The 55,622-nt window shown below is 69.4% G+C and carries 54 protein-coding genes, 2 pseudogenes and 1 riboswitch (2 of these 57 running past the window's edge); of the genes and pseudogenes, 24 read left to right on the plus strand and 32 right to left on the minus strand.

Annotation, left to right across the window (positions count from 1 at the left end; translation table 11 throughout):
* The 3 genes from test1122_RS10205 to test1122_RS10215 form a co-directional block, all read right to left on the minus strand.
* Window positions 1-269: the 5' portion of a cation-translocating P-type ATPase gene (locus test1122_RS10205; RefSeq protein WP_232268848.1), read on the minus strand. It extends 2,179 nt beyond the left edge of the window; the window shows 269 of its 2,448 coding nt (coding positions 1-269); the start codon lies at window positions 267-269; its stop codon lies off the left edge, out of view.
* Between the two features lie 67 nt (window positions 270-336).
* A complete protein-coding gene (locus test1122_RS10210; RefSeq protein ID WP_232268849.1) occupies window positions 337-609 on the minus strand; it encodes a DUF2530 domain-containing protein in 273 nt (90 codons plus the stop codon).
* A 64-nt stretch (window positions 610-673) separates the two neighbouring features.
* Window positions 674-856 carry a toxin-antitoxin system HicB family antitoxin gene (locus test1122_RS10215; protein ID WP_232268850.1) on the minus strand — a complete coding sequence of 61 codons (183 nt, stop codon included), beginning with the start codon at window positions 854-856 and terminating at the stop codon, window positions 674-676.
* 127 nt (window positions 857-983) lie between these two features.
* Here test1122_RS10215 and test1122_RS10220 point away from each other — a divergent pair, with 127 nt between their 5' ends.
* The 3 genes from test1122_RS10220 to thpR are packed head-to-tail and all read left to right on the plus strand — an operon-like array spanning window position 984 to window position 3,447.
* On the plus strand, window positions 984-1,421 hold the full coding sequence (locus tag test1122_RS10220; RefSeq protein WP_232268851.1) for a MarR family winged helix-turn-helix transcriptional regulator: 438 nt from the start codon (window positions 984-986) through the stop codon (window positions 1,419-1,421).
* A 31-nt stretch (window positions 1,422-1,452) separates the two neighbouring features.
* Window positions 1,453-2,820: an MFS transporter gene (locus test1122_RS10225; protein ID WP_422396959.1), complete on the plus strand. Its 1,368-nt coding sequence runs from the start codon at window positions 1,453-1,455 to the stop codon at window positions 2,818-2,820.
* A gap of 30 nt (window positions 2,821-2,850) precedes the next feature.
* On the plus strand, window positions 2,851-3,447 hold the full coding sequence (thpR, locus tag test1122_RS10230; protein ID WP_232268853.1) for an RNA 2',3'-cyclic phosphodiesterase: 597 nt from the start codon (window positions 2,851-2,853) through the stop codon (window positions 3,445-3,447).
* A 169-nt stretch (window positions 3,448-3,616) separates the two neighbouring features.
* Here thpR and test1122_RS10235 read toward each other — a convergent pair whose 3' ends face one another.
* The 6 genes from test1122_RS10235 to test1122_RS10260 form a co-directional block, all read right to left on the minus strand.
* Window positions 3,617-4,612, minus strand: a complete 996-nt coding sequence (locus test1122_RS10235; protein ID WP_232268854.1) for an aldo/keto reductase — start codon at window positions 4,610-4,612, stop codon at window positions 3,617-3,619.
* A gap of 161 nt (window positions 4,613-4,773) precedes the next feature.
* Window positions 4,774-5,247 (minus strand): pyridoxamine 5'-phosphate oxidase family protein, encoded by a 474-nt coding sequence (locus test1122_RS10240; RefSeq protein WP_232268855.1) that lies wholly within the window; start codon window positions 5,245-5,247, stop codon window positions 4,774-4,776.
* A gap of 79 nt (window positions 5,248-5,326) precedes the next feature.
* On the minus strand, window positions 5,327-5,719 hold the full coding sequence (locus test1122_RS10245) for a PPOX class F420-dependent oxidoreductase (protein WP_232268856.1): 393 nt from the start codon (window positions 5,717-5,719) through the stop codon (window positions 5,327-5,329).
* 64 nt (window positions 5,720-5,783) lie between these two features.
* On the minus strand, window positions 5,784-6,902 hold the full coding sequence (serC, locus tag test1122_RS10250; protein ID WP_232268857.1) for a phosphoserine transaminase: 1,119 nt from the start codon (window positions 6,900-6,902) through the stop codon (window positions 5,784-5,786).
* Window positions 6,903-7,085: 183 nt separating this feature from the next.
* A complete protein-coding gene (locus test1122_RS10255) occupies window positions 7,086-10,169 on the minus strand; it encodes a sacsin N-terminal ATP-binding-like domain-containing protein (protein ID WP_232268858.1) in 3,084 nt (1,027 codons plus the stop codon).
* Window positions 10,170-10,274: 105 nt separating this feature from the next.
* Window positions 10,275-11,123 (minus strand): DUF3027 domain-containing protein, encoded by an 849-nt coding sequence (locus test1122_RS10260; RefSeq protein ID WP_232268859.1) that lies wholly within the window; start codon window positions 11,121-11,123, stop codon window positions 10,275-10,277.
* 258 nt (window positions 11,124-11,381) lie between these two features.
* Here test1122_RS10260 and test1122_RS10265 point away from each other — a divergent pair, with 258 nt between their 5' ends.
* Genes test1122_RS10265 through test1122_RS10280 form a run of 4 tightly spaced genes read left to right on the plus strand, consistent with a single transcriptional unit; the run spans window position 11,382 to window position 14,891 of the window.
* Window positions 11,382-12,785 (plus strand): MFS transporter, encoded by a 1,404-nt coding sequence (locus tag test1122_RS10265; protein WP_422396960.1) that lies wholly within the window; start codon window positions 11,382-11,384, stop codon window positions 12,783-12,785.
* Window positions 12,786-12,811: 26 nt separating this feature from the next.
* Window positions 12,812-13,333, plus strand: coding sequence for a DUF2771 domain-containing protein (locus test1122_RS10270; protein WP_232268860.1), 522 nt, complete (start codon window positions 12,812-12,814; stop codon window positions 13,331-13,333).
* A gap of 29 nt (window positions 13,334-13,362) precedes the next feature.
* Entirely contained in the window at window positions 13,363-14,043 is a 681-nt protein-coding gene (locus test1122_RS10275; RefSeq protein WP_232268861.1) for a futalosine hydrolase, read from the plus strand.
* Complete coding sequence (locus tag test1122_RS10280; protein ID WP_232268862.1) at window positions 14,031-14,891, plus strand: 1,4-dihydroxy-6-naphtoate synthase; 861 nt, start codon at window positions 14,031-14,033, stop codon at window positions 14,889-14,891. The genes test1122_RS10275 and test1122_RS10280 overlap by 13 nt, the downstream gene beginning before the upstream one ends.
* Window positions 14,892-15,093: 202 nt before the next feature.
* On the opposite strand, the gene test1122_RS26570 is transcribed toward test1122_RS10280, so the two are convergent.
* Entirely contained in the window at window positions 15,094-15,477 is a 384-nt protein-coding gene (locus tag test1122_RS26570; RefSeq protein WP_277879822.1) for a cold-shock protein, read from the minus strand.
* 180 nt (window positions 15,478-15,657) lie between these two features.
* Here test1122_RS26570 and test1122_RS10290 point away from each other — a divergent pair, with 180 nt between their 5' ends.
* The gene (locus test1122_RS10290; RefSeq protein WP_232268863.1) at window positions 15,658-15,894 is read left to right on the plus strand and encodes a hypothetical protein; all 237 of its coding nucleotides are present in this window, start codon (window positions 15,658-15,660) and stop codon (window positions 15,892-15,894) included.
* Here test1122_RS10290 and test1122_RS10295 read toward each other — a convergent pair.
* The gene (locus test1122_RS10295; RefSeq protein WP_232268864.1) at window positions 15,873-16,505 is read right to left on the minus strand and encodes an HAD family hydrolase; all 633 of its coding nucleotides are present in this window, start codon (window positions 16,503-16,505) and stop codon (window positions 15,873-15,875) included. The two genes, test1122_RS10290 and test1122_RS10295, sit on opposite strands and share 22 nt — an antisense overlap.
* Before the next feature lie 259 nt (window positions 16,506-16,764).
* A complete protein-coding gene (locus test1122_RS10300) occupies window positions 16,765-17,709 on the minus strand; it encodes a hypothetical protein (protein WP_232268865.1) in 945 nt (314 codons plus the stop codon).
* Window positions 17,710-17,750: 41 nt separating this feature from the next.
* On the opposite strand from test1122_RS10300, the gene test1122_RS10305 reads away from it, so the two are divergent.
* The 3 genes and pseudogenes from test1122_RS10305 to test1122_RS10315 all read left to right on the plus strand — a co-directional run.
* Window positions 17,751-20,144 (plus strand): helicase-associated domain-containing protein, encoded by a 2,394-nt coding sequence (locus test1122_RS10305; protein WP_232268866.1) that lies wholly within the window; start codon window positions 17,751-17,753, stop codon window positions 20,142-20,144.
* 11 nt (window positions 20,145-20,155) lie between these two features.
* Complete coding sequence (locus test1122_RS10310) at window positions 20,156-21,793, plus strand: DNA repair helicase XPB (RefSeq protein WP_232268867.1); 1,638 nt, start codon at window positions 20,156-20,158, stop codon at window positions 21,791-21,793.
* Between the two features lie 177 nt (window positions 21,794-21,970).
* Window positions 21,971-22,779: pseudogene (locus test1122_RS10315) on the plus strand (IS5 family transposase); the annotation flags it as partial.
* A 703-nt stretch (window positions 22,780-23,482) separates the two neighbouring features.
* Here the strand turns inward: test1122_RS10315 and test1122_RS10320 are convergent.
* From test1122_RS10320 to test1122_RS10335, 4 genes are all read right to left on the minus strand, one after another.
* On the minus strand, window positions 23,483-24,004 hold the full coding sequence (locus test1122_RS10320) for a hypothetical protein (protein WP_232268868.1): 522 nt from the start codon (window positions 24,002-24,004) through the stop codon (window positions 23,483-23,485).
* Window positions 24,001-27,474 (minus strand): CHAT domain-containing protein, encoded by a 3,474-nt coding sequence (locus test1122_RS10325; protein WP_232268869.1) that lies wholly within the window; start codon window positions 27,472-27,474, stop codon window positions 24,001-24,003. The genes test1122_RS10320 and test1122_RS10325 overlap by 4 nt, the downstream gene beginning before the upstream one ends.
* 12 nt (window positions 27,475-27,486) lie before the next feature.
* Window positions 27,487-28,209: a hypothetical protein gene (locus tag test1122_RS10330; protein WP_232268870.1), complete on the minus strand. Its 723-nt coding sequence runs from the start codon at window positions 28,207-28,209 to the stop codon at window positions 27,487-27,489.
* 187 nt (window positions 28,210-28,396) lie between these two features.
* Window positions 28,397-28,627 (minus strand): hypothetical protein, encoded by a 231-nt coding sequence (locus tag test1122_RS10335; RefSeq protein ID WP_232268871.1) that lies wholly within the window; start codon window positions 28,625-28,627, stop codon window positions 28,397-28,399.
* Between the two features lie 400 nt (window positions 28,628-29,027).
* Here test1122_RS10335 and test1122_RS10340 point away from each other — a divergent pair.
* A pseudogene (locus test1122_RS10340) lies at window positions 29,028-29,835 on the plus strand (IS5 family transposase).
* 69 nt (window positions 29,836-29,904) lie between these two features.
* Here test1122_RS10340 and test1122_RS10345 read toward each other — a convergent pair.
* The gene (locus test1122_RS10345; RefSeq protein WP_232268872.1) at window positions 29,905-30,513 is read right to left on the minus strand and encodes a DUF2867 domain-containing protein; all 609 of its coding nucleotides are present in this window, start codon (window positions 30,511-30,513) and stop codon (window positions 29,905-29,907) included.
* A gap of 94 nt (window positions 30,514-30,607) precedes the next feature.
* Between test1122_RS10345 and test1122_RS10350 the strand changes: the two genes are divergently transcribed.
* On the plus strand, window positions 30,608-31,165 hold the full coding sequence (locus test1122_RS10350; RefSeq protein WP_232268873.1) for a TetR/AcrR family transcriptional regulator: 558 nt from the start codon (window positions 30,608-30,610) through the stop codon (window positions 31,163-31,165).
* Window positions 31,166-32,062: 897 nt separating this feature from the next.
* On the opposite strand, the gene test1122_RS10355 is transcribed toward test1122_RS10350, so the two are convergent.
* The gene (locus test1122_RS10355; RefSeq protein WP_232268874.1) at window positions 32,063-32,458 is read right to left on the minus strand and encodes a hypothetical protein; all 396 of its coding nucleotides are present in this window, start codon (window positions 32,456-32,458) and stop codon (window positions 32,063-32,065) included.
* 249 nt (window positions 32,459-32,707) lie between these two features.
* On the opposite strand from test1122_RS10355, the gene test1122_RS10360 reads away from it, so the two are divergent.
* The 3 genes from test1122_RS10360 to test1122_RS10370 all read left to right on the plus strand — a co-directional run bounded on the left by test1122_RS10360 (window position 32,708) and on the right by test1122_RS10370 (window position 34,134).
* The gene (locus test1122_RS10360; protein ID WP_232268875.1) at window positions 32,708-33,532 is read left to right on the plus strand and encodes a helix-turn-helix domain-containing protein; all 825 of its coding nucleotides are present in this window, start codon (window positions 32,708-32,710) and stop codon (window positions 33,530-33,532) included.
* Window positions 33,529-33,726 carry a DUF397 domain-containing protein gene (locus test1122_RS10365; protein ID WP_232268876.1) on the plus strand — a complete coding sequence of 66 codons (198 nt, stop codon included), beginning with the start codon at window positions 33,529-33,531 and terminating at the stop codon, window positions 33,724-33,726. Before test1122_RS10360 ends, test1122_RS10365 begins: the two co-directional genes overlap by 4 nt.
* Window positions 33,727-33,936: 210 nt before the next feature.
* Entirely contained in the window at window positions 33,937-34,134 is a 198-nt protein-coding gene (locus test1122_RS10370; RefSeq protein WP_232268877.1) for a DUF397 domain-containing protein, read from the plus strand.
* A gap of 263 nt (window positions 34,135-34,397) precedes the next feature.
* Here test1122_RS10370 and test1122_RS10375 read toward each other — a convergent pair whose 3' ends face one another.
* Window positions 34,398-36,443 carry a HelD family protein gene (locus test1122_RS10375; protein ID WP_232268878.1) on the minus strand — a complete coding sequence of 682 codons (2,046 nt, stop codon included), beginning with the start codon at window positions 36,441-36,443 and terminating at the stop codon, window positions 34,398-34,400.
* A 182-nt stretch (window positions 36,444-36,625) separates the two neighbouring features.
* Between test1122_RS10375 and test1122_RS10380 the strand changes: the two genes are divergently transcribed.
* Window positions 36,626-36,838: a hypothetical protein gene (locus test1122_RS10380; RefSeq protein WP_232268879.1), complete on the plus strand. Its 213-nt coding sequence runs from the start codon at window positions 36,626-36,628 to the stop codon at window positions 36,836-36,838.
* Here test1122_RS10380 and test1122_RS10385 read toward each other — a convergent pair.
* On the minus strand, window positions 36,835-37,536 hold the full coding sequence (locus test1122_RS10385) for a copper homeostasis protein CutC (RefSeq protein WP_232268880.1): 702 nt from the start codon (window positions 37,534-37,536) through the stop codon (window positions 36,835-36,837). The two genes, test1122_RS10380 and test1122_RS10385, sit on opposite strands and share 4 nt — an antisense overlap.
* Window positions 37,537-37,594: 58 nt before the next feature.
* On the opposite strand from test1122_RS10385, the gene test1122_RS10390 reads away from it, so the two are divergent.
* The 3 genes from test1122_RS10390 to test1122_RS10400 are packed head-to-tail and all read left to right on the plus strand — an operon-like array spanning window position 37,595 to window position 39,626.
* The gene (locus test1122_RS10390; RefSeq protein WP_232268881.1) at window positions 37,595-38,242 is read left to right on the plus strand and encodes an HD domain-containing protein; all 648 of its coding nucleotides are present in this window, start codon (window positions 37,595-37,597) and stop codon (window positions 38,240-38,242) included.
* Window positions 38,243-38,247: 5 nt separating this feature from the next.
* Window positions 38,248-38,811 carry a TIGR03086 family metal-binding protein gene (locus test1122_RS10395; protein ID WP_232268882.1) on the plus strand — a complete coding sequence of 188 codons (564 nt, stop codon included), beginning with the start codon at window positions 38,248-38,250 and terminating at the stop codon, window positions 38,809-38,811.
* Window positions 38,812-38,855: 44 nt separating this feature from the next.
* On the plus strand, window positions 38,856-39,626 hold the full coding sequence (locus test1122_RS10400; RefSeq protein WP_232268883.1) for a 2OG-Fe dioxygenase family protein: 771 nt from the start codon (window positions 38,856-38,858) through the stop codon (window positions 39,624-39,626).
* On the opposite strand, the gene test1122_RS10405 is transcribed toward test1122_RS10400, so the two are convergent.
* Window positions 39,577-39,849, minus strand: a complete 273-nt coding sequence (locus tag test1122_RS10405; RefSeq protein WP_232268884.1) for a DUF4031 domain-containing protein — start codon at window positions 39,847-39,849, stop codon at window positions 39,577-39,579. The genes test1122_RS10400 and test1122_RS10405 overlap by 50 nt on opposite strands.
* Complete coding sequence (locus test1122_RS10410) at window positions 39,846-40,208, minus strand: hypothetical protein (RefSeq protein WP_232268885.1); 363 nt, start codon at window positions 40,206-40,208, stop codon at window positions 39,846-39,848. The genes test1122_RS10405 and test1122_RS10410 overlap by 4 nt, the downstream gene beginning before the upstream one ends.
* Window positions 40,209-40,256: 48 nt before the next feature.
* Between test1122_RS10410 and test1122_RS10415 the strand changes: the two genes are divergently transcribed.
* Both test1122_RS10415 and murQ read left to right on the plus strand, forming a co-directional pair.
* Window positions 40,257-41,225, plus strand: coding sequence for a MurR/RpiR family transcriptional regulator (locus tag test1122_RS10415; protein WP_232268886.1), 969 nt, complete (start codon window positions 40,257-40,259; stop codon window positions 41,223-41,225).
* Window positions 41,226-41,247: 22 nt separating this feature from the next.
* Window positions 41,248-42,180, plus strand: a complete 933-nt coding sequence (gene murQ / locus test1122_RS10420) for an N-acetylmuramic acid 6-phosphate etherase (protein WP_232268887.1) — start codon at window positions 41,248-41,250, stop codon at window positions 42,178-42,180.
* Window positions 42,181-42,201: 21 nt separating this feature from the next.
* On the opposite strand, the gene test1122_RS10425 is transcribed toward murQ, so the two are convergent.
* From test1122_RS10425 to thrC, 7 genes are all read right to left on the minus strand, one after another.
* The gene (locus test1122_RS10425; RefSeq protein ID WP_232268888.1) at window positions 42,202-43,215 is read right to left on the minus strand and encodes a M23 family metallopeptidase; all 1,014 of its coding nucleotides are present in this window, start codon (window positions 43,213-43,215) and stop codon (window positions 42,202-42,204) included.
* A gap of 46 nt (window positions 43,216-43,261) precedes the next feature.
* Entirely contained in the window at window positions 43,262-43,771 is a 510-nt protein-coding gene (locus test1122_RS10430) for an ArsR/SmtB family transcription factor (RefSeq protein ID WP_232268889.1), read from the minus strand.
* A gap of 142 nt (window positions 43,772-43,913) precedes the next feature.
* The gene (locus test1122_RS10435; RefSeq protein WP_232268890.1) at window positions 43,914-45,353 is read right to left on the minus strand and encodes an alanine/glycine:cation symporter family protein; all 1,440 of its coding nucleotides are present in this window, start codon (window positions 45,351-45,353) and stop codon (window positions 43,914-43,916) included.
* A gap of 379 nt (window positions 45,354-45,732) precedes the next feature.
* Entirely contained in the window at window positions 45,733-47,361 is a 1,629-nt protein-coding gene (groL, locus tag test1122_RS10440; protein ID WP_232268891.1) for a chaperonin GroEL, read from the minus strand.
* Window positions 47,362-47,642: 281 nt separating this feature from the next.
* Window positions 47,643-47,846: a cold-shock protein gene (locus test1122_RS10445; protein WP_004986573.1), complete on the minus strand. Its 204-nt coding sequence runs from the start codon at window positions 47,844-47,846 to the stop codon at window positions 47,643-47,645.
* A 412-nt stretch (window positions 47,847-48,258) separates the two neighbouring features.
* Window positions 48,259-48,537 (minus strand): MoaD/ThiS family protein, encoded by a 279-nt coding sequence (locus test1122_RS10450; protein WP_232268892.1) that lies wholly within the window; start codon window positions 48,535-48,537, stop codon window positions 48,259-48,261.
* 103 nt (window positions 48,538-48,640) lie between these two features.
* Window positions 48,641-49,921 carry a threonine synthase gene (thrC, locus tag test1122_RS10455; RefSeq protein WP_232268893.1) on the minus strand — a complete coding sequence of 427 codons (1,281 nt, stop codon included), beginning with the start codon at window positions 49,919-49,921 and terminating at the stop codon, window positions 48,641-48,643.
* Between the two features lie 17 nt (window positions 49,922-49,938).
* A riboswitch (SAM riboswitch) is annotated at window positions 49,939-50,090 on the minus strand.
* 132 nt (window positions 50,091-50,222) lie between these two features.
* On the opposite strand from thrC, the gene test1122_RS10460 reads away from it, so the two are divergent.
* Together test1122_RS10460 and test1122_RS10465 are read left to right on the plus strand one after the other, a co-directional pair.
* A complete protein-coding gene (locus test1122_RS10460; protein ID WP_232268894.1) occupies window positions 50,223-51,176 on the plus strand; it encodes a glucosyl-3-phosphoglycerate synthase in 954 nt (317 codons plus the stop codon).
* 697 nt (window positions 51,177-51,873) lie between these two features.
* A complete protein-coding gene (locus test1122_RS10465) occupies window positions 51,874-53,322 on the plus strand; it encodes an alpha,alpha-trehalose-phosphate synthase (UDP-forming) (protein ID WP_232268895.1) in 1,449 nt (482 codons plus the stop codon).
* Here the strand turns inward: test1122_RS10465 and otsB are convergent.
* The 3 genes in view from otsB to test1122_RS10480 are tightly spaced (at most 19 nt apart) and all read right to left on the minus strand, a layout consistent with a single transcriptional unit that may run on beyond the window.
* Entirely contained in the window at window positions 53,312-54,133 is an 822-nt protein-coding gene (gene otsB / locus test1122_RS10470; protein WP_232268896.1) for a trehalose-phosphatase, read from the minus strand. The genes test1122_RS10465 and otsB overlap by 11 nt on opposite strands.
* A gap of 10 nt (window positions 54,134-54,143) precedes the next feature.
* Complete coding sequence (locus tag test1122_RS10475; RefSeq protein WP_232268897.1) at window positions 54,144-54,398, minus strand: DUF3263 domain-containing protein; 255 nt, start codon at window positions 54,396-54,398, stop codon at window positions 54,144-54,146.
* Between the two features lie 19 nt (window positions 54,399-54,417).
* Window positions 54,418-55,622 carry the 3' portion of an extracellular solute-binding protein gene (locus test1122_RS10480; RefSeq protein ID WP_232268898.1) on the minus strand. It continues 52 nt past the right edge of the window, so 1,205 of the gene's 1,257 nt are visible here — the last part of the coding sequence; its start codon lies beyond the right edge, outside the window; its stop codon occupies window positions 54,418-54,420.

The following is a 55,622-nucleotide window of genomic DNA, read 5'->3' on the forward strand; positions in this document are numbered from 1 at the left end:
ACGACCAGAATGATCGCGAACAGCACTCCGAGGATCGCGTTGAACCGGGTGAAGACATTGGCCCGGATGATGTCGGTGGCCGAACGCGATGACCGTACGGGTACGTCGTTGACCTGTCCTCTGGCTACCCGCTCGGCCACCTCGGCTGAGGTCAGCCCGCTGGCAGCCGGGACCTTCGGATGGGTTTGGCCGCTGTCCTGCCCGCACTCCCCGGCCCCGGCCTCGGGGGCGGCGTCGGCGTCGGCGTCAGCTTCGGCCCGTTGCGTCATGTCTTCGACGGTAAGCGGCTTTCCGCTGCTTTGCGCGCAGCCGGGCGCTACCGATCGCTACCGGTCGCTACTGGTCAGGGGTGCCCTGGTCCTTCGTACGGCGGATCGCCTTCTCCCGGGCGCGGACGTACCAGATGCCGATCAGGCCCAGGCCCGCACCGGCCAGACAGGTCCAGATCCACCAGTCGTAGTCACGGTCCGCGTACCAGCGGTAGAAGGGGAGCTGGACGAGGAAGAGCACAAACCAGATGATGGTGCCGCCGGTGACGGTGGCGACGACATTGCCCTCCAGCGGCTCCGGTGCCTGGCGGTCACCGCTCGTCCACTTCTTCAAGCGCATGGTCTGGGCCAGCCTCTCCGGTTCTGGTGTGGCACCAGCGTAACCAGTGCCCGCGGCCCCGGACTCAGCCGAGCCGGTAGAAGCGTTCCGTCTCCTCGACGGAGGCCTTGAAGCGTTCGTCGAAGTCATCCCGTATGAGCGTCCGGACGACATAGTCCTGGACGCTCATCTGTCGTTTGGCGGCGTGCGCGCTGAGCCGGTTGAACAGCTCACCGTCTATCCGCAGGCTGAGCACCTTCGATGTCATACGGACCACGGTCCGGGAGGGCCGGGCGTGCGGTGTCAGTTTCCCGCACACCCTCACTCTTTCGTGTGAAAGGGAACACGGAAAATCCACTGGTAGTTAGGCGAGCTAATGAGTTACTCTAACGACCATGCCGGAACTGACCCAGGGGCAGGACGCTGCCGCCGTGAACGCCCTTCGCTCCTCGATCATGCGAATCTCCCGCCGCCTGAGGCACCAGCGGGTCGATGAATCGCTCAGCCCGACCGAGATGTCGGTGCTCGGCACCCTGGCCCGCTGCGGCTCCGCCAGTCCCGGGGAGCTTGCCCGCAGGGAGCATGTGCAGCCGCCGTCCATGACCCGGATCGTGGCGATGCTGGAGGCCAAGGGGCTCGTACGGCTGGAGCCGCACCCCGAGGACCGTCGGCAGAAAGTGGTCACCCAGACCGAGCTGGCCGAGTCCATGCTCGCCGCCAGCCGTACCAAGCGGAACGCCTGGCTGGCGGAGCTGGCCGGTCAGCTCGACGAGGACGAGTGGGCGAAGCTGCGCGAGGCGGCGCCCGTTTTGGAGAGGCTCGCGCATCTGTAAGGAGAGACCTTTTAAAGGAGGCGAACACCCATTGAGTACGGGACCCGGACCACACTCCGCCCCCGCACCCCAGAAGACCTCGATGTTCAGCTCACTGAAGATCCGTAACTACCGGCTCTTCGCGATGGGCCAGATGGTGTCCAACACCGGTACCTGGATGCAGCGCATCGCCCAGGACTGGCTGGTCCACAGCCTCACCGGCTCGGCCACCGCCGTCGGACTGACCGTGGCCCTGCAGTTCCTTCCCATGCTGCTCTTCGGCCTGTACGGCGGTGTCATCGCCGATCGCTACCCCAAGCGCCGACTGCTCCTCATCACCCAGTCGATGATGGGACTGACCGGTCTCGCGCTGGCCGCGCTGACGCTCAGCGGGCAGGTGAACGTCTGGCACGTATACGCACTCGCCTTCGCCCTCGGTCTCGCCACGGTCGTCGACAACCCGGCCCGGCAGACCTTTGTCTCCGAGATGGTCGGCCCCCTCCAGCTGCGTAACGCGGTCTCACTCAACTCCGCCAACTTCCAGTCCGCCCGGCTCGTCGGCCCGGCCGTCGCGGGTGTCATGATCACCGCCGTGGGCAGCGGCTGGGCCTTCCTGCTGAACGGGCTCTCCTTTATCGCGCCCCTCACCGGTCTGCTGCTGATGCGGACCGCCGAGCTGCACAAGACCAAGCGTGCGCCCCGGGCCAAGGGGCAGCTCCGGGAAGGGCTGCACTACGTCCGCAGCCGGCCAGAGCTGATGTGGCCCATCATCCTCGTCGGCTTCATCGGCACCTTCGGCTTCAACTTCCCGATCTGGCTCACCGCCTTCACCGACCGTGTCTTCCACCAGGATGCCGGGGCATACAGCCTGCTCAACGTCCTGATGGCGGTTGGCTCGTTGACCGGCGCACTGCTTGCCGCCCGGCGCAACTCCTCCCGGATGCGGCTGATGGTCGGTGCCGCCGCGCTCTTCGGTGCGCTGGTGATGGCAGCGGCCCTCGCCCCGTCGTTCTGGCTCTTCGCCGCGCTGATGCTGCCCATCGGCATGATGGGGCTGACCTTCAATGTCACCGCGAATTCCAGTGTCCAGCTGGCCACGGACCCGGCCATGCGGGGGCGGGTCATGAGCCTGTTCATGATGGTTTTCTTCGGCGGTACGCCGATCGGCGGCCCGCTCATGGGCTGGATCACGGACACCTACGGTCCCCGTATCGGCCTGCTCGCAGGCGGTGCGATCGCGGTACTGGCCGCCGCGCTGGTGGGGCTGGTACTCGCCCGGATCACCGGGCTGCGGCTGCGGGTCAGGGTGCGCCGGGGATCGCGCGGGGTCGCCTTTGTGCCCCGGGCGCGTACGGCGCCGCCCGCAGGGCCCCTGAAACGTGAGCCCGACCGGGTGCTCAGCCCGGTATCGCAGGGCTGAGACGGAAGAGACGAGTGAGACGCTGGGGCGATGAGACTCTTCGCCGCCGTGATCCCGCCGGAGTCCGTAGCCCATCAGCTGGGTGCCGCGGTCGCCCCGCTGCACACCCTGCCGGGGGCTGACCGGCTGCGGTGGACCGAGCCAGCCGGATGGCACTTCACCATCGCCTTCTACGGTGAGGTGGCCGAGGAGAAGCTGCCCGAGCTGTCCGTCCGGCTGGAGCGTGCGGCGAAGCGGCACCACCCCTTTGAGGTGTGCTTCAGCGGGGGCGGCCGCTTCGGTGACCGGGCGCTGTGGATCGGGGTCGCCGGAGCGGAGGCCCGCGAGGCGATGGCGCGCCTGGCGGCCACCGCACAGGCCGCCGGGCGGCGCGCGGGCGTAACCCATGAGGACCCCCACGCCTATACGGCGCATCTGACGATCGCCCGCAGCCGGGAACGGGGCCGGCCCCGGGCCCCGGGCGGCCGGGTGGCGCTGCTGCCCTACACCGAGGCGCTGGCCGACTTCGCGTCGGTGACCTGGGAGGTTGGCGAGCTGGTCCTGCTGCACAGCCGACCGCCGGTCTCCGGAGTGCCGGGTGAGCGGCCCCGCTATGAGCGAGTGGCGGGCTGGCCGCTGGGCGGGTGACTCAGGCGGTTACCGTGGAGGGTGTGAACTCCAAGACCCGTATCCGTATCGTGACCGGCACGCTGGTGCTGCTGTTCGCTGTCGTCTCGGTGGCGGCCGCGCTCGGTAAGTAAGCGCGGGAAGCAAGCGCGGCCGCCGCGCTCACCGGCTTCGGCTCACCGGCTCCGGCTCACCAGGCGAACGCTTCGGGCGACGGACCCGGGCCCGGGAAGATCTCCTCCAGCGCCGCCAGGAGCTCGTCACCGAGCTCCAGCCGGACCGCGCCCAGCGCCGAAGTGAGCTGATCGGTGGTACGGGGGCCGACGATCGGCCCGGTCACTCCTGGCCGGGTCAGCAGCCAGGCCAGCGCGACCTGGCCCGGCTCCAGACCGTGCTTCTCCAGCAGATTCTCGTACGCCTGAATCTGCTCACGGATCCTGGTGTTCCGCAGCGCGTCCGCGGAGCGGCCGGAGGCCGAACGTGCGGCGCTGCCCTCGCGCTCCTTACGGATCGCACCGCCGAGCAGCCCGCCGTGCAGCGGGGACCACGGGATCACCCCGAGGCCGTAGGCCTGTGCGGCCGGGATGACCTCCATCTCGGCACGGCGCTCGGCGAGGTTGTACAGGCACTGCTCGCTGACGAGGCCCAGGCTGCCCCGGCGGGCGGCGATTTCATTGGCCCGGGCGATATGCCATCCGGCGTGGTTCGACGAACCGGCGTAGAGGATCTTGCCCTGCTGCACAAGGACATCGATGGCCTGCCAGATCTCTTCCCACGGGGTGCGGCGGTCGACGTGGTGGAACTGGTACAGGTCGATGTAGTCGGTCTGGAGCCGCTTGAGGCTCGCGTCGACGGCGCGCCGGATATTGAGAGCGGAGAGCCGGTCGTGGTTGGGCCAGCTGTCGCCGTCCAGGCCCATGTTCCCGTAGACCTTGGTGGCCAGGACGACCTTGTCGCGACGGTCGCCGCCCTTGGCGAACCAGGTTCCGATGATCTCCTCGGTGCGGCCCTTGTTCTCCCCCCAGCCATAGACATTGGCGGTGTCGAAGAGGTTGACGCCCGCGTCAAGCGCGGCGTCCATGATGACGTGGCTTTCGGCCTCATCGGTCTGCGGGCCGAAGTTCATCGTCCCGAGGACGAGTCGGCTGACCTTGAGTCCCGTACGTCCGAGCTGCGTGTACTTCATGGGTTCAGCCAAGCGGTTCGAGCTGGCTCAAAGCAAGGGCGGCAGGCGGGTGAGCAGGCTGCTGCCCGGCCGTACGTTGCTGGCTTTCCCGCCGTGGGGGTCTTCCCTCCCACCCGCCCGTTGAGCCGCTACGCCCCGGGGACAGCCCGCCCCGGCCCGGCTCAGTAGGCACGGGCGCGAACGAGCGTAACTCGGATTACGGCGGAGTACTCGGAGAAGGCCTCTTCGGGGGTGATTCCCTCAGCGCGCATCATCTCCGCATACTTCTCGATGTAGGCCGAGGCCTCGTCATCGCTCAGGGGCGCCGCGTCGACAGTGGCCACTCCCTCAAGAGTGAGAACCCCACCGTCTTCAGCTTCTCGCTCCGTATCGAGATGCAACGCGACCTTGGCGTTGCTGTGGAGGTTCCGAATCTTCGGCGCACTCGGCTGGCTGATAATCAGGAACCCCGCACCAGCCCAGACGAACCCGACCGGCGATGTCTGGGGTTGCCCATCGGGTCGCACGGTCGTCAGCCAGATGGTCTTCTCGTCGTTGAGGCGCTGCTCCGCTTTGGCACGCCTCTCACCTTCCAAGCTGGGGAGGCTCATGATGCTTGCCCACTTCGTCGCCGTGATCCGGAGCCCTCTGGCCACCCACCCATCGGTCTACCCCGAAGGTACCGCCCGTCGGGTCCATCGCAAGGCGGACGCCTTCCCGGCTGGTGAGACGGGCTTATTCCCCCACCAGCCGCAGCTCGTAGTGGACGGGGCGGTCCAGGCGGAGTACGTAGCCGAGGGGGACCAGCACCCCGTGCATCAGGGGGTGCTTGCGGGCCAGGCGGCGGGCGGCGTGCCGCGCCTCGTGGCCCTCGAGCCGCCTGAGGCGGGCCTTCATCGGGGCCCCGGCGGGTGTACCGCCCAGCGTCGCGTGGGTCAGCTCCGCCTCCGGGTAGCGGCGCAGCCGGGCGGTCTTCTCCGCCCGGCTGCGCACACGGACGTACGCGTGGTCGCCCTCCACGGCGATATGGGCCACCGAGCCCACCGGCGAACCGTCCCGGTTGTACGTGGTCAGCCGGATGCGCCGCTCCCGGGCGAACTGCTGCAGGGCCGTGGTCGGAGTGGACATGGGTCGCCACGTACCCGGCATACGGCGCGTAAAACGGCCCAGTGGTGTGGAGCCGCGGATGCGGCTACAGCTGCTCGATGACGTAGTCGACGCAGGCGGTCAGCGCCTCGACATCGGCCGGGTCGATGGCCGGGAACATGGCCACCCGCAGCTGGTTACGGCCCAGCTTGCGGTAGGGCTCGGTGTCCACGATGCCGTTCGCCCGCAGCACCTTGGCGATCTGGGCGGCATCGATGTCGTCGTTGAAGTCGATGGTGCCGACGACCTGCGAACGCTGCGCCGGATCGGTGACGAACGGGGTGGCGTACTTGGCCTCCTCCGCCCAGCCGTACAGACGGCGCGCGGAGTCGGCGGTGCGGCGGACCGCCCAGTCGAGTCCGCCCTGGCCATTGATCCACTCCAGCTGGTCGGCCAGCAGGAACAGCGTGGCCAGCGCCGGGGTGTTGTAGGTCTGGTTCTTCCGCGAGTTGTCGATCGCGGTGGGCAGGTCGAAGAACGCCGGGATATGGCGGTCGCTGGCCGCGATCCGCTCGGCGCGCTCCAGCGCGGCCGGGGAGAAGACCCCGATCCACAGGCCACCGTCGGCCGCGAAGGACTTCTGCGGTGCGAAGTAGTAGACGTCCGTCTCGGCGATGTCGACCGGAAGGCCGCCCGCGCCGGAGGTGGCGTCGACCAGGACGAGGGAGCCTTCGTCAGCGCCCGCGACCCGCTTGATGGGGGTGGCGACACCGGTGGAGGTCTCGTTGTGGGTGAAGGCGTAGACATCCACGCCCTGCTCCGCCTGGGGCAGCGGATGCGTACCGGGCTCGGCGGTGATGATGGTCGGCTCGGCCAGCCAGGGCGCCTGCTTGGCGGCCTTGGCGAACTTCGACGAGAACTCGCCGAACGACAGATGCTGCGACTTGGCCTCGATCAGTCCATGGGTGGCGATGTCCCAGAACGCGGTGGCGCCGCCGTTGCCCAGGACGACCTCGTACCCCTCGGGGAGGGCGAAGAGATCCGCCACGCCCTGGCGGACCTTCCCGACCAGGTTCCGCACCGGGGGCTGCCGGTGTGAGGTGCCCAGCAGAGATGTACCGGTGGCGGCGAGGGCGCTGAGCGCCTCCGTACGCACCTTGGAGGGACCCGAGCCGAATCGACCGTCGGCGGGCTTGATGTCAGCGGGAATCTGGATCTCAGCCACGGTAGCGAGGGTAACCGCTGTACGAGGGGCGAGCGGGGACGTCCACCCCATGAGACGGCAACAACCACCACCGCAACCCTCAACCCCAACCATCAATTGAGCAACCCCAACGGCGAGCAACCAGGTCGGCGAGAGCCGCGCCGGTTTAGGCGCAAAGGCAGCGCAAAGGCAGCGCAAAGGCAGCTAGTCGAACCAGCGGGCCACCGTGAGTTCTGAGGTGCGGGAGGGGTCCTCCAGCAGGGCCGCGACCTCAAAGCGGCGGGGCCAGGCGGCCGCCGCCCAGGCGAGACCGGCGGCCACGCCCTCCAGCGTGCTGGCGTGCAGCACACCGTCGGGGGCCAGCCGCCAGTCCAGCTCAACACCCTCGATCAGCAGCTCGTCGTGCTCGATATAGGTGGTGGGGGCGTCGGGACCCAGCAGGACGCGCACGCTGTCCGGGACCTCGCGGAGCTCACCGTCGGCGGGCGGCCGCGCGTCCAGCATCTCGCTCAGGCGCCGTACCTCCAGCAGCGTGGCGAGCCGGGCCGCCTGGCCGGGACGTACCGGCAGCAGCGCCCGGTCCCCGGCCAGCGGGAGCAGATCCGGGGTGTCCGCTACCACCGTGTCGGCCGCGTCCACGACCCGTACTTCGCCGTTGACCACCGCGCGGAGCTCTTCCGGGAGGGTGACCCCCGCCGGGTCCAGATCGGCCAGCAGCGTGTACAGACCGTGCAGCTGTGCCGGGCCGACCGGGAGCGCGGGGTCGGCCAGCCGGGACAGCAGCTCCGCCGCGCCGCCCGGTTCATCCAGCAGGGCGGCGGCCGAGGTGCGTACCCCCAGGGCGCGCAGCACCTGGGGATCCGCGAAGCCCGAGGCGTCCGCCTCCTCGTAGAGCCCGTCCAGCAGCGGGTCACCGCCGGCGGCCCGCAGACCGGCCGGGCGGCGGCCGTCCAGCACCGGGTGGCCGCGCAGCCACCACGCCGTATAGGGCCGTACGACCTCAGCCGTACCGTCCGGCAGCAGCACCCGCACCGGCGCGGTCAGCGCGTCCCGCAGCGGCGGCTGGGCCAGCATGGCGAGCGCCTGCGGCCAGCGGTCATCGTCGACCAAGTCAAGGTCCCGGACGGCGATGACCTCCGTCGCCACCGGCGGCACCGGGGTCTCGGGCAGCCCGTCCAGCACGTCCTCACACCACACGTCGACCGCGTCGAGCAGCCCGATATCGTCGGGCTCGGCGAAGTCGCTGTCGCGTGGTTCGAGTTCATCCGGGTCAAGGACGACATCCTGGGCCCGTACGAGCGCGAAGTCGGCCAGCACGCCGACGGCCGTGAGCGGCCGCTCCCCCCACCGCTCGGCCAGTTCCGCGTCGCACACCCCCAATTCACCCTCCCGGATGACCTGCTCAAAGGCGCTGCCGGGGAAGACCAGCTCGCCGGCCGGTGCCAGCTCGCCCTCCTCGTCGGGGAGCGCCAGCGCACCCAGCCAGGGCTCATCGCCCGGGCTGAGCCCCGCGTCATGCACCAGCCCCAGCACCGTGTCGGCCAGTTCCTCGGGGTCAAGGCCGGTTTCCTCCCCGAAGCCGCCCTCCCACGCCTCCTCCGCGTCGAGGGACGCGGCGACCGCCGCCCGGACCTGCGGTGTGGTGAGCACCGAACGCGGTGTCGCGGAGGTGGCGCCCAGCTTCTCCAGCAAGGGGTGCGCCGCTTCCTCGTGAGCCACCTTCAGACCGAGCCGGGCGAGCCGGTCGGCGCCGGTCATCTCGGGCAGCGGCAGCAGCACATGACGGGGCCCGATCATGGTGCGGCCTCCCTCCCCGGCCAGCGGCACCGGCAGTCCGGTGAGCCGGTCCGGGTCGACCCCGGCGAGGGAGTCGTAGAGCCGCCGCCACCACGCCGGGTCGCGCTCCACTCCCGCCAGCCGGTCGATGACCTCGCCCAGCGGGATTCGGGGCACACCCAGCGTCCGCAGCTCGGTGCGGCGCTCCAGGCCCGCCGGGAGCAGGCTGGGGAAGAGCTCCGCCAGTACGGCGACGGTCGCCGCCCCCGCGCCCTCCACGATCTCCGCGTCACGCGGGCGCAACGCCTCCGGCTCGCCGTCCTCCGTCTCGGCGCCGCTGGGCAGAAACGGCACCCGGGGCAGCCGCTCCAGCAGTAGCGCCCGCAGGGCGCCGTCCAGCTCGCTCTTGCCCAGCGGTCCCGGCACCAGGTCGATCACCGCGGTGCTCACCGGGTGCCAGTCGCGCAGCAGCGTGGCGTACGTATCGGCGGCGCGCTCCAGCAGGAAGTCCGTCAGCGGACCGGGCGCGACATGGCGCCGGGTCGGCTCCAGGGGGAAGGAGGCGATCAGCAGCGCGGGCAGCCCCAGCGGCTCGTCCGTGGGCGTGGGCGCGTGCACCACCGGCGCCGTACCGGACCGTACGGGCGAGACCGGCGCGCCGTCGGCGTCGACCGGCACCGCCCAGGTGACCGTCCAGCCGGGGCGGCTGCGCTCCTCGACCGGGCGGCCGGTGAAGAGCGCGGGGTCCGCGATCCCCGATTCGCTGGCGACCCGCCACCGCCGGTCGCCGATGACGGTGTACGGGCCCTCCTGGCGTCGCGTCAGGGTGCTGAGGCCCTCCGCCGTTTCGACCGTTACCTCGGCCAGCCCCGGCAGGGTGAGCAGCAGCGCGTCGTCCACCCGGGCCAGCAGCCGGGCGGCGAGCTCCTGCGCGGCGGCGTCCCGCAGCGGCAGCACCACGGCGGTGTCGTAGCCCTCCGGCGCGCTGCCCTCGGCGGGCAGCGGCAGCCGCAGCAGCGGGACATGTCCCTCGCGGCGGCGCAGCTCATCGGCGAGCTCGGGCACCTCGGCGACCATCTCGCGGGCCTCGGACAGCGACCAGCGGACACTGCCGGAACGTCCCACGATGCTGGGCTCATCGGTGACGGCGAGAACGGCGGCGAAACCGACACCGAAGCGGCCGACGGACCGCGCGCCCGCCGCCTCATCCCGTTTCGCCGACGCCCGCAGTGTCGACAGCGACTCCACACCGGCCGCGTCCAGATGCGCGCCCGTATTGGCGGCGACGAGCGTGCCGTCCTTCAGGGTGAGCCGCAGCCTGCCCGGCACTCCGGCGCGGGCGGCCGCGTCGGAGGCGTTCTGGGCGAGCTCGATGACGAGCCGGTCGCGGTAGCCGCCGAGGGCCAGGTCCTCTTCGGCGTTGGCGTCCTCGCGGAACCGGGTGGGCGACGCCGACCAGGCGTCAAGCACGCTGCGGCGGAGGTCTGCGGTACGGAAGAGGTCTACGGCCATGCGGTGACGCTACCGCTCGGTGCGTCACCTGTTTCCAGCTGCCCCGCCGTGAGCGGTCAGTCCCCGGTTTCTGGTCCCTGGTTTCCAGCCCCTGGTCCCTGGTTTCTAGTCCCCGGTTTCGCCGTGCTCTGTCTCGGTTTCCTGGTCGGGCTCCGTGTCGTGCAGGCCGAGCTCGTCCACCCGGGTCTCGTCGATCACCGGCGGCGCCGGGCGCGGCGGCTTCGGCATCACGGCTGCCTCGGAGTGGCCGCCGCAGCCGTAGCTGAGCGAGACGACGTGTCCGTCCGCCGGGGAGAACTCATTCGCGCAGACGCCGAAGGCCTGCCGTAGCGAACCCGAAAGGGGGACGAGGAAGCCACAGGTCACACAGGAGGCGGGGGCCGCCTGAGCCATGGGGGTCTTGGGGCCGTACTCCTCTTCCCAGCGATCGGCCGCCACATGCAGGCCATAGCGGGAGAGCACCCGGGCACGTCCCATGCCCACTTCCTCGGCGAACCCGCTGATTTCGGCGATCCGTGGGACGGGCCGCTGCTCCAGCTCCTCCTCCGCGAGCACGGAGTCCGGCGGCGGCGCGTCCTCCCCGGAGATACCGGGCTCCAGACGCAGATCCTCGGCCTCGGTGGGAAGCAGATCGCCGGGGCCCAGATCGCCGGGGCGCAGCCGCTCGCTCCACGGCACCCATTCGGGGGCGAGGAGCGCGTCCGGGCCGGGCAGCAGAACGGTCTCATCGAGCGTCACGGTCTTCGCGCGGGAGGCGCGGGCGACGGTGACGGCCCAGCGCCAGCCCTGGTAGCCCGGCTCAGCACACTCGAAGAAGTGGGTGACGACGCGGTCGCCGTCGGCGACGGCCCCGAGATGCTCGCCGACCGTGCCGGGCCGGGCGGCCTCTGCGGCCGCTTCCCGGGCGAGTTCGACTGCCTCGGCGCACAGCCGGTCAGGGGTACGGCTTCGCATCGCAGCACTCACAAGAATCGTTTTCTCCTACGCCGTGTCGCGCGTACGCCACCGTGTGCCCGAGCCTGCTGGGTGGGCGGAGCGGACCGGGGGGCCGCTACGACGTCCGCGCCCGCGAAGGGAAGGGCCGTGCGAGGCGCACTGCCCTTCCACGCTACCCCACTCGGGGTAGCCGCCGCCCGGTGGACCAGCGCGGCAGCCGGGAGCCGCACACCGGGTTCCGGGTCAAATGGGTGTCCGCTGGGGCAGACTGTCGACGTGGGCACCACACCGTTGTCGGAGCGGGGTCCCGGGCTGACACAGCGGTTCGCCCGGGGCCTCGGGCGTGCCGTTCACCGGCCGCCCGCCGCGCTCGGACGCCGTATCCGGCGCGCGACGCACGCAGAGGGCGCGGGGGAGTCCGGGCTCGGCAAACTGATCGAACTGCACGCGGTGAACTCCGCGGGCGACATGATGATCACGATCGCGCTCGCCTCCACCATCTTCTTCTCGGTCCCCACGGATGAGGCACGCGGCCGGGTCGCGCTCTATCTCGCGGTCACCCTGGCGCCCTTCGTACTGCTGGCGCCCGTCATCGGCCCGCTGCTGGACCGTATTCCGCACGGCCGCCGGGCCGCGATGGCGGCGGCGATGCTGGCCCGGGCGATGCTCGCGCTGATGCTGTCGGGTGCGGTCGCCGGCGGGGGTCTTGAGCTGTATCCGGCGGCGCTGGGTGTGCTGGTGGCGTCCAAGGCGTACAACATCGTGCGGTCAGCGGTGGTACCGCGGCTGCTGCCGCCGCGTATCTCGCTGGTGCGGGCCAATTCCCGGCTGACGCTGGCTGGATTGCTGGCCACCGGTGCGGCGGCGCCGCTGGGCGCGGGGCTGCATCAGTTCGGTCCGCAGTGGCCGCTCTACGGCGCGTTCGCCGTCTACATCGTCGGGATGTTCCTCGCCTTCTCGCTGCCGCACATGGTGGACTCGGCCAAGGGGGAGCGGAAGGCGCGGCTCACGGCGGCTGCCGGGGAGAGCGAGCCCTGGGTGACCAGGCATGTCCCGGGGCACGGCCACCGTGCGGTGCAGCGGCCAGGACTGCGGACCGTCGGCTCCGCGGTGCTGAACGCGCTGATCGCTAACTCCTCAATCCGCGCGCTCACCGGCTTTCTCACCTTTTTCCTGGCGTTCTTGCTGCGCGAGCATCCACTGGGCGGAATGACGGCGGCCTTCTCGCTCGCCACGGTGGCGGTGGCGGCGGGCCTGGGCAACGCGCTGGGTACGGCGATCGGCGCCTGGCTGAAGGCGCGCGGCCCAGAGGTGATCATCGCGGTAGTGCTGAGCCTCGCCCTCACCGCGACGATCACGGCGGCGGCGCTGTACGGCATGGTCACGGTGACGGCCGTCGCGGCCATCGCGGGCATCTGCCAGGCGCTGGGCAAGCTGTCGCTGGACGCACTGATCCAGCGGGATGTGCCGGAGCAGGTCCGTACCTCCGCGTTCGGCCGCTCGGAGACGCTGGTACAGATGTCGTGGGTGTTCGGCGGGGTGATCGGGATCTCGCTGCCGCTGCTGGCGACGATGGGCATGACGGTGGCCGCCGCCATCATCGCGGTGGGCGCGGTCACGACGCTGCGCGGGCTGGTCCTGGCCGCCCGGCGCGGCACGCCACACCCCCGCGTCGCCTGACCGGGGCGTAAAGGTAGCCTGCCCGCATGACCAGCATGCTCTCTCAGGCCCGTAGCCGCCGCGCTACCCGGACAGCCATCGCTGTGGGCGCCGTCACTCTCGGGCTCGTCGCCCTGTCCGCCTGTCAGAAGCCGACGCCGGTGGCCACCCTCACCGCTGGCTCCGACAGCGCTCACACCGAGGCTGCCTGCTACAAGGGCGGCGAACGGCTCGGCAAGAAGGACTTCGCCTCCTGCGTCGAGAAGTTCCGCGCCGACGAGGTCAGGGAGATCAAGGTCAGCGAGGGCGACAACATCGGCTTCGGCGTAGAACCGGCCATCTCCGAAAACGGCTGGCAGGTGTTCGTCAACGGCCAGCCGGCGCTGGGGACCTTCAAGTCGACCTACCGCACATTCGAGGCCGACTACATCTTCTCCATCGCCGCGCGGGCGGCCCAGAGCCAGGCTCTCCCCAAGTCCGCCAACGTCAGCATCGTGGAGGCCAAGGAGAGCACCACGTCGGACGATGAGTACTACGGCGTCTGGCACTTCAAGGTCGAGAAGAAGTAGCCGAACGGCAGCACGGTCCGGTTCACCGCATGCGCACGCTGGTCGTCACCGCCGTCCCGCCGGAGCGGGACGCGGTGCTGCGTGCTGGTGATCTGCTCGCCGCCGGTGATGTGCTCGCCGCCGGAGTGGGACCGGCCGCCGCGGCGGCGGCCACGGCGACGGCGCTGACGGCGGCTGCTTGGGGAGGGCGCCCCTACGGGCTCGTCATCTCAGCCGGTATCGGCGGCGGCTTCTCCGCGGAACCGCCAGACCCGTCAGACCCGCCCGGTGTCGCCGTCGCTTCCGCGATCATCGCGGCGGACCTGGGCGCCGAGACCTCCGACGGGTTCACATCCGTGGCGGAGCTGGGCTTCGGTACCGATACGCACCGGCCGCCGGACCGCCTCGCCCGGGCCGTCGCCGAGGTGACCGGGGCCGCGTACGGGCCCATCCTCACCGTGTCGACCACCACGGGCAGCGCCGAGCGGGCAGCCCAGCTGGCCCGGCTGCACCCCGGGGCCGTCGCCGAGGCGATGGAGGGCTTCGGGGTCGCGGAGGCCGCTGCCGGGCACCGCCTCCCCGTGCTGGAAGTCCGTACGATCTCAAACCCCGTTGGCCCCCGTGACCGCGCGGCCTGGCGCATCCCGGCGGCGCTTGCCGCGCTCACCGAGGCGTTCAGGAAGATGACACCCGTAGTCGAGGGCTGGAAAGAGCGCCCGTGGAACCCGTAGAACCCGTGAAGACCGCGTACTCCCCCTGTCCGAATGACACCTTCGTCTTCCACGCCTGGGCGCACGGTCTGGTACCGGGCGCGCCCCCGCTGGAGGTGACCTTCGCGGATATCGACATCACCAACGGCCTGGCCGAGCGCGGCGCGGACTGCCCCTTCGACATGCTGAAGGTGTCCTACGCCGTCCTCCCCTGGGTGCTGGACGACTTCGCCCTGCTGCCCTGCGGCGGCGCGCTCGGGCGGGGCTGCGGACCACTGCTGCTGACCCGGGACCCGGGCATCAGCCTCAGCGGCAGGACGGTGGCCGTGCCCAGTGAGCGCTCCACGGCGTATCTGCTCTTCCGGCTGTGGGCCGCCGCTGAGGTGCCCGGCGATGTCGGCGAGGTGGTGGTGCTCCCGTTCCACGAGATCATGCCCGCCGTACGCGACGGCAGGGTGGACGCCGGTCTGGTCATCCACGAGGCCCGGTTCACCTACCGCCGTTACGGGCTGCACCGGCTCGCGGATATGGGCGAGCACTGGGAGCGGACCACCCGGCTGCCCATCCCGTTGGGCGCGATCATCGCCAAGCGGTCGCTGGGCCGGAAGCGGCTGACGGCGCTCGCCGAAGCCGCCCGTACGTCGGTCCGGATGGCCTGGGACGACCCGGAGGCTTCACGCGGCTATGTGCTGGAGCACGCGAAGGAGATGGATCCGGCCGTGGCGGACCAGCACATCGGGCTCTACGTCAACGAATTCACCGCCGACCTCGGCGAAGCCGGCTATGCGGCGGTACGCGGCCTGCTCACCCGCGCCGCCGCAGAGGGCCTGGTCCCGCCCCTGAACCCGAACGCGCTGAGACCGTACTAGGCGTTGTGGGCACTCGCAGCCCCGCGAGGGGCTGTGGGTGGGCACAACCCGGCCACCGGCCCGCACCGGTCCAACCCCGGGGCCCCGGGGCTTCGCCCCGGTTTCCGGGAAGGGGCGGGAATTGGGGAAACCCACCCGCGGCCCCCCGCAGCCGGATGCGGAGCCCCGCCACGCGGCGGAGCCGCATAACGCTGGGGGCGCCCTAAACGTCGAGCTGGTCGGCTACCGCACGAAGCATCCCCGCGATCTTGTGCCCATGCTGCTTATCCGGATAGCGGCCACGCTCAAGCTGCTGCGAAACGCCGTCCAGCAACGTCGTGAGGTCCTGCACAATCGACGCCAGCTCATCCGGCTTGCGCCGCTGCGCGGCAGCGACCGAGGGTGCCGGGTCGAGCAGCGTGACCGAGAGCGCCTGGTCTCCCCGCTGCCCCGCGACGACTCCGAACTCGACACGCTGTCCTGGCTTCAGCGAGTCCACGCCGTTCGGGAGCACCGACGAATGCACGAAGACGTCACCGCCATCGTCACGGGAGAGGAAGCCGAAGCCCTTCTCACTGTTGAACCACTTGACCTTGCCGGTAGGCACGTCTGTCCTCGTCCTCGTACTCGTCGCATCAGCCGGGCTGGGTAGCAGAAATCCGGCTCTGAATAGCACTACAGCGGGCCGAAGGACCCGCCAGCACCAAGGTTAATCTCCTGGAGCCCGGTGACAAGATGCCCCCGGGCGGTTCCTCCGTGCGCTTCCTCACCGGCCTACCCTGTACGGGTGACTCATGAAACGCCCCGAGCAGGGGATCTGCTGGTACGAATCGGTGGAATCGTCTTCGCCGTCGGCGCGGTGGCAACGCTCATCACATTCGCCCCGCTCTTTCTCGGCACGCAGCGATTTCCGGCCATCGCGTATTTCGTCTGCATGCTGATGGGCGTTGGGTTCGCCCTCGCGGCGGCCGGGGTGCTGCGCTCGGCTGCGCAGCAGCGGCGTCAGACCACGTCGGCGTTGTAGCCGTTCAGCCACGCCGGGAAGGCGATGAGGTCCGGCAGGATCACATCGGCTCCGGCTGCGCGCAGTTCGTCCCGAGAGCAGGGGCCGGTGGCCACGGCGACCGACAGCGCCTCGGCGGTACGGGCGCCACGGACGTCGCCGGTGTGGTCACCGACGTACACCGTCGCCCCGTGCTCGCGCAGCGCGTCCGCTTTTGCCTCGGCCCAGAGCGAGCCGACGATCGCATCGGCCTCGATACCGAGGTGTTCAAGGTGCAGCTTGGCGTTGGGCTCGTACTTCGCGGTGACCACGACCGACCGTCCACCGAGCTGCCGCACGGCCGCGATGGCCTCCCGGGCGCCGGGCATGGCGAGGGTCGGCGTGATGGCGTGCTGGACGTAGATCTCGCGGTAGCGGTCCGCGACGGCCGGGATCTGCTCCTCGGGGAACCAGTAAGCCAGCTCCTCCTCGAGCGGTGGGCCGAGGCGGGTGGTGGTCAGATCGCAGTCGATATACGTTCCCGTTTCGGCGGCGAGTGTCTGGTAGGCCGCCTTGATGCCGGGGCGGGAGTCGATCAGCGTCATATCGAGGTCGAATCCGACCGTCACGGTGTGCGAAGCCATGGCGCCCATTGTGCAGGGCCCCCGGCGCGGGGTGGGTTCCCCAATACCCGCCCCTTCCCGTAACCGGGGCTTCGCCCCGGGGCCCGGGGTTGGCCGGGTGCGGCTCCGGCGGCCGGTGTTGTGCCCACCCTCCCCCATAGCCTTAAGGGCATGGGGGGACCCCCATCGCCCCTCGGGCGGCCCGAGTGCCCACAACACCTCGGGGGTCTGGGGGCGGAGCCCCCAGTTTCGGGAAGGGGCGGGCATAGGGGAAACAACCCCGTAGCGGTCAGGCCGCGCGGCGGCGGGCGCGCCAGAGGAGGAAGAGCGCGCTGGCGACAGCCGCACCACGCAGCACCCACGGATACGCGTCGTTCAGCACGCCCGCCATCTCCCCCTCCCCAATCGGCTCGCCCCACCTGTCGTTGACCCGTCCCCACAGCCAGACCAGCCCGGCGCCCGCGACCAGTCCGGGCATGCCCATCGCCGCCCACTTGCCCTCGGTCCGGCTGAGCCGGGGCGACCACCAGGCCAACAGCCAGCCCACCCCGAGGGTGATCAGGTTGCCCAGTACGGCGCCCGCCACCAGCACCAGCGCCGCCAGCAGCTCTACGGGACCGCCGACGCGGGAAACGCGGGAAACACCGTCACCGGCGCCGAGCAGCACGCCCTTCGCCGGGCGCAACCGGCCCAGCACCCCCTTGCGGGACCCCGGCTCGGGCTCCGGAGCCGACGGGCCGGGCTGGCCGGGCTGGCCGGGCTGGCCGTCCACCGGTGGTGGCTTCAGCATCTCCGGGATCTCGATACCGCCGACAAAGCCGCTGACCTCGCCGCCATTGCCCTTGGCGTACGGGCTCGGGTCGCCCCGCCACCAGTCCGGGTCCGACTCGGCGGACGTCAGCTCGTCCATGCCCGCCAGATGCGGCGGTGACGCGGCGGTAGCCGAGGCGGCCGACGAGGTCCGCTGCTCCGGCACCGCGGGCTCACCACGGCCGCCGCCGCCAGCGCCCGCCGAGGCGACGACATCCTCCGGTCTGCCGATCCGCTTCAGGATCTTCTTCACCGCGCCCGGGGACTCCGCCCCGCCGTCGGCCTCGGCCCGCTGCCGGTCGATGGTGGCCCGCAGATCGCTGACCAGCCGCGCCCGTTCGGCGGCCGACATCGGCGTACTGTGAGCCAGGTCTCCGACCCGGCTCAGATAGTCGAATACGAGCTGCTCGCTCTCGATCCCCACGCGAGGACCGTATCGCGCCAGGGCCCGGTACCGTTGTACGGATGACCAGTGAGACCGGCTCTCCGCGCACGCTGGCCGACGAGCTGCGCTCCCGGCCCGATGACGCACTCGCCGAGCTGCTGCGTACCCGCCCCGATCTGCTCTCACCGGTCCCCGGCGATCTCACCCAGCTCGCCACCAGGGCGGGCACCCGGGCGTCCGTCGTACGGGCCCTGGAGCGGCTCGACCGCTTCGCCCTGCAGACGGCGGAGGCGCTGGCCGTGGCGCCGGACCCCTGCCCGTTCGGCACCCTCGCGGCCCTGTTGCCGGGGGGCGAGGACGAGCTGCCCCGCGCGCTGGCCGACCTCCGTGCGCAGGCCCTCATCTGGGGCCGTGACGACCGGCTCCGGCTGGTCCGTACGGCCCGGGAGCTGCTGACTCCCTCGGCCACCACGCCCTCACCGACCGGTCTCGGCCCCTCGCTCGCGGAAGCCAGCGTCGGCATGTCCCCCGGTCGTCTCCAGGAAATCCTGACCGCCGCCGGTCTCCCCACGACACACGATCCGGTGAGCGCCCTCGCGGCGCTGGTGCAGCTGTTCACGGACCGCGAGCGGATGGCCGCCCTGCTGGCCCAGGCGCCCGCCGAGGCGACGGCGATGCTCTCCAAGCTGACCTGGGGCCCGCCCTACGGTGAGGTCTCCACCTCCCCTTCGGCGCCGGTGTGCTGGCTGCTCGACCGCGGACTGCTGCTGCCCGCCGGTCCGCGCACGGTCGTGCTGCCCCGCGAGGCCGCGCTCCATCTGCGAAACGGCCGCGCCCACCGTGATCTCGAGCCGCTGGCGCCGGTGATCGAATCGTCCGCGGTGCACACGGTGAAGACCGTGGACACCACCGCGGCAGGTCAGGCCTTCACCGCTGTGGGGGTGGTGGAAGAGCTGCTGAAGGAGTGGGAGAGCAGCGCTCCGGCCGTGCTGCGAGCGGGTGGTCTGGGCGTACGCGACCTCAAGCGGACCGCCGTGGCACTCGACGTCTCCGAGGAGGAAGCCGCCTTCTGGATCGAACTCGCGTACGCGGCTGGGCTGCTGGCCTCTGACGGGGAAACCGATGAGCGGTACGCACCAACGCCCGGCTACGACGACTGGCTTGAGCTGGCGCCGCAGCGGCGCTGGGCGGCACTGATCACGGCCTGGCTCAGCGCCACCCGCGTCCCCGGGCTGGTCGGCACCCGGGACACCAAGGGCCGCACCCTGTCCGCCCTCGGCCCGGGGCTGGACCGCACCCTGGCACCGTCGCTGCGGCGCCGGATGCTGGAGCTGCTGGCCACCCTGCCGGAGGGCGGTGCCCCGGACGGGGCGGCCGTGCTGGCCCGGCTGCGCTGGGAGCGGCCGCTGCGGGCGGACGGTGCGCTGCGGGAGCGGCTGTGCCACTGGACGCTGACGGAGGCGGAGCGGCTCGGGCTGACGGGTCGTGGGGCACTGGCCGGGTACGCACGGCCGCTGCTGGCCGCCGGGACGCAGGTTGAAGCCGCCGCCGCACAGCTCGCCCCGCTTCTTCCCGAGCCGCTGGACCATGTGCTGCTGCAGGCCGACCTCACCGCCGTGGCGCCCGGCCCGCTGGAGCGGCCACTCGCGCAGGCCCTTGGGGTGCTCGCCGATATCGAGTCCAAGGGCGGCGCGACCGTTTACCGTTTCAGCCCCGGCTCCGTACGCCGGGCGCTGGACGCCGGGCGGACCGCCACCGACCTGCACGCGTTTCTGGCCACGCACTCCCGTACGCCGGTGCCGCAGCCGCTGACGTATCTGATCGACGATGTGGCCCGTAGACACGGCCACCTCCGCGTGGGCGCGGCGTCCTCCTATGTCCGCTGCGACGATGACGCGCTCCTCACCGAGATCCTCGCCGACAAGCGCTCCGCCCCGCTCCGGCTGCGCCTGCTCGCGCCGACCGTGCTGGCCTCGCCCGCAGCCCCCGACCAACTCCTCACCCGGCTGCGGGAGATGGGGTACGCCCCGGCCGCCGAGTCGGCGGCCGGCGATGTGCTGATCGCCCGCGCCGACGCCCACCGCACACCGCCGCGCAGCGCACCGGAACCGGTGCCGGACGGCCCGCCGCAGCCGGACACCACGTTGCTGACCGCCGCCGTACGGGCCATCCGGGCCGGTGACTTGGCGGCCACGGCACCGCACCGGGTGAAGGCACCGCGCCAGGCCACCCCGGATGGCGCGCTGCCCCGCACCACCTCGGCGGACACCCTCGCCACGATGCAGTCGGCGGTGCTGACGGGAGAGGCGGTGTGGATCGGCTACGTCAACGCCGACGGCGCCGCCAGCCAGCGCGTCATCGCCCCGGTCCGGGTCGAGGGCGGCTTTGTGACCGCGTACGACCACACAGCGGATGAGGTCCGCACCTACCCTCTGCACCGCATCACCGGCGTCGCCGAACTCGCCGACGGCTGACAGGAGACCACGTGAACGGCCCCCTTATTGTCCAGAGCGACAAGACCCTGCTGCTCGAAGTCGACCATGAGCAGGCAGATGAATGCCGTCGCTCCATCGCCCCGTTCGCGGAACTGGAGCGTGCGCCCGAGCACATCCACACCTACCGGGTGACGCCGCTGGGGCTGTGGAACGCACGGGCGGCGGGACATGACGCCGAACAGGTCGTGGACGCCCTGGTCAGCTACTCACGCTATCCGGTGCCGCACGCGCTGCTCGTCGATATCGCTGAGACGATGTCCCGCTACGGTCGGCTGACGCTCCACAAGCACCCGGTGCATGGGCTGGTCCTGGAGACGACGGACCGGCCGGTACTGGAGGAGATCCTTCGTTCGAAGCGGATCAAACCGCTGGTCGGCAGCCGCATTGAACCCGACACCGTGGCCGTGCATCCCTCCGAGCGGGGTCAGATCAAGCAGGCGCTGCTGAAGCTGGGCTGGCCCGCTGAGGACATGGCCGGGTATGTCGATGGCGAGGCGCACCCGGTTGAGCTGGTGGAGCAGGGCTGGGCGCTGCGGCCATACCAGAAGCAGGCGGTCGAGAGCTTCTGGCACGGCGGCTCGGGTGTGGTGGTGCTGCCGTGCGGGGCCGGTAAGACGCTGGTCGGGGCCGGTGCGATGGCGGAGGCTAAGGCGACGACCCTCATCCTGGTGACGAATACGGTCTCGGCGCGGCAGTGGAAGCACGAGCTGGTCCGGCGGACTTCGCTGACGGAGGACGAGATCGGTGAGTACAGCGGCACAAGGAAGGAAATCCGGCCGGTCACCATCGCTACGTATCAGGTGCTGACGACGAAACGGAAGGGCATCTATCCGCATCTCGAACTCTTCGACTCCCGCGACTGGGGTCTGATCCTCTACGACGAGGTTCATCTCCTCCCCGCCCCGGTTTTCAAGTTCACCGCGGACCTTCAGGCCCGCCGACGGCTGGGCCTCACCGCGACCCTGGTGCGGGAGGACGGCCGGGAATCGGATGTCTTCTCGCTCATCGGCCCGAAGCGGTTTGATTCGCCCTGGAAGGAAATCGAGTCGCAGGGGTATATCGCTCCCGCGGACTGTGTGGAGGTCCGCGTCAATCTGACGGACTCCGAACGGCTCGCGTACGCGACCGCCGAGACGGAGGAGAAGTACCGCTTCTGCGCGACGACGGACTCCAAGCAGCGGGTGACGGAGGCGCTGGTACGGCGGCACGCGGGCGATCAGACCCTGGTTATCGGCCAGTACATCGACCAGCTCGACGAGCTGGGTGAGCATCTTGACGCGCCGGTCATCAAGGGCGATACGAGCAATCTGCAGCGGGAGAAGCTGTTTGGGGCCTTCCGGGAGGGCGAGATCTCGGTTCTCGTCGTCTCCAAGGTCGCGAACTTCTCGATCGACCTGCCGGAGGCGACGGTCGCCATCCAGGTCTCCGGGACGTTCGGCTCGCGCCAGGAGGAGGCCCAGCGACTGGGCCGGGTCCTCCGGCCGAAGGCGGACGGGCACGAGGCGCGCTTCTACTCGGTGGTCGCCCGCGACACGATCGACCAGGACTTCGCGGCCCACCGCCAGCGGTTCCTGGCAGAACAGGGCTACGCCTACCGGATCGTCGACGCCGATGAGTACCTTCGCTGACGGCGCCCGCCCCTTGGGGACGGAGCCCTCGCATGGTTCGGCCCCTCATCCGGCGGCGGTGGCTGGGCGCCGTCGCCGCCGGAGGAAGTCCCCTAAGAGCTTGTAACACGATCTTGTTGAACGGCCCTGGTTGGCCGTGACTGGTGTGACGATTCGGCCGTTCGGGATGGTGTGACTATCCGGCCGTGGATCGTGGACGATGACTTGTGGGCGCTGATCGAGCCGCTGCTGCCGCCCTGGCCCGAGAAGACGCCGGGGCCGCGGCCGGTGTCGCACCGGCTCTGCCTGCAGGGCGTTCTGCACGTGCTGCACAACGACATCGCCTGGCAACTGCTGCCCCTGGAGCTGGGGTTCGGCTCGGGGCAGACTGGCTGGCGGCGGCTGGAGCGATGGCAGCAGGCCGGGGTCTTCGACCGGCTGCACCGGATCCTGCTCGCCGAGCTGAACGCCGCTGACCAACTGCTGGTCCAGAGCGTGCGTCGACGGCTCACACGTCCGCGCGAAAAGGGGGAGCCGACACCGGTCCGTCGCCGGTCGATCAGCGCAAGGCGGGCAGCAAGCACCACCTAATCTGCGATGGACGCGGCACCCCTTTCGAGGTCATCACTACCGCGGCCAACGTCAACGACGTGCCCCAGACGCTCGCCCTAGTCGACGGCATCCCGCCCATCGCCGGCCGCCCAGGACGGCCCCGCCGACGCCCCGAGGCGCTGCTCGGCGACAAGGGCTACGACTCCAACCCGAACCGCCGCGAACTGCGCAAGCGCCGGATCCTGCCGGTGATCTCCCGCAGGGGTGCCCCGAACATCGAGGGCTTGGGCAAGCTCTGCTGCGTCGTCGAGCAGACCTTCGCTCTCCTCCACCAGTTCCAGCGCCTCGCCGTCCGCTGGGAACGTCGTACCGAACTCCACGACGCCATCGTCTCCCTGGCCTGCAGCCTCATCTGCTGGCGACGGCTCAAGAAGCATCGATCACGACCGTGTTACGAGCCCGTATGGATTGGTTTCCGACGGGGCCTTTCACATGCCCGGACTCGGGCACCCACGGAGGCTTCTCATGGATCTCATGTTCGACGATCCCGACCTCGCGGCCGTCTACCGCTACCTGATCGACGGCGGCGAGCCGCCCGCTCCTAGACAGCGGCCGCCCCCGGCCAACATGCCCGCTCCGTGCCCTGCGTCCGCGGACCGCCGCCGATATCGCCCGTGTCGAGGGCCTGGACCTCGGAGACGTGCCGGGCCCGCGGAGGCCGACACGTCCTCGCAGGCCCGCCGCCGCAGTCCGCCCGTCCGCGTTCCGCCAGGTGTTCGAGTACATCGCCGCGTCCGGCTGTTCATGGCCGGAGGCTTCCGAGCTGACCCGTCGGTGGCTGCAAGCGGAGCAGTCCCTGGACGGGGTCCGCCGGTGGGCGGGGGTGGTCGGCGTACGCCACCCGCACATCGCCAGGGAGCTGCTCAAGCACGACGTGGGCGTCGACGACCTGGACGTGTTGATCGACGGCACCAGCGCTCGTCGGCGGCTGAGCAACGGTGAACTCGTCGGCCAGATCGTCGCGGCACTGTGGTATGCCGGGAAACTGGCCCGCACCGTTCGGGAAGGACCCGCGCCACGGGCACCTCGTCGGCGGCCTACTTCACTTGAAGTGGCGGGGACTGGAAACGGGGCAACCGCGCCAGTCCCCGGCCCTACTCAGGCAGTATCGCTCCCGTCGCCCCCCTGCTCGTTGGCGTTGAGCAGGGTGCGCACGGCGCTGGTCAGCGCGCGGGAGCTGCCGTAGCTGACACACCGATCGATGACAATCTTTTCTGAGCCGTCTGAGCCGCGCTCGATGTCGATCTTCTCCCGCTTTTCACGGCGTCCGCGGGTGAACAGGAGCTTGGCGACCATGCTCACAGCTACACCGATGGCCAGAATTTCAGCACCGCCAAGGACCAGCTGCTTCTGTCCTGCGCCGTCCAGAGACTGCTCGACCAGCGGCGCGGTGGCTTCCTCCAGGGCGGCGACCGACAGCACAACGCGAGCGAGGGCCAGCAGGTCGGCTCGGTGCTCCAGAGGCTGGCTGAGCACCGATGAGTCCAGGCCGCTTGCCCCCTCCTCCTCGACGAAGAGCGCGGTGGTCAGCAACTGGACCGCCTCCAGGACACCGGCCTCGTCGGACTGGGCGATGCGCTGCAACAGCGTGGCAGTCGCGTCGGATCGGTTCTCGGTCATGTCGTTTCTCCATTCGTGGGCGGGCATCCGAGTCCGGTGGAAGCGGCGCGGGACGTCAGAACGAAGGGCGCCCAGGCGAAGGGGTGCGGGTACCTCTCAGCCACGGTCAGCGTGGCGACGCGGTGCGCGGTGGCGAGGTCGTGGGTCTCACCCGACGCGTGCGCGGCGTAGAAGGCCCGCAGCCAGAGCAGTGCCGGTTCCTGCTGGACGTCCCACAATGGGCTGATCACGGCGTGTCCACCACGGTTGAGATGGCCCTGTTCCAGGCCGATACGGCTACCGCCAGGTCCGGTGACCGAGCGGCCGGACGAACAGGCCACAGTGACGATCAGGGAAGGCGCGGCATCGATCCGCATCAGGCTCGACCAGTCCAGAGCGAAGGCCGACAGGACTTCGTCCTCCTTCACGGGCAGCATTGGTGGAGGCAGATGACCTTCGGCGGCCACGCAGATGGCCGGGCCGCGGCCCTCACCGGCGGAGGCGAGTCCGTGGCAGACCAGCACGACCTCGTCCGATACCGCGGCCACAGCGAGGACGCCGTCGATGTCGGCGTCCGTGTTCTGCAGGACGGTCGGCCGGGACACGAGTTCAGCGACGTACGAGACGGTCTTGTCCAGCGCCGCGACGAACTCCGGTCGGTCGCCGGTTTTCGGCACGGCGACCAGGCCGGTGCCGCTTCGTCGTTCACGCGGTGCGGTCGCGGAGCAGTAAACACGGGCGTTGGGGCAGATAGTCACCGGCCCGTCCTCGACCAGCGATTGCTGCGGCCAGCCGACCGCGTGCAGGGGCGCGGCGGCCAGCCGGCGACCAGGGAGCAGGACCAGCCCGTTGCCGGGTGTTACGAGTTCGCGCACGGCGACGGCGAGACGATCGGCCAGAGCCCACCACCGTTTCATGCGATGGTCAACCCAGTGAGGGGCCACGGGGTTGGCCGTGTTCAAGCGCAGTACTTCGTCGACCGCGTGCGCCACCTCCGCAGCGTCGGCCCGCACCGTGGTGACCGTTGCGGGCCGCTGCCGTGCAGCGGGAACAGCGACGAGCGTCAGTTGGTGCTCACCGTCAAGGATGGCGACGACATCGTGGCCGTCGCCTCGCGCCCGTATGTCGGCCACCACATCGTCAGGAGTGGCGACCCCCCGGTGCGCGTCCAACTCCCTACCATTGGCGAGTTCGTACACTGCCATCAGATCGCAGGGCTCACCGCCGATATCAGCCGCCAACGCGAGAGCCGCGTCGATCAGATCGCGGAGGAAGGCGACGTGCCCCATGGCGTACGGGCCATCCACCCCTGTCGGGATGCGGGCGTCGAGTGCGCGGATGCAGTGCCGCAGCCAGGGCCAGGGGTCCCCGTCGGGCTCTGCGGCGAGCACCCGCGCCCAGAGTAGACTCACCTCCGCGACAGACCTCGCCGGGTCGGTCACCGTGGGGAAGAGGGTTTCCAACGCTGAACGGGCGGCGGCATGATTGCCTTCCTGCAGCGCCTCGTTCACCCGTTCGGTCGCCACTGCCTGGCGGATGCCGGGATCGGCGGCGGCCAGCTGGTCCGGCTGGCCGAGCAGTCGGTCGCGACACTCCTCCTGAAAGGCCACGAGTGCCGCGTCCGCAGGACGAATCCGCAGGGCCGCTGCCGCCAGTCCCAGCTTCTCCTGCGGATTCGAGGCGAGCTCCGCCCGGTCGGCGGCCAGCACCGAGCGCAGGGCCTCGTCGTGGTGCCCCATCGCCCGTAGCACGTTGCTGCGGGTGAGCAGGCAGCCCAGCAGGGTGGTGGGATGCACGTCGCCGTTGACCGCCAGGGCGGCAGCGAGATGTGTGAGCGCACCCTCCAGGTCGCCCACCTGCTCGCAGAACAGTGCGACCGAGTGCCGCAGACCGGCGTCCTCCGGCGCGGTGTCGACCTCGGCCTCGAGGATCGCCTGCGCCTCGCTCAGGCGACCGAGTTCCCTCAACACCCTCGCGATGTTGTCCCGGATGGCGGGGAGGTGGCTCTCTGCCTCCGGCAGCATCGCGCAGGCGTCCATGGCGAGTTCGTAGGCATCGAGGGCAACCTGGGGCCGGCCGGCCCCGTGAAGAACGTTACCGATCTGGTTCATCAGGTAGGCGCGTTCCTTCGGCCGGTCGGCGGCCAGATCGAGGTCATCGCCGTCTAGGAGTGCGTCGACCATGGCTGCGGCGAGGCGGTTCTGCCCGATATCGGCCAGCCACCCACCGCATCGCGCGACGAACATGGCGAGCCCTCTGCTCGGTAGATGCTCCTGCGCGTGGTGGTAGAAGGTCTCTACCACCGCGGTCGGCTCCTGGCTGCTGGCCACCAGGAGCTTCGCCATGTCCGCCATGGCCCGGCCCACCTCGTCGGGATCCACGCCCGAAGCCGCCATGGCCAGCCGAGTGTTCTCGGCGATCTCGGTGGGCGTGTGCCGGGTATTGCTGTGGGCGACGAGCGTGAGCTGAAGACGCAGCAGCCGTTCCCGGAACGCGTCCCGGAATCCGGCGTGTGCCATCAGCCCGGCGAACAGGTCCCGTAAGGATGGCAGTTCGGCCAGCCTCGGCTGTCCGTCGGGAAAGAACATCGATACCGCGACGATGAACAACTCCTCGAACTTAACAGTCGCGGTCAGAACCGGACTGGTCAGGAAGAACTGCTCGTCGATAGCGACACCGCTACGTTCCCGCAGCAGCCACAGCCCGGCCAGCATCGTGGCCCACCGGTCGGAACGGGGGTTGGCCACACCGGCGAGGGCGTATGCCGCGGCGTTGCTGTACTCGGTCCGCCACAGGGGTGGTATCCGAGTCAGCATGTCGGGCTCGCCGAAGGGCAGTCGGTCCGAGCAGCGCTCAGCCAGCTCGGCGAGGACTTCGGGGGTAAGGCAGCTGGCTGGTATACGGACGCGCAGGACATCTGACAGCTCGTGCGGGGCGGACCGACGTGCAGTGTCCTCAGCGAGTGCCTCAATTACGGCGGACGTGATCAAGGTGGCGAGCTGACGAGCGTACTCCGGCGACTCCTCCAGGGGCAGGTCCGCAGATGCCGTTTCCAGAGAATGCGCCCAGAGTGACAGAGCCAGCAGCCGCACCGGCGGGACGGCACAGAAGTCGACGCGCTGGGCCTGCATTTCTTCTAGCAGGGTGTTGCCCTCGTCTACTATCCAGGCGTTCACGACGGCCTGCACGGCGGACAGGTCGTCGACACGGATCACCGTCCAACCCGCGGGCGCGGGCGCGAACGCACCGATGACCACCGCGGTGCAGGCGTCCGGCCGCAGCACCCGCACCGGGTCCGGCGCGATGACCCGCCTCCCGCACAGGTGCTGAACCGTGTTGAGGACCCCGCGGACGAACGCGTCCAGACGCGAGACATCGTCCGGAAAGGTCAGTTCGGTCACCGCCTCGGGCGGCGCCATCGGGATGGTGCAGTGCGGGCAGGGCACCAGGCCTGTGGCCGACCGGTGATTCCGCTTACCATGTTCCGTCACAACCGCCCCTCTCTATTCCGGCGGCCGCGGCCTGACCGGTCCGCAGCCCCACCTGATGATCGGTTGCGCCGGTCCGCGCCGCGGACGGAATGTGCAAACCCGCCCCCTGGCCACCAGTTCCGTAGTAGCCAGTGGCCGAGACACCCTGGGCAATAGCCCCGAGCGGTCTCCAGCCGTCAGCCAGAACGGCAGCCCCTCGACTGGGGCGGGCCTGCCTCGCCGTGTCGGGGTGGTACCCCGTGTCAGGAGTTGCGGTTCGGTGGCCTCTCGGCGACGACGGCCGCATACACACCCTGTCGGTGTCGAAAAGGCCAGCGCGCACAGACGTCGATCAGCCGCGAGCATGTCCGAACGGGTGGCGAACAGCCGACGAATCGGATCGGCCAGGTCCGGCGCGGCGGCGACGAGTCTGCTCTGCTGGGCCGTGTCGCGGTACCGTGCATCGAGGCAGCACTCGGCAACGTCGTCCAGGCAGCGCTGCGCGGTGTCGGCGGCCCGCTGCACGCTCCGTTGCGGCTGCATCCGCCGCGCTTCCAGGCGCTTCTTCTCATTGCGGTTGGCGGAGAGGAGTTGTGCGCCGTATGAGGTGATCGTGAGGTTCGGATACGATCCGGTGCGAACTTTCTCTTGGGCGCTCATGAAGCGGTAACCCGCCTCGCTGCCCGGCGACGCGGGCAGGATGTCCTCGCCTCCGCGTTCAGGGACGGCTGCCGCTTCTCGCACCTGATCCACCATGTCCTGCGCGCGACGGTCTGTTGTCCCACACTTCGGCCATCGGTCGCCCCCTCGGTTTTCCCAGCAGATCATTGCCATTTTCCTACCTGGGGAAACGGTCCGTTTCATTTTCCCGGGTCAGCAAACAGTACAAATGGAGCAGCCCGTCGCCGCAGCAGATACGAATGTCGGTACCACGACGCGACGTCTACGGCATGCCGGATGGTTGCGCGCATGTGGTCGGCGGTGAGATGGCGATGTCCTCGATATCTCCCCTCAGGATGGTGTTGCGGCCAGGGCGGGCGGTGGCCCGGAGCGTGGTGTCGATGGCGTATTCATGACCGTGCAGTCCTGCCGTACGCAGCAAAGTGACAGCTGACTGGGCGATGGCCCGGGGGACCGGCTCGACGCGCAGCCGGGACAGGGTCCATGTCGGCACGGCGTCATCGATCTTCGGGGGGATCACCTCAATCAATACCGCGGCCAGAGGTAACGACGGGGCACCAGGGCACGCTGCTCCTCGTCGAGGGCGCCCGCCGGTGATTTCCATAACGGCGGCGGACGCCCTCGACGAGGACGCACGGATAATCTCCGCGGTCCTGGTCCGAGGCAGGTTCGGAGCTGTCGCGCCAGCCCCGAGGTGCAGACGGCCGCAGACTCACCTCGGCGGCGTGTGGGCCCACGGTCGGATACCGGTCCCGCTCGACTCTCTTCAGCCAGATGCGCGAGGCTCTGGGAAATGGCTGGGACGGCCTGACCAGGTGATCGACAGTTGCTCGCGGGCGCGCAGTGTGCTGGCTGGGCGTGACCGGTGTGAGGATTCGGCCGTTCGGGAGGGTGTGAGTGCTCGGCCGTGGATCGTGGACGACGACTTGTGGGGTCTGATCGAACCGCTGCTGCCGCCCTGGCCGGAGAAGGCGCCGGGGCCCAAGCCGGTGGACGATCGGTTGTGTCTGCAGGGCATCTTGTACGTGCTCTACAACGACATCGCCTGGCAACTGCTGCCGCCGGAGCTGGGGTTCGGCTCCGGGCAGACGTGCTGGCGGCGGCTGGGCCGGTGGCACGAGGCCGGCGTTTTCGACCAGCTGCACCGCATCCTGCTCTCCAAGCTGCACGCGGCAGGCGAGCTGGACTGGTCGAGGGCTTGCCTGGACGCCTCGCACATCCGGGCGAAAAAGGGGGTGCCGGGACCGGTCCGTCACCGGTCGACCGTGGGAAGACGGGCAGTAAGCACCATCTGATCTGCGACGGCAAGGGTACCCCGCTCAAGGTCATCACCACGGCGGCGAACGTCAACGATGTCACCAGACCCTGGTCCTGGTCGACGGCATCCCGCCCGTTGCCGGACGGCCCGGCCGCCCTCGCCGTCGGCCCGAGGCTCTGCTCGGCGACAAGGGATACGACTCCAACCCCAATCGGCGCGAACTCCGCAAGCGACGGATCCTGCCGGCGATCTCCCGCAAGGGCTCCCCGAACATCCAGGGACTGGGCAAGCTTCGCTACGTGGTCGAGCAGACCTTCTCGCTTCTGCACCACTTCAAGCGCCTGGCCATCCGCTGGGAGAGGCGCCTCGATCTGCACGACGCCTTCGTCTCCCTCGCCTGCAGCCTCATCTGCTGGAGACGCCTCAAGAAGACCAATTCATGATCCTGTTGCGAGCTCTAAGCGGTTTTGGTGAAGTTCGTGCTGATCCTTGGACGCAGGTGGGTTGGCGGGTCAGCGTGCCATTCGGCGGGCCGTGTTCTCTCGCCACTCCCGGCCGATCGATCGCATCAGGGCCGGGTACACCCCCAGGTACCGGAAAGGTTTGATGCCGAGCATGTACAGGGAGCCGAGGCGGCCGTTGGGCTTCACCAGGACGGCCATCTGGCCGCGGTAGCCGCCGTTCCCGTCGGAGACCCAGCCGATGTGCATCACCCCGTGCATGGTCTTGTTGGCGTACTCGGCGGCCCACTCGTCGTGTGTCTGGAAGACTGATGTGAAGGGCGCCGCGCTGAGGTCGGGCCCCCGCGGCCCCTCGCGCAGGTCGTCCGGCAGCCGGTCGCGCAGCGTCGCCACCCGGCCGCCGACGCCCGAGTCCGGCTTGTCCCAGCCGAGCAGCGCGCCGAGCTTCCAGCGCACCGCGAAAAGGAAGCGGCCCACGGGGTTGCCGCCGTGCGGACCGTCCTTGCCGTCCGCCATCTGCTGGACCAGGTGGTGCAGGTCGTCCGGGCCGCCCGGCGTCGGCAGCGCCCACAGATCCTCGAGCCGGAAGTCGCCGGCGATCTCGTGGATCCGCCAGGGGCGGGACGTGTGGTCGGTTGAGGGAAGGCGCAGACCGCTCATGGCAGACCCCTGTCTATACGGTGGCGTATAGAGAGCGTAGTCCCATCTATACGGCTCCGTATACTTGGCTGGGGCATGTGAGGGGAGACACGGCATGGGCGCGATCCGTACGCCGCGGGACAAGTGGATCGAGGAGGGGCTGCGGGCGCTCGCCGCCGGCGGCCCCGAGGCTGTCCGGGTGGAGGTCCTCGCCCAGGCGCTCGGCGTCAGCAAGGGCGGTTTCTACGGCTACTTCCGCAACCGCGCCGCCCTGCTGGAGGAGATGCTCGGCACCTGGGAGCGCGGGGTCACCGAGGATGTCATCGAGCGGATCGAGAACGACGGGGGCGACGCCCGCGAGCGGCTCGGGCGTCTCTTCGACTTCGTGGGGTCGGGCGAGACGCCCGTGACCAGCGCCGGGGTCGAGCTCGCGATCCGCGACTGGGCCCGGCGCGACGAAGGCGTCGCGCGTTGCCTCCGCCGGGCCGACAACCGGCGCATGGACTATCTGCGCGAGCTCTACGGGGCCTTCTGTCCCGACGAGGGCGATGTCGAGGCCCGCTGCCTGATCACCTTCTCACTGCGCATCGGCGACCACCTCATTGCAGCCGACAACGGCCCGCGCAGCCGCACGGAAGTCCTCGCCACGGTCAGGAACCGGTTGTTGGGCTAAGCGGCCCGGTGAAGTCCGCTGCTGTCCTCGAATACGGGTTCGCTGTCGGGGTAGTCCTCGTACTTGGCCGAGCGCCAGACGTGCTCGATGTCGTTGAGCTCGGCACACCTCGGCCTGCTGCTCGGACGTCAACTCCACTGTCAGGATCTTCGGCATCATCACCACTTCTCGCCAAGGCTCCTATGCCAACAGGAAGTTGACTTCACCGAGACCGCTTAGCCCAGCCCCTTCCCGAAACCGGAGGCGGCCACATTGGCGAGCGCCCAGCCGCCGCCGAACCGCGTCACCGCATCCCCTCCTTACCGTGGGGCGTGGCGTATGCGGTGCCCCAGTGGCACTGGCAGCGGCACGGCTCGTAGCACACGCCCTCAACGGCGCTTGTGCGTTCTTCCGCTTCCTGGCACTGCCGGTGGGTTCCGATCCGGCATTCATAGGAGCGGTACAGGTCGCGGGGCATGGGTGCGGCGGCGGCTAGCGCGTCTGTGTTCCGCGCGTCACGGTCGACCCACCGAAGCCCGTACGCGTCCCGGTGCAGTGCCTGGTGGCCGCGACCGAGGATGCACGGAACGCGGTGCCTACCGGCCGAAGTGCCGGAGCTCGAACCGGGCCGGTGGGCGGGGCAGGGATCTACCAGGTGGCCGCAGCCGGAACGAAATTCCCTGGTCGGTGCGGTGTCATTTGTCTTTCCATGCTCGGCTTCCGCCGCGTCCGGTCCGCTGAAGAGTCCCCGTAGCGCATCGGCAGCAAGGTCTACGGCGAGCGCTTCGGCCAGTTCCGCAGTGCCAAACCATCGCTGTCCGGCCGCGTCCTGGTGATGCCAGCCATCGTGGCCGATGGGGAGCACGCATGCGGCGGCGCCGGTATATGCCGGGGGGCGGGAACCGCAGTGGGCCGCTGTCATCGCGCACCGCCCATGGCGTGGATGTCGCGGCGGTCCAGATCCATGCCCCAGTAGTAGGCGGCGACCAGGGCGGATCGGCGTGCCCGCTGGATGGTCCGTTCTGGGAGGGGCTCCCCACGCCAGTACGACGCTGGACAGTACGGGCGTGCGGGGCTTCCTGCGGGAAGGGGTGCCCTTCCGGCGGCGTCAGCCGCCGCGTCTTCCGCGTACGGGCTCTTGTGACGCGGCAGGGGCGACACGCTCTGCCGGTGGGGGGTGGCTACCGGCCGGGGCGTGTCCAGCGTCGGGGCGGAGCAGCGCCGCTTCCCCTTTGCCGGTAGCACCACCGCCAGGATGGCGAGTAGTACGGGGCTCAGTGCCCGCTCGACCGCATGCAAGATACGGTTGGTCATGTCAGCAGCTCCTACACAGTTGTTGGCCGCGCCCCCGGACGTTCGCACCGTCGCGGGGGTTTCTTTTGCGGTTGTGAGGCAAGCACGGACGACACCACGGGCAGTCACGGCTGCTGCCGTGCTTCCCATGTGCCGCACCGTTCCAGTGGGTTGAGTGAATAAGACCGTTACGAGCATCAACGATGGGGGTAGGCGGACGACAGGTACGGCGCGTATCCAACGGGCACTGGAGACAGGGGCGGAGTGCGTATGCCAGACGACCATGAGGAGCGGCTGACACCACGACTGGCGCTAGGTTCTGGAGTCCGTAGGCTCAGGGAGCAAGAGGGCCTGTCATTGCGTGACTTGGCGGCAGAGACGACGTACAACCACAGCTACCTGGGCAGGGTCGAGACCGGCAACCAATTGCCCAGCGACGCCCTCACCGAAGCACTGGACAAGCGGTTCGGTACGGGCGGCCTGCTCACCGATCTGTTGGCGTTGGCGCGTGAGGGGAGCATTCAGGAGTACAGCCGCAGAACTATCGACAAAGAGTCGGTAGCCGACCGTATTCAGGTGTCGACATCCAGCGTGATTCCCGGGCTGTTGCAGACCGAAGCATACGCACGGGCACTGTTCACGGCGGCTCAACCGCTCACCCCTTCCAGCGCGATTGATGAAGCGGTAGCGGCCCGAATGGCACGTCAGCGCATCTTCGACCGGGACGGCGAAACCCCTCTTTTCTGGGCAATCATTGACGAATCAGCCCTAAAGCGGATCGTTGGCAGCAAAGAAAGCATGAGGGAACAGCTCGATCATTTATTGCAGGCCGCGAGTAATCCGGCCATTACGGTGCAGGTTTACCCGTTTGATCGCGGAGAGCACCCCATGCTAGAAGGGTCCTTGACTCTGCTGACCATGGGGGACGGGGAAACCTCCGCCTATCTCGAATCCTTCGGGGCTGGCGAACTGGTCGAATCTCCTAAGCGGGTGACTAGCCTGACTCAAAGGTTTGATCTGGCACGCTCACAGGCACTGCCAGAAAGAGAGTCCCTAGATCTCATCAGAAAGTACCTGAAGGAAGAATACGTATGAGCATACTTCCCGACCTCAAAACGGCAGAGTGGCGTAAGTCCACCTACAGCGGAGTCAACAACGGCGATTGCCTAGAGGTTGCCGACGACTTCCCCGGCGTCGTGCCTGTGCGTGACTCCAAGCGTCCCGGGGGCCCGGTCCTGGTGGTCCCTGCCGCGTCTTGGGCCGCGTTCATCGAGCACGTGAGGAACTAGCGCAGACAGCGAAGAGCACCCCTGTACCGGCGAGAGGTGACCGGTACAGGGGGCGACGCTCGCCTACGTGGAATCATTCGGATCAGGGGAGTTGGTAGAGTCCCCCAAACGAGTTGTAGAACTTACACAGCACTTCGATATGGCACGTGGTATTGCACTGCCTGAATGCGAATCGCTGGCACTTATCCAAGATTATGCGGAGGGTTACCGGTGACCAATACTCCCGACCTAGAGTCGGCCCAGTGGCGCAAGTCCACCTACAGCGGGATGAATAACGGCGACTGCCTCGAAGTCGCCGACGGCTTCCCCGGCGTCGTGCCGGTACGGGACAGCAAGCGTGCGGGTGGCCCGGTCATAGTTGTCCCTGCCGCGTCTTGGGCAGTGTTCATCGAGCACATGAGGAACTAGCGCAGACAGCGAAGAGCACCCCTGTACCGGCGAGAGGTGACCGGTACAGGGGCGAAGACCTGACGCTTCAACCGGGTATCACGGTGGAACACATTCGCGGGCTTGGTACCGCCATCGGGCACGGGAGCGGCATTGTTGGTGCGCACACTCTGGCGGAAGAACCCGAAGCTGTTGCCAGACATTGACCGTCGATTGAGCGGACCCCGCCACGCGGCGGAGCCGCATGGCGGTACAGCTGGGAAGGGGCGTGGCAACTGGGCCGGTCAGGTGTTGAGTTCGGGTGGGAGGGGGGCGGCGTGGATGATCGTGAGGCCGGAGACCGCACGGGTGAGGGCGACGTAGAGGCGGCGCAGGCCGGTGCGGTCGTCCGGTTCGCCGTCCACGATGGCGGCGGGTTCGTCGAGGACTACGTAGTCGTACTCCAGGCCCTTGGCCAGCGTGGCCGGGACCAGCGTCAGCCGGGACTCGGCTGACGTTTCCTCGCCGGGGGCGAGATACGCGAGCCCCGCCGCGTCCAGGGCCGCGGCGAGGGCAGGAATCCGGGCGTCGGCCGCGATCAGGCCGATGGAGCCCTCCCGGCGCAGCGCGGCCCGGCAGGCGTCCAGTACGGCGGCGTTGAGGTCCGCGGCGGCCACGGACCGTACCGAGAAGTCCCCCGGTGACTCCCGGATGGAGGTCGCCGGGGTGAGGCCCGGCGCGATCGCCGGAAGCAGCCGGGAGGCGTAGGCGATGACCTCGCGGGGGACACGGAAGCCCTGCGTAAGCTCCTCGACCGCCGCGTCCGGCTTGCCCAGGTGCTCCAGGGCCTCCGCCCAGCTCGCGGTCGCCCAGGGCGTCGTGCCCTGGGCCAGATCGCCCAGGATCGTCGCGGAGCCCGTGGTGCAGCGGCGCCCCACCGCCCGGTACTGCATCGGCGACAGGTCCTGCGCCTCGTCCAGGACGACATGGCCGAGCGAGTGAGTCCGGCTCACCAGATCCGCGGCCTCATCGATCAGCACCGTGTCGGCCGCCGACCACTTCGCGGACTTCACCCCGCGCGGGGGCTTGATCCACAGGATCGCCTTCTGCTCGTCGGGGGTGAGGAGACCCTCGGCCTGCTCCGCCAGGAAGTCCGCGTCGGTCAGGAGGCGGAGCACCAGCTTCACCGGATCGACGGCGGGCCAGATCGCCTTTACCGCCGCCTTGACGGCGGAGTTGCGGGCCACCGCGTCCTGGACGCGGTCATCCGGCGCCTCCCCGGACTGTTCCATCCGGATGAGCACGGCGTGTGCGATGCGCTGGGGGAGCGCGTCCCGTGCCGCGCCATAGCGGATATGGCGGGACAGCAGCTCCTCGGTGATCTCGGTGAGTTCATGGGCGGGGATACGCCAGCGGCGCGAGCCGCGTACGACGACACAGGGCTCGGTGGGCATGGTGACGCCGGAGCGGACCGCGCGGCGCAGCACCTCGGCCATCCGGACGTCGCCCTTGATACGGGCCGTCTCGGCGTCATCCGTGCCGCCTACGGGGACATGCGCGACCAGTTCGGCGACGGTGCTCTGCTTGACCTCCAGCTCTCCCAGGGCGGGGAGTACTTGCTCGATGTAGTGGAGGAAGGACCGGTTCGGGCCGATGACCAGGGTGCCGGTGCGGGCCAGTCGCTCGCGGTGGGCGTAGAGCAGATACGCGACCCGGTGCAGACCGACCGCCGTCTTGCCGGTGCCGGGGGCGCCCTGGACGCAGACCGTGCCATCGGCCCCGGCGCGGACGATCTCGTCCTGCTCGGGCTGGATCGTGGCCACGATGTCCCGCATCGGGCCGACGCGGGGGCGTTCGATCTCGCTCTGCAGCAGGGCGCTGGCCTGATCGGCCTCCGCGGGGTCGGTGAGGTGTTCGTCCTCGTAGGCGGTGAGCTCGCCGCCCGTATAGCCGAAGCGGCGGCGCAGGGCGACGTGCTGCGGGTCGCGTTTGGAGGCGCGGTAGAAGGGCTGCGAGACGGGGGCGCGCCAGTCGATGACCATCGGGTCGCCGTCGGCGTCATGGACGTGGCGGCGGCCGATGTAGTACTGGGCGTCGCCTTGCTGTCCTGGGTGTCCCTGGTAGTCGATGCGGCCGAAGAAGAGCGGGGTGTGCGCCAGGTCCGCGAGCGCCTTGATCCGGTTGTCGATCTCGGCTTGGAGGACTTCGGCGTTCACCCAGTTCGCGGTGACATCGCGGATGTCGAGGGCTTCGGCGTCCGCGCGCATGGCACGCAGCGCGGCGCGGGACGCGGTGAGGTGGGCGCGCTCGTCGTCGAGGGGCTCGCTGTCTAGGGGGTGTGAGGCGGGCACGACATGTCCTCCGGCATGGTGCGAACGCGGCAAGACGGGCGAGTGTACTGACGGAGGAGGAGGCCGGCGACTGGTTTTCCGACCCGTAGGGGACGCCGTAGCCCCCGAGGCTGAAGGGCACCGGCCGGGGAATCGGCCCTGGGGCTGATGTGCTCCGAACGGTTGAAATCCATCCTGGATATATGAGTGCCGCATCGATCACCCCCGCCGCGGGTGGGCAGGGCCGGGGCCGGGGTGCGACCGCCATCGGCCCCGCCCACGCCCACCCACGCCATCTGCTCGGTAACGCGCTGCGTGCCATCCGCGTCTTCGCGGGCGCCGCGTTCAGCGTCGTCATCCTCGGGCAGACCGACGAGGACCGCGGCGTGTTCCACCGCGTCCGCCAGCTCCGCTAGCAGCTCAGCGCCGTGCGCCAGACGCGTACCGCGTTCGCGTCGACGGGCGCGTCCCAGCCGTGGGGCCGCGCCGCGCCGCCGATGTGGAACGCGTCGATCCGTGCGGTCCGCAGCTGCGCGGTGTGCTCCAGCCGCAGGCCACCGCCGACGAGAATCCGGGCGCCGTATCCCGGCTCCCCCGCGGCCGAACGGGCCGCCTCGGTCCGCAGCACGGCGAGCCCGGCGTCGACACCGGACGACGCACCGGCGGTCAGATACGTATCGAGTCCCGGCAGCTCCGCGAGCGCCTTGCGCAGCCCGCCCCGGTCCGAGGCCCGGTCGATGGCGCGGTGGAACGTCCACCGGCACCCGTAGATCACGTCCAGTAGCGCACCGATCGCCGTCAGATCCGGTTGCCCGGCCTCATCCAGGAAGCCGAGTACGAACTCGTCGGCGCCCTCGGCGCGTAGCAGCTGGGCCTGTGCGCGCAGTGCGTCGAGCGTCCGGGCGTCGCCCGCCGAGAAGCCGCCGGCCGGCCGCAGCATGACCCGGATGGGGATGTCCACCGCCGCCCGTACCGCCGCGAAGGTCTCCCGTGCGGGAGTGAGCCCCTCCGCTGCCATATCGGTGACCAGTTCGAGGCGATCCGCCCCTCCGGCCCGCGCCGCGATCGCGTCCTCCGCGGTGAGTGCGATCACCTCGAGAATTGGTCTAGACATATAGCAAAGAGTGCCACACCCTCGGCACAGCGGGAAGCTGCATACGACAATTGTCGCCATGGCCGACCACTCAGCAGCCCTGCTCCCCCGCTGGAACACGCTCCTGGACAGCGCCCGGGGCGGCGTGCGCGAGCCCGACCCGGCACCATACGGACGTGATCTCCTCGCCCGCTGGGCCGAACCGCAGCGCCGCTACCACACCACCGAGCACCTCATCACGGTGCTGGACCACATCGCGGAGCTCGCCGCGCACGCGGCGGACCCCGACGCGGTCCTGCTCGCCGCCTGGTTCCATGACGCGGTCTACCGCCCGGACCGCAGCGAGAACGAGGAACGCAGTGCGGCGCTGGCCGAACGCGCGCTCACCCAGGCCGGGGTTCCCACGGACCGTACCGCCGAGGTCGCCCGGCTGGTCCGGCTCACCGTCACTCATAACCCCGCCGAGGGCGACACCAACGGCGAAGTGCTCTGCGACGCCGACCTGGCGGTGCTGGCCGGGACGCCGGAGGAGTACGCCACCTACGCGGCGGCGGTCCGTGAGGAGTACGCCTTCGTCCCGGACGAGCTCTTCCTGCCGGGCCGCGCGGCGGTGCTGCGCCAGCTCCTGGGCCTGCCCCGGCTCTTTCGCACCCCCTACGGCCAGCGGCACTGGGAACACACCGCGCGCCGCAATCTCACCACGGAGCTGGAGTTGCTGACAGCCTGACAGGTATGGAACTGATTGAGGCTTTCGACCGGGCACAGGCCGAATTCGACCGCCGGGTACACCAAGTGACGGACGGGCAGTGGTCGGCCCCCACCCCCTGCACGGAGTGGACGGTACGGGACCTGGTCAACCACCTGGTCAGCGAACATCTATGGGCCCCATGGCTGCTGCGGGGTGCCACTGTGATGGAGGTCGGCGACAGATTCGAAGGCGATGTACTCGGGGACGATCCCGTCGCGGCCTGGGAGCAGGCCGCCACGGCGTCACACGCCGCGTTCCACGACCCGCATGCCCTGGAAGGGACGGTGGACACCAGCGGTGGCCCGACCCCGGCGGAAGAGTACGCATGGCAGATGACCTCCGACCTCACCGTGCACGCCTGGGATCTGGCGCGCGGCATCGGCGCCGACTCCCGGCTGGATGAAGAGCTGGCCGCCGCGGTCTACGACAAGGTCGCACCCCAGGCCAACGCCTGGCAGGGCATGGGGATCTTCGCCCCGCCGGTGCCGGTGCGGGAACCGGTGAAGGCTCAGGACAAGCTGGTGGCACTGCTGGGACGTCAGCCGTAAGCAGCGTGGGACCCGCGCCCGGACACCACGTACGCTCAGCGGAGATGACTGAGAATCAACCGCAACTCAGCACGCCTGGAAAGGGACAGCGCGAGATGTTACGCCCCTATGTCCACCTGCCCGCGGATACGGTCAGGGGAGCACTGGCCGAGCACTCCGAAAGGGAGCTGAAATCGCTGACCGAATCCTGGGCCGGCCTTCCCGTGGACCGTTTTATGAAAGACGCGGCGACGTACCGGCGGCGTCGCTACAGCGCATTCCGGTTTGCCGGGAATTCACTCGTCAGGACCGTGCATGGAGCATTCCGGCAGTCCACTGAGGTGAATCCGCTGCACGGTGGTGTGGCCCGGGAGTTCGCCCCGATGGAGGAGGAGACCGCCCGGTCCGGGGTGCTGCGTTCGCTGGTTCTGGCGCTGCTGGACGAGCTGCCCGGCGACTTCGACCGGGCCGCAGGGAGCATCGGGGTTCACCAGATACGTATCCTCGCCAGCCGGGACGAGACCGGGCTGCCCGCGCCCGAGGGCATCCATGAGGACGGGCACCACTTCGTGGCGCAGGTGCTGATGCGCCGCGACAATGTGGTGGGCGGTGAGTCCCGGCTCTATGACCGTGAGCGCGAGCCGCTTTTCCGTACGACGCTGCTGGAGCCATTCGAGACGATCATCATTGATGACCGCCGGGTCTTCCACGGCGTCTCGCCCATCGAGCCGGGCCCGGAGCTGTCCATCGGCGTACGCGACATGATGCTGGTGGACTTTATGCCGCTTACGCCGGGCGGGCGCGGCCCTTCGGACGGCGCAGCCCGGCAGCCGTGAGACGGCGGACCAGCTCCTTGCTGCCGACCTCCACCGCCCCCAGCCGTACCGCTTCCGCGTAACGCGTCGACGGTACGTCGTAGTGGTCGCCGTCGAAGGCGCGGCGTGGTGACCCCAGCAGCGCCGCGAAGGCGTGCAGTTCGTCGTAGGAGACATCGCTGACCAGATGCGACCACATGCGCCCATGCCCCGGCCACGCCGGCGGGTCGATGTACACCGTCATGTGTGCGCCCCCAGCCCGCCCAGCGGCGCCACCGCCGTAGCCTTCTTCATACAGACCCAGTACGGGTCCTCCCCCAGCTCCGGCTCGATCTCCAGCGCGTGCGGGTCGGTGTCGCCGCACAGCGGGCACACCGGCCATCGCCCGTAGCGGTCCAGCAGCGCGTCCTGCACATCCTGGGCGATCAGACCGGCCACAAACGCCGCACCCTCCGGCCACTGCTGCACCCACCAGCGCCGGTGCGCGACGGCGTCCTCGACCAGGGAGACGATATCGGCCTCCGCCACATCGTCCGCCGTCAGATCGGCGAGGATCAGCGCCCGGGCGGTGTGCAGTGCCTGTTCAAGGTCCATAACAGCCATTGGACCAAAGTCTTGACGAGCCGCACGCCCGGAAATAACTTCCCTGGAGTGAGGAACCGAGCGAAGGAAAGTTTCACCCAGTCGGCCCCGGCGCCGTCCCGCCCGGCCCGGCCGGCCCGGCCGGCTCCGCCCACCCCGCCCGGCCCCGGCGCACTCGCGGCGAAGGTACGGACCCTGGCGCCCTCCATGACCCGCTCCATGCAGCGCGTCGCCGAGACCGTCGCCAAGGACCCCGCGGGCTGCTCGGCCCTCACCGTCACCGGACTTGCGGAGCGCACCGGTACCAGCGAGGCCACCGTCGTACGCACCTCACGCGTCCTCGGCTACCCCGGATACCGCGATCTGCGGCTCGCGCTCGCCGGACTCGCCGCCCAGCAGGCGTCCGGCGCGGCCCCCGCCGTCACCGCCGATATCGCCGTCGACGATCCGATCCCCGACGTCATCGCCAAGCTCGCTCTCGATGAACGGCAGACCCTCGCCGACACCGCCGCCGGGCTTGATCCGGCCCAGGTGGAAGCGGCCGTGAGCGCCCTGTCCGCCGCGCGCCGGATCGACGTATACGGCGTCGGCGCCTCCGGCCTGGTCGGCCAGGACCTCGTCCAGAAGCTGCTACGGATCGGCCTGGTCGCCCACGCGCACTGCGACCCGCACCTCGCCGTCACCAACGCCGTCCAGCTGTGTGCCGGCGATGTCGCCCTCGCCATCACCCACTCCGGCCGTACCGTCGACGTCATAGAGCCGCTGCGGGTCGCCTTCGACCATGGCGCCACCACCGTCGCCATCACCGGCCACCCGGACGGCGAGATAGCGCAGTACGCCGATCATGTCCTGACCACCTCAACCGCCCGGGAGAGCGAGCTGCGCCCGGCTGCCATGTCGAGCCGTACCAGCCAGCTCCTGGTCGTGGACTGCCTCTTCGTCGGCGTAGCCCAGCGCACCTACGAGACGGCCGCGCCCGCCCTCTCGGCCTCCTACGAAGCGCTCGCACACCGCCACTCGCCCCGCCAGACCCGCTGACCGCCCGGAGAGCCGCGCCACCATGACCACCCCCAGCGAGCTGCGCGCGCAGCTCGACACGCTGACGACCGAGGCGTTCCGCCCCGAACTCGCCGACATCGACCAGCTCCCCACCCTGGAAATCGCCCGGCTGATGAACGGTGAGGACACCTCCGTGCCCACCGCCATCGCCGCCGGGCTCCCCCAGATCGCCACCGCGATCGACGCCGCCGCCGAACGGATGGGCCGTGGCGGCCGGCTGATCTACGCGGGTGCCGGTACCGCGGGGCGGCTCGGCGTACTGGACGCCAGCGAGTGCCCGCCGACCTTCAACACCGACCCCTGCGAGGTCGTCGGCCTGATCGCGGGCGGCCCCGCCGCGATGGTCACGGCGGTCGAGGGCGCCGAGGACCGCAAGGACCTGGCGGCCGCCGACCTCGACCGGCTGACCCTGACCGCCGATGACACGGTCGTCGGCGTCTCGGCCTCCGGCCGCACCCCCTATGCCATCGGCGCCGTGGAACACGCCCGCACGCTGGGCGCCCTCACCATCGGCCTGTCCTGCAACGCCGGTTCGGCACTCGGCGCCGCCGCCGAGCACGGCATCGAGGTCGTGGTGGGCCCCGAGCTGATCACCGGCTCCACCCGGCTCAAGGCGGGCACCGCCCAGAAGCTCGTCCTGAACATGCTCTCCACCATCACCATGATCCGCCTGGGCAAGACCTACGGAAACCTGATGGTCGACGTCCGAGCCTCCAACGAGAAGCTACGGGCCCGCTCCCACCGCATCGTCGCCCTGGCGACAGGCGCGAGTGACAGCGAGATCGAGGCGGCCCTGACCGCCACCAACGGCGAGGTCAAGAACGCCATCCTCACCCTCCTCACCCAAGTCGACGCCCCCACCGCCGCCCAGCTGCTGGACGATTCCCACGGCCACCTCCGCGCCGCCCTCCGGTCCGCCCAGAAGACCCCGTAAACCACCCCGTCAGCCAGCCGGTCAGCCGGTCAGTGGCTTCCCGCTCAGCGCCAGCGTGGCTTCGCCCACCGTGAAGACCTCGCCGCCGACGGGCACACCGGCTCCGCGCCAGGAGAAGGGGACCCCACGGGCCACATCCAGGTCCGGGCTGTCCATGAGCTGGAAGTGCACATGCGGTTCGGTCGAGTTGCCGGAGTTTCCACAGCGGCCCAGGAGTTGGCCCGCGCGCACCCGGTCGCCCTCGCGGACGGCCAGCGAGCCCCGCTGGACATGGGCGTACGCGGCGTAGGTGCCGTCGCCCAGGTCAAGGATGACGCGGTTGCCGAAGACCCGGCCCGGGCCGCCCATCTGCCGGAACAGCGCCTCGACGAGGAAGAGGTAGAGCAGGGCGGGAAATGAGTTGCGGCTGAGGTGGTCGCGCTGGCTGTCAACGGCACGCACGACGGTGGCGTCGGCGACGGCCAGGAGCGGGGCGCCGAAGGCCGGGAAGTCACGGTTGCGGCGGGCGATGGGCCACCAGCCGAAGCCGGGCCGGGTCTGTCCTTCCGGCTCCGCCACGATGTCGATGGCGTACGCCTGGCCGCAGCCATGGGTGCCGTGGCTGGGGACCTTGTCGGCCGGGCTGTTGAGCGCGGACCAGCGGCCGGTGACCGGTGGGGCGACCTCGACGGGCTGCGGGGCACCGGGCTCACCGGCAGCGGGCGCCGTGGGCTGCTGGCTCGCTACGGCCCCGAGGGCGATCGCCAGCCCCAAGGGGACCCAGCCCCACCAGTAGGGGACATCGACGTAGAAGCCTGCCGCGAAGAGGGCGAAGAACGCCGCCCAGCAGCAGTAGGAAAGGGCCTTGAAGACATTGCCCCGGCGCGGGACACCGGGTGCGGTGGGCGCCCAGTTCCCCACCGCCGTCAGGGCCATCGCCAGCCCGAGCGGAATCAAGGTCCACAACCAGGAGAGGTCGAAGAAGAACTTCGCCACGAGCTGTGCGAAGAACACCACCAAGCCCCAGCGGGCCACGACCATGGACATTTTGCGCATGGACTCCCCCAGTAATCGCGCGTGGTACGTATTAGGGCTTTCGTGTTCAGGGCCGGGACGCGGCCAGGACCACCAGCAGCGGCACCACCCGTGCCGCAGGGACCTCGTAACGGCCCCGCCCCGCGGTGTGCAGCCAGCCCGCGGAGGTCAGTTGACGCAGATGGTGGTAGATCTGCCCGGTCGTACCGAGCCCTTCAAGCGCGGTCAGCTCGGCAACGGTGCGGCGGCCGCCAAGGATCTCGTGGAGCAGACGCATCCGTACGGAGTGCCCCAGCGCCGCGAAGGACTCCGCGGCATCCGACCAGTCCGCGTCGAGCAGCGCGTCGGTGGGCAGGCCGTACTGCCACTCGTACCGCTCATCCGTCGGCAACCGGACCGCCCCGGTGAACAGCACACCGCCGTCGACGGCCCCCGTCTCGGCAAGCTTCGCCTTCAGGCCCTCCAGCGCCCAGAAGTCCGCGTCCACCGGGTAAGCAGTGCGGCCTCCGTCGCGGTCCGCCCCCTCGAGCGACGCCATGCGGCGCTCCAACTCCGCGACACGCTCCTCAAGCTCCATGTCTCAAATTTACGTAATTACGTACTTCACGCAAGTGGTTTCGGGGGAATGAGCGTCTCGCCATGGGATCAGCGCCGAAGGCGGCACCCCTCCGTCAGGGGTGCCGCCCTCGGCGCTCATGAGCCGGTCGGTCGCCGACCGGTCAGTGGGCTGCGGACGTGGCCGGAGTCTTCTCCGGCGACGGCTCCGTGCCGGTCGGCTCCCAGCACTCGATTTCGCCCTTCAGGCCCGGGACGCGGTCCCGGGTGAAGACCGGGTCGAGACCGGCCCGGCGCTGGGCCACATAGTCGTCCAGCAGCTTGAAGGCGATCACCGAGAGCGGCAGGATCGCCAGCAGGTTGACCAGGACCATCGCGCCCATCGTGATGTCGGCGAGGTTCCAGACGATGCTCACCGAGCCCATCGCACCGAGGACGGCGCAGGCCAGGACGGCAGCGCGGTATCCGGTCATCACCGACTTGCTCTTGGTGATGAACTCGATGTTGGACTCGCCGTAGTAGTAGTTACCGATCATGGAGCTGAAGGCGACCATAAAGACCACCAGCGTCAGCACATGACCGGCCCAGCCGCCCAGGGTGTGGTTGAACGCCGACTGAGTGACATCCGCGCCACCGCGCTCCGCGAGCGAGGGGTTGGCGCTGAGGATGACGAAGGCGGTCATGGTGCAGATGATCAGCGTGTCGAAGTAGACGCCGACGGTCTGTACGAGGCCCTGCTTGACCGGGTGGGTGGTCTCGGCGGCGGCGGAGGCGTTGGGGGCCGAGCCCATACCGGCCTCGTTGGAGAACATGCCGCGCCGTACGCCCTGCAGGATCGCGGTGCCGATGGCGCCGCCCGCGACCTCGCGGAGACCGAAGGCGCCGCCGATGATGTCGCCGAGCATCCGGGGGATCTCGGTGACGTTGAGGACCACCACGATCAGGCCGAGCAGCAGATAGATGGTGGCCATCACCGGGATCAGCGTGGTGGTGACCTTGGCGATCCGCTTGACGCCGAAGAACACGGCCAGCGCGAGCATGATGGCCAGCGCGAGGCCGAGGACCGGAGTGAACCAGTCGGCGTCCGCGCTGCCGCCCAGCGAGCCCTTGGCGGTCACCGTGATGGTGTTGGACTGCACGGCGGTGAGGACGAGCCCGAAGGTGAGGGTGATCAGGACGGCGAAGAGGACGCCGAGCCAGCGCTTTCCGAGGGCGCGCTCCATGTAGTAGGCGGGACCGCCCCGGTAGGTGCCCTTCTCCTTGCCGCGTGCCTTGTAGAGCTGGGCGAGCACCGACTCCACGAACGCGGAGGCGCCGCCGACGATCGCCATGACCCACATCCAGAAGACCGCGCCCGCGCCGCCGAGGGTGATGGCGGCAGCCACACCCGCGATATTGCCGGTACCGATACGGGCGGCGGCGGAGATGGTGAAGGCGCCGAAGGGGCTGACGCCGTCCTTCGGCTTGTCCTTGAAGACCCGGAACATATCCGGGATGAGCCGCAGCTGCACCGCCTTGGAGCGGAAAGTGAAATAGAGACCCGCGACAACGACCAGCGGAATCAGCAGATACGTCCAAAAATGATCGTTGATTTCAACGATCATGGAGTCCAGCGTGTTCATGCGTGTAGTACGTCCCGTCCTTGTGAGTCGGGTTGTGCTCGGCTCAGACGGCGCTTGTACGGGTCTCGTACGGGTACTGCGGTCGGCCGCGGAAGAAGGTCTCCCGTTAAAGCTCCCCGGAGGTTAACCAGGGTCCTTTGGCGCTGAATAGACACAAAGGCCGTGCTGAATCTCACACCGCGAGACGACTGAACACGCCGATGCGCGGCACCTTCACTCAGGGTCAGCGTGACTCGGTGGGGTCTTGTCCAGACCCGGGTCCCGGGGCGCGAAGCCCCGAAGCCGGGCAGCGCAAAGGGCGGCACCTCCGGAGAGGTGCCGCCCTCAGTCGCGCGGTGCGGGGGCTTCTGACCCAGGAGGGTCAGAAGTCCATGCCGCCGCCCATACCGGCAGCAGCGGCGTCCGCACCGGCAGCCGCCTTCTCCGGCTTGTCGGCGATGACAGCCTCGGTGGTGAGGAAGAGCGCCGCGATCGACGCGGCGTTCTGCAGCGCCGACCGGGTCACCTTCGCCGGGTCGATGATGCCCTCGGCGATCATGTCGACGTATTCACCGGTCGCGGCGTTCAGACCGTGCCCCGGAGTCACGTTGCGGACCTTCTCCACCACAACGCCGCCCTCAAGACCGGCGTTGACCGCGATCTGCTTGAGCGGAGCCTCCAGCGCCAGCTTCACCGCGGCCGCGCCGGTGGCCTCGTCGCCCTCGAGCTCGAGCTTCTCGAAGACCGAAGCGGCCTGCAGCAGGGCCACGCCGCCACCGGCGACGATGCCCTCCTCGACAGCGGCCTTGGCGTTACGCACCGCGTCCTCGATGCGGTGCTTGCGCTCCTTGAGCTCCACCTCGGTCGCGGCACCGGCCTTGATGACGGCGACGCCGCCGGCCAGCTTCGCGAGGCGCTCCTGGAGCTTCTCGCGGTCGTAGTCCGAGTCGGAGCTCTCAATCTCGGCACGGATCTGGTTGACCCGGCCATGGACCTGCTCGCTGTCGCCGGCGCCGTCCACGATGGTGGTCTCGTCCTTGGTGATGACGACCTTGCGGGCGCGGCCAAGGAGCTCCAGACCGGCGTTCTCCAGCTTGAGGCCGACCTCCTCGGAGATGACCTGACCACCGGTGAGGATGGCGATGTCACCGAGCATGGCCTTGCGGCGGTCACCGAAGCCCGGAGCCTTGACGGCGACGGACTTGAAGGTGCCGCGGATCTTGTTGACGACGAGCGTGGACAGCGCCTCGCCCTCGACGTCCTCGGCGATGATCAGCAGCGGCTTGCCCGACTGCATGACCTTCTCCAGCAGCGGAAGGAGGTCCTTCACGTTGCTGATCTTGGAGTTGACGATCAGGATGTACGGGTCGTCAAAAACGGCCTCCATACGCTCCATGTCGGTGGCGAAGTAGGCCGAGATGTAACCCTTGTCGAAGCGCATGCCCTCGGTGAGCTCAAGCTCAAGACCGAAGGTCTGCGACTCCTCGACGGTGATGACACCTTCCTTGCCGACCTTGTCCATCGCCTCGGCGATGAGCTCGCCGATCTGGGTGTCAGCGGCGGAGATGGAGGCGGTGGAAGCGATCTGCTCCTTGGTCTCCACATCCTTGGCCTGCTCCAGCAGGGCGGCGGAGACGGCCTCGGTGGCCCTCTCGATACCGCGCTTGAGGGCCATCGGGTTGGCACCGGCGGCGACGTTGCGAAGGCCCTCACGGACCAGCGCCTGCGCCAGGACGGTCGCGGTCGTCGTGCCGTCACCGGCGACGTCGTCCGTCTTCTTCGCGACCTCCTTGACCAGCTCGGCGCCGATCTTCTCGTATGCGTCCTCGAGCTCGATCTCCTTGGCGATGGAAACACCATCGTTGGTGATCGTGGGGGCGCCCCACTTCTTCTCAAGGACGACGTTACGGCCCTTGGGGCCGAGGGTGACCTTTACGGCGTCGGCGAGCTGGTTCATCCCGCGCTCGAGGCCGCGCCGCGCCTCCTCGTCGAACGCGATGATTTTGGCCATGTGAAGTGGTCCTCCCAGACGGGTGGGTTTCTCCGGACCGCGCTGGCGCCCGCGACGGACGGTCTGCGAGCCTGGTGGTTCCTTCCCACCCGGCCTGCGGACCTCACCGAACCGGTCCTTCTTTGTCACTCTCACTCGGAGAGTGCTAACGCAATGATTAGCACTCGACCCACCCGAGTGCAAGCGGCTCCCGGACACCCGCACGTCCCGCGCACGCCGAAGGGCCCGTGCCCCCGACGGGGAGCACGGGCCCTTTCAGACGATGTGGCGTGGTCGTCGCTTCAGGCAGTCACGCGGACCATGTCCGCCTGCGGCCCCTTCTGACCCTGCGAGATCTCGAATTCGACTCGCTGCCCCTCCTCAAGGGTGCGGTACCCGTCCATCTGGATCGCGCTGTAGTGGACGAACACGTCCGCACCACCGTCGACCGCGATGAAGCCGTACCCCTTCTCCGCGTTGAACCACTTGACGGTGCCCTGAGCCATTCCTAACTCCCCTATTACTGGCCCTTGCACGAGACCGCACTCCGCGGACCCGGGTCAGACCTCACCCCACTCACCAGGAGTTGGGGTGTGCGCCGGAACGCGTCGACCGCCGCTGAATGTATCTGGACGGACGCCCTGTGCAACAGGTCAATCGGACGAGAATTCTGAGTACGGCCGACCGGCGATACCGGTTCAAATGCCGGAAAAGCGGGGCAAGTCGGGCCGGGCATAGCGGATCAACACGACAAATCGTTCAGCAATTTCTGGCACAAGTTGTCGTGTTCTCATATGCGTTCGGCACATCACGCCGGGAGGGGGGTGGGCTAACTGTACCGCTTTCCGGAACGTGAAATTGCCCCCTGACCGCGCAAGCGGAGGGGGCAATTCCGGAAATATTGTGCTGTATGGACGGTTAGCAGCCACCCGCCACGGCCGGAATGATCGAGACGCCCGCGCCGTCCGGCGTCGGGGTCTCCAGACCCTGCTCGAAGCGCACGTCGTCGTCGTTGACGTAGACGTTCACAAAGCGGCGCAGCTTACCCGTGTCGTCCAGCACCCGCGCGGCGATGCCCTGGTGGTTCTTCTCCAGGTCCGCGATCACCTCGGCAAGGGTCGCGCCCTCGGCCGGGACCTCGGCCTTGCCGTCGGTGTAGGTACGCAGAATGGTCGGGATACGGACGGTAACGCTCATGGCTTCACCTTCTGTGAGAACAGGTCAGGGGGCGGAGGGGCGAAGAGGCGGAGGGCAGGAGGAGGCGGGAGAGGACGGGAGAGGGCGGGAGAGGGCGGGACAGTCAGCCGAGTCCAGCTTCGCGGAACGCGTCCAGGCTCGGGCGGATCACCGCCGAGGGGCGCGTCGTGGGCGCCACCGCGTCCAGGGTCTTCAGACCATCGCCGGTGTTCAGTACGACAGTGGTCAGGGCCGGGTCCAGCACACCGCTCTCGATCAGCTTCCTGGTGACACCGACGGTCACCCCGCCCGCGGTCTCCGCGAAGATCCCCTCGGTACGGGCGAGCAGCTTGATCGCGTCCACAACCTGCTCATCGTTGACGTCCTCGACCGCGCCCCCCGTGCGACGCGCGATGTCCAGGACATAGGGGCCATCCGCCGGGTTCCCGATGGCCAGCGACTTGGCGATGGTGTCCGGCCGCACCGGCCGTACGACATCGTGGCCGTCCTTGAAGGCCCGGGAGACCGGGGAGCAGCCCTCCGCCTGAGCGCCGAAGATCTTGTACGGCTTGTCCTCGACCAGCCCCAGCGCGATGAGCTCCTTCAGCCCCTTGTCGATCTTTGTGAGCTGGGAACCGGAGGCGATCGGGATCACGATCTGGTCCGGCAGCCGCCACCCCAGCTGCTCGCAGATCTCATACGCGAGGGTCTTGGAGCCCTCCGCGTAATAAGGGCGCAGATTGACATTGACGAAGCCCCAACCCTCGCCGATCGGATCGCCGATCAGCTCGCTGCAGAAGCGGTTGACGTCGTCATACGTCCCCTCGATGCCGACCAGATCGCCGCCGTAGACCGCGGCCATGACGACCTTGCCCTGCTCCAGGTCGTGCGGGATGAAGACGCAGGACCGCAGTCCGGCCCGGGCGGCCGCGGCGCCCACTGCACCCGCCAGATTGCCGGTCGACGAACACGAGAGCGTGGTGAAGCCGAAGGCACGGGCCGCCTCAACGGCGATGGCCACGACACGGTCCTTGAAGGAGTGCGTCGGGTTGCCGGAGTCGTCCTTGATGTGCAGCGAGCCGGTGATACCCAGCTCGCGGGCGAGATTGTCGGCCTTGACCAGCTTGGTCAGCCCGGGGTTGAGATTCGGCTTACTCGCCACATCCTCCGGAACGGGCAGCAGCGGCGCATAGCGCCAGATGCTGTTGGGTCCCGATTCGATCCGCTTACGCAGTCCCGCAGGATCACCGCTCGGTAGCTCGTATGCAATCTCCAGCGGGCCAAAACAGGCCACACAGGCAAAACTGGGGCCTAGCGGAGTGCGCTCCCCACACTCCCTGCAGGACAGCGCGACGGCCGGTCCCAGAGAAATATCGGTGCTGTTTGAAACTGTTTGCACAGCCATGGAGGCGAGGCCCTTTCTCCTCATCTTCCCCGTGACGGCTTTCGCCATGGGCCGGAATTGGCACCTTCCCCACGGCGGCCCCGCCCCGGAAATGACCGGAAGTACGAGCGCACGCAGGATGGTTGCCGGGGCTTCAACGGGCCGTTCCCTCTGCCCCTCTGGATGAGCGCTATGGCGCCAACCGGCGCGTTTGTCGACGTGAGACCCCGACATGCGGTGGTCATACGCGTTGTCCAAGACTGTAACCGACGTCCGGCAGGGTTGAGACAGTCGTCCGAACCGCGAGACAGGAGACAGGTACGTGCTGGATGAGGTCGGGTCCTGGCTGCGGCGGCGCTCCTGGACCGCCGCTGACCGGCCACTGCCCACACTGCTCGCCGCGAAGCGGGCGGCGGGCTCCTTCGGCAGTGTGAGCGTCGTACTGCCCGCCCTGAACGAGGAGGCGACGGTCGGCGGGATCATCGCCACGATCCGCGCCGAGCTGATGTCGGAGGCCATGCCGCTCGTCGATGAGCTGCTGGTCCTCGACTCCGGCTGCACGGACCGTACGGCCGAGGTCGCGGCGGCGGCCGGAGCGAAGGTGGTGCACCGCGACGAGGTACTGCCCCGGCTTCCCGCGCTGCCCGGCAAGGGCGAGGTGCTGTGGCGGTCGCTGCTCGTCACCAGCGGCGAGATTGTGTGCTTCATCGACGCGGACCTGCGCGACTTCGACGCGCGGTTTGTATCGGGCGTTGTCGGGCCGCTGCTGACCGACCCGGGGATTCAGCTGGTCAAGGCGATGTACGACCGCCCCCTGGGCGACAGCCCGGGGGGCGGCGGCCGGGTGACCGAGCTGGTGGCCCGGCCGCTGCTGAACCTGCACTGGCCCCGGCTGGCGGGCTTCGTCCAGCCGCTGGGCGGTGAGTACGCGGCCCGGCGCTCCCTGCTGGAACGGCTCCCCTTCCCTGTGGGCTACGGGGTTGAGCTGGGGCTGCTCATCGATGCGCTCGACTGCGTCGGGCTGGACGCGCTGGCCCAGGTGGACGTCGGCGTCCGACTCCATCGGCACCAGGACGGGCAGGCGCTGGGGCGGATGGCGGCGGCGATATACCGCACGGCGCAGCTCCGGCTGTCCGGGGCGCCGCTGACCCGGGCCGAACTTACGCAGTTCGACCGCGCCCCCTCCGGGGGCTTCGCGCCCCGTACGTACCCGGTTGACGCCGAGGAGCGCCCGGCGATGTGCGCGCTGCCGGAGTACGCGTCCCGCGCGGCCTAGCAGGCGGCTGCCCGGCCGTACGTGCTGGGTGCGGCGCCGTGGTGGGTCGGGGGTGGTCCGGGGTGGGCCGTTCCGGACCCATGATTTACGGCCCGACGCGCGGCAGCGTTGGGCCGACCGGTTAAGCCCCTGTCGGCCCACAAATCACGGGCAAGCGTCCGGAACAACCCACCCCTCCCCACCCCCTCACGCAGTTGTGGGCCTCGCGCCGCCCGTGTGTTGTGGGCACTCGGCCCACACCAGTGTTGTGGGCACTCACGCCGTCGAGTGTTGTGGGCACTCGGGCCGCCCGAGGGGCGATGGGGGTCCCCCCATGCCCTTAAGGCTATGGGGGAGGGTGGGCACAACACCGGCCACCGGAGCCGCACCCGGCCACCCCGGGGCCCGGGGCAAAGCCCCGGTTACGGGAAGGGGCGGGAATTGGGGAAACCCGCCCACGGCACCCCCACAACCGGGCGCAAGCCCCGCCACGCGGCGGAGCCGCATATCGGCACAGCCGGGAAGGTGGGGGCACCTCCCTGGGGCACCTCCCAGACGGAGTCTGGGGGAGGTAGCTGGGGGAGGGATACGGGGACACCCACCCACGGCACCCCGCAACCGGGGTGGAACCCCGCCGCGCGGCGGAGCCGCAGCCGGGAAGGGGCGGCTGAAAACGTACGGTTGTTTGGGCTTGGGGGGCAGGGGATACGGTCGGGACATGGTCACCGCGTCCCAGATCCTCGTCGCATCCAACCGTGGCCCCGTCTCATACACGCTGGGCGAAGACAACTCGCTCACCGCCAAGCGGGGCGGCGGCGGCCTGGTGTCAGGTCTGTCGGCCATCGGCCCGGACGCCGACGCCGTATGGATCTGCGCCGCCCTGGGCAAGGGCGACCGCGAGGCCGTGCGGCGTAACGACGGGCGGCTGCCCGTCGCCGACACCGGCGACCAGCGGGTGCGCATGCTGGATATCCCGGCAGAGGTGTTCGCGGATGCCTACAACGGCATCGCGAACTCCGTGCTGTGGTTTGTCCACCATCTGCTGTACCAGATCCCGTTGGAGCCCGTCTTCGACTCGGCTTTCGAAGCGCGGTACGCCGCGTATGAGGCGTACAACGCGGCCTTCGCGGACGCGCTCGCCGAGGAGGCCGCGCCGGGCGCGGTGGTCCTGGTGCAGGACTACCACCTGGCCCTGGTGCCCGGCCTGCTGCGGTCGCGGCGGCCGGATCTGCGGATCGGTCACTTCTCCCATACGCCCTGGGCCCCACCGGACTACTACCGGGTGCTGCCCGACGGGGTCGGCGCGGCCGTGCTGCGCGGCATCCTCGGCGCCGACCGCGCGGCGTTTCTCACCTGGCGCTGGGCCGAGGCGTTCACCGCCTGCTGCGCTGATGTGCTCGGTGCCTCCGTGCTCTCCACCGATGGCGAGCTGGTGGTCTCTTATGAGGGGCATACGACGCGGATCGGTGTGCATGGGCTGGGGGCCGACGCGGACTTTCTGCGGGAGCGCTCACAGCGTGCGGATGTGGCCGAGCGGATGGCCACCCTGCGGCAGCAGATCGGCGGGCAGGGCCGTAAGACGATTGTGCGGGTGGACCGGACCGAGCTGTCCAAGAACATCGTGCGCGGGCTGTACGCCTTTCGTCGGCTGCTGGATGACCATCCCGAGTGGCATGAGCGGGTCGTGCATATCGCCTTCGCCTATCCGTCGCGGCAGGATCTGGCGGTGTACCGGGAGTACACCGCTGAGGTCTCACTGGTCGCCGAGAAGATCAACTCGACGTATGGCACGGCTGACTGGACACCGGTTCTGCTGCATGTGAAGGACGACTTCGCCCGCTCCCTGGCGGCCTACCGGCTGGCGGATGTGGCGCTGGTGAATCCGATCCGCGATGGGATGAATCTGGTCGCCAAGGAGGTGCCGGTCGTCTCGGACAGGGGCTGCGCGCTGGTGCTGTCCAGGGAGGCGGGGGCCTACGCGGAGCTGGGCGAGGACGCGCTCGTCGTCAACCCGTATGACATCGCGGATACCGCCCGCGCACTGCATACGGCGCTGCTGATGGACCCGGATGAGCGCGCGGAGCGCACCAAGCGGCTGGCGGCCGCGGCGACCGCGCTGCCGCCGCGCAAGTGGTTCCTGGACCAGCTGGCCGCGCTCAGAGGCTAGCCAGCAGGGCCGCTACGCCCGCTGGTCCGTCGACCACCAGGTCGGCGCGGGCGGCGAGTTCCGTGACCTCCGTACTGCCGCTGCACACCAGCACGCCCGGGGTGCCCTCCGCACGGCGTTTCTCGATGGCGGCGAAGGCGGCGAGGTCGCCGAGATCATCGCCCGCGTAGAGGACCGGGCCCGCGTCGGTCTCCCGGAGGAAATCGAGCAGGGCGAGGCCCTTGTCCATGCCCGGCGGCCGCAGCTCCAGCACGAACCGCCCCGGTTCGAGGCGCAGCCCGTGCCGGCCGGCCAGCTCGCGCAGCGGCTCCTGGAGCAGTTCAAAGGTGCCGGCCGGGTCGGGGGCCTGGCGGGTGTGGACGGCGATCGCATGGCCCTTGTCCTCGACGGAGGTACCGTCGGGGACCGCCAGCCGCTCCAGCAGGCCGGGGAGTCCGGCCCGTACGGCCGCGACGCCCGGGTCCGGCGGCGGCTGCTGGATCTCCCCCGTCGCGGCGTCCCAGCGCTCGGCGCCATACGCCCCGAGCACGGTCATACGTTCCAGGCCCGGCGCCCCCGCGAAGCCGCCGTAGCGCACCGCGAGCTGTGCCGGTCGCCCGGTGATGACGACGACGGCGCGCAGCCGTGGTGCCAGCCGGGACAGCGCGGGGACGACACCGGGATGGGGGCGGGCCTGTGCCGGGTCGGCGACGATCGGGGCGAGGGTGCCGTCGAAGTCAAGCGCGACAACGGACTGTTCGGGGGCGGCGAGAAAGGCCTCCAGGCCCGTGCGGCCCGCGGGGGTGGTGGGAACCGGGAGAGGACTGCCCATACGGGCGACCCTATCGGCGTTCCCGCTGGGCGTCCCGGCGTCGGCGAAGACGGTTGACCGTGACGGGGTCGTGGGCGAGCGCCCGGGGGTCGTCCAGCAGGGCGTTGAGCAACTGGTAGTAGCGGGTCGGCGAGAGGCCCAGCTGCTCTCTTATGGCCCGCTCCTTGGCGCCGGGGCCCGGCCAGCCGCGTCGCTCGACGGCCAGGACGGCCTGGTCCCGTTCGGACAGGCCTTCCTGGCCGGGCTGCTCGTCCTGCTGTGTCACGCCTCCAACCTACTGCCGCCTACAGTCGCCCGCTCGCCGCGGACTCCTCGGCGTCGGCCTGGCGCTGGATCGCGCCGAGGATGGCCTCCGGGTTGCCGCTCTGGGTGACGGCCTTACCGATGGACTTCTTGATCTGCTGGCTGGTCCCGGCCCAGGAGATCTTGCCCACCGGGTAGAACTCGGCGGTCTGGAGCTGCTCCAGGAACGGCCACAGGGCCTTGTGCTTCTTGGCGGAGCTCATCCGGTCGGAGGCCGAGGTGGTGACGGGTAGCAGGTCATAGCGGTCGGTGAAGGCATAGTGCTGATCGACGCTGAAGACGAAGTCGAGGAACTTGCCTATGTGTTCCCGGTTGCCGTTCTGCTTGAAGCCCAGAATCCAGTCGGCGACGCCCATGGTGGTGCCCGATTCACCGCTCCGGCCGGGCAGTGGTGCGGTGGCGTAATTGATCTTCTGACGCCCCGCCTGCTGCATCAGCGTCGGGTGGCCGTTGAGCATGCCGACCTCGCCACGGCTGAAGGCGTTGAAGACGGTCTGCCGGTCGGTGGTGGCCGGGGAGCTGGGCCCGGTGAGGCCCGCGCCGACGAGATCATCGCGCAGCCAGGTAAAGGTCTTGATGTTCTCCACCGAGTCGATGATGTAGCCGCCGACGTTGTCGGTGTACGAGCCGCCGCCGCTCAGCATCCACATCATGGTCTCGGCCGGGGCCTCCTCGGGGCCGAGCGGCAGCCCGTACGGGATCTTCACCCCGGCTGTCTTCAGCGCCTCGGCGGCCGACTTGAGCTCTGCCCAGCTCTTCGGCGGCTTGTCCGGGTCGAGTCCGGCCTTGGTGAAGAGGTCCTTGTTGTAGAACAGCATCCGGGTACTGGAGACAAAGGGCAGGCCGTACTGGGTGCGGCGCAGCTCACCCGCCTGGGCGAGGACCGGGATGAAGTCGGCCTGCACGGGGATGGAGAGCATCTCGGCGGCGGAGTACAGCGCGCCGTCGGCGGCGTAGTCGGCGTATGCGCCTATCTGGGCGATGTCGGGGGCCTTCCCCGCCTTCACCATCTCGGCGACCTTCTTGTCGACATCGTTCCAGCTGTATACGGACACATCGACCGTGACGCCCTCATGCTCCTTCTCAAAGGCACGGGCGAGAGCGTCCCAGTACTCCTGTGAGCCGTTGTTACCGCTGGGGTCACCGTAGTCAGCGGCGACAAGCTTGAGGGTGACCTTCTCACTGC

The organism is Streptomyces gobiensis, from assembly GCF_021216675.1.
Classification (GTDB): Bacteria; Actinomycetota; Actinomycetes; order Streptomycetales; family Streptomycetaceae; genus Streptomyces; species Streptomyces gobiensis.

Excerpts from the sequence above, each read along its gene's own strand:
- test1122_RS10390 (WP_232268881.1), top strand. The coding sequence starts at position 37,595 with ATGGCCGACCACTCAGCAGCCCTGCTCCCCCGCTGGAACACGCTCCTG.
- test1122_RS10430 (WP_232268889.1), bottom strand. The coding sequence starts at position 43,771 with ATGGAGCTTGAGGAGCGTGTCGCGGAGTTGGAGCGCCGCATGGCGTCG.
- test1122_RS10355 (WP_232268874.1), bottom strand. The coding sequence starts at position 32,458 with ATGACCAACCGTATCTTGCATGCGGTCGAGCGGGCACTGAGCCCCGTA.
- groL (WP_232268891.1), bottom strand. The coding sequence starts at position 47,361 with ATGGCCAAAATCATCGCGTTCGACGAGGAGGCGCGGCGCGGCCTCGAG.
- test1122_RS10360 (WP_232268875.1), top strand. The coding sequence starts at position 32,708 with ATGCCAGACGACCATGAGGAGCGGCTGACACCACGACTGGCGCTAGGT.
- test1122_RS10320 (WP_232268868.1), bottom strand. The coding sequence starts at position 24,004 with ATGACCGAGAACCGATCCGACGCGACTGCCACGCTGTTGCAGCGCATC.
- test1122_RS10410 (WP_232268885.1), bottom strand. The coding sequence starts at position 40,208 with ATGGCTGTTATGGACCTTGAACAGGCACTGCACACCGCCCGGGCGCTG.
- test1122_RS10435 (WP_232268890.1), bottom strand. The coding sequence starts at position 45,353 with ATGATCGTTGAAATCAACGATCATTTTTGGACGTATCTGCTGATTCCG.
- test1122_RS10425 (WP_232268888.1), bottom strand. The coding sequence starts at position 43,215 with ATGCGCAAAATGTCCATGGTCGTGGCCCGCTGGGGCTTGGTGGTGTTC.
- test1122_RS10400 (WP_232268883.1), top strand. The coding sequence starts at position 38,856 with ATGACTGAGAATCAACCGCAACTCAGCACGCCTGGAAAGGGACAGCGC.
- test1122_RS10405 (WP_232268884.1), bottom strand. The coding sequence starts at position 39,849 with ATGACGGTGTACATCGACCCGCCGGCGTGGCCGGGGCATGGGCGCATG.
- test1122_RS10295 (WP_232268864.1), bottom strand. The coding sequence starts at position 16,505 with ATGGGCGCCATGGCTTCGCACACCGTGACGGTCGGATTCGACCTCGAT.
- test1122_RS10395 (WP_232268882.1), top strand. The coding sequence starts at position 38,248 with ATGGAACTGATTGAGGCTTTCGACCGGGCACAGGCCGAATTCGACCGC.
- murQ (WP_232268887.1), top strand. The coding sequence starts at position 41,248 with ATGACCACCCCCAGCGAGCTGCGCGCGCAGCTCGACACGCTGACGACC.
- test1122_RS10350 (WP_232268873.1), top strand. The coding sequence starts at position 30,608 with ATGGGCGCGATCCGTACGCCGCGGGACAAGTGGATCGAGGAGGGGCTG.
- test1122_RS10210 (WP_232268849.1), bottom strand. The coding sequence starts at position 609 with ATGCGCTTGAAGAAGTGGACGAGCGGTGACCGCCAGGCACCGGAGCCG.
- test1122_RS10330 (WP_232268870.1), bottom strand. The coding sequence starts at position 28,209 with ATGGTGGATCAGGTGCGAGAAGCGGCAGCCGTCCCTGAACGCGGAGGC.
- test1122_RS10385 (WP_232268880.1), bottom strand. The coding sequence starts at position 37,536 with ATGTCTAGACCAATTCTCGAGGTGATCGCACTCACCGCGGAGGACGCG.
- otsB (WP_232268896.1), bottom strand. The coding sequence starts at position 54,133 with ATGGGCAGTCCTCTCCCGGTTCCCACCACCCCCGCGGGCCGCACGGGC.
- test1122_RS10270 (WP_232268860.1), top strand. The coding sequence starts at position 12,812 with ATGACCAGCATGCTCTCTCAGGCCCGTAGCCGCCGCGCTACCCGGACA.
- test1122_RS10235 (WP_232268854.1), bottom strand. The coding sequence starts at position 4,612 with ATGAAGTACACGCAGCTCGGACGTACGGGACTCAAGGTCAGCCGACTC.
- test1122_RS10345 (WP_232268872.1), bottom strand. The coding sequence starts at position 30,513 with ATGAGCGGTCTGCGCCTTCCCTCAACCGACCACACGTCCCGCCCCTGG.
- test1122_RS10305 (WP_232268866.1), top strand. The coding sequence starts at position 17,751 with ATGACCAGTGAGACCGGCTCTCCGCGCACGCTGGCCGACGAGCTGCGC.
- test1122_RS10445 (WP_004986573.1), bottom strand. The coding sequence starts at position 47,846 with ATGGCTCAGGGCACCGTCAAGTGGTTCAACGCGGAGAAGGGGTACGGC.
- test1122_RS10220 (WP_232268851.1), top strand. The coding sequence starts at position 984 with ATGCCGGAACTGACCCAGGGGCAGGACGCTGCCGCCGTGAACGCCCTT.
- thpR (WP_232268853.1), top strand. The coding sequence starts at position 2,851 with ATGAGACTCTTCGCCGCCGTGATCCCGCCGGAGTCCGTAGCCCATCAG.
- test1122_RS10245 (WP_232268856.1), bottom strand. The coding sequence starts at position 5,719 with ATGTCCACTCCGACCACGGCCCTGCAGCAGTTCGCCCGGGAGCGGCGC.
- thrC (WP_232268893.1), bottom strand. The coding sequence starts at position 49,921 with ATGGCTGTGCAAACAGTTTCAAACAGCACCGATATTTCTCTGGGACCG.
- test1122_RS10450 (WP_232268892.1), bottom strand. The coding sequence starts at position 48,537 with ATGAGCGTTACCGTCCGTATCCCGACCATTCTGCGTACCTACACCGAC.
- test1122_RS10380 (WP_232268879.1), top strand. The coding sequence starts at position 36,626 with ATGAGTGCCGCATCGATCACCCCCGCCGCGGGTGGGCAGGGCCGGGGC.
- test1122_RS10275 (WP_232268861.1), top strand. The coding sequence starts at position 13,363 with ATGCGCACGCTGGTCGTCACCGCCGTCCCGCCGGAGCGGGACGCGGTG.
- test1122_RS10365 (WP_232268876.1), top strand. The coding sequence starts at position 33,529 with ATGAGCATACTTCCCGACCTCAAAACGGCAGAGTGGCGTAAGTCCACC.
- test1122_RS10465 (WP_232268895.1), top strand. The coding sequence starts at position 51,874 with ATGGTCACCGCGTCCCAGATCCTCGTCGCATCCAACCGTGGCCCCGTC.
- test1122_RS10255 (WP_232268858.1), bottom strand. The coding sequence starts at position 10,169 with ATGGCCGTAGACCTCTTCCGTACCGCAGACCTCCGCCGCAGCGTGCTT.
- test1122_RS10215 (WP_232268850.1), bottom strand. The coding sequence starts at position 856 with ATGACATCGAAGGTGCTCAGCCTGCGGATAGACGGTGAGCTGTTCAAC.
- test1122_RS10260 (WP_232268859.1), bottom strand. The coding sequence starts at position 11,123 with ATGCGAAGCCGTACCCCTGACCGGCTGTGCGCCGAGGCAGTCGAACTC.